The sequence below is a fragment of the Snuella lapsa genome, assembly GCF_039539345.1.
Taxonomy (GTDB): Bacteria; Bacteroidota; Bacteroidia; order Flavobacteriales; family Flavobacteriaceae; genus Snuella; species Snuella lapsa.
On the sequence record NZ_BAABCY010000058.1, the window covers coordinates 1 to 44,068 of the forward strand.

Here is a 44,068-nt window from a genome sequence, read left to right on the forward strand (position 1 = left end):
AAACGCCTTAATGCTCTTCTTGATAGAGAATACAGAGAAAAAGTTCTTGGTTTTAAATGAAATTGCCCTGACTTTGTAGCCTGCCCTAAAACAGCCTCCATACGACCTTCCAAAGAGTGTTTGTATAATATCATAGCTATTTATTGGATGCTAAAAGATATAATAATTTAGAAAGGCCCATAATCGCCACAAATTACAATAAACTAAAAAGGGTTAACATCAACCAACAATGTTAACCCTAATTAATCACCTTAATAGCAACAATCGTAATGATTATAGCTTCTCTCAATAAGGTTCATGTAAACAGCTATTTACATTATAAATATATAAGTATTTTCTTAAAAAATAAAAAGATTTTATTCACAATTTCACAGTTGATTACATTTTACTGGAATATATTTTGCTTCTTCAAATGGGCATTCTGTTCGAGATAAATTCTATTTATAGCGGATCTATAGGTTTTAAAAATTGTCTGATTCCAACACGGATATTATTCCTGGTAAGGAAACCCACGTGGTTGATAATGAGGGGAACATCAAAGCTATTAATTATAGAGACAAACGATAGTTATTTATTGTTTAATCGTCATTTAGATTAAACACCAATTATCCATAATTGGAATCATATCAATTCAAATCTTACTTATGGTCCAAAAACAACGAAACCTTGCAAATCAATGATTTTGCAAGGTTTTTGTATGAATTGGGTTTTACCCTTGGTGACCTCGGCAGGATTCAAACCTGCAACCTTCTGAGCCGTAATCAGATGCGCTATTCAGTTGCGCCACGAGGCCTTTTTTAGTGGCTGCAAATATAATGCTTTTATTAAAAGACTACCAAATTTTATTTAAAATTTATATTTCTTTATTTTTGAATATGAAAATAGAACTCTTAAAAGAAAGGTTTGACTATATCTTAGATAAAAACCTTATTGCTGAAATTTTTGAAACAGGTACTTTTAAAAAGTATTTAAAAAACGATATCATAATAGATATAGATCAACCTTTAACGCACATCCCCCTTTTACTTGATGGCAATATAAAAATACTTAGAGAAGACAAAAAAGGCAACGAGCTCCTAATTTATTTTCTGGAAGCTGGGGAAACATGTACCATGTCACTTACCTGTTGCATGGGAACTACAAAAAGTAAAATAAGGGCCGTAGCAGAAAAAGACTCTACTTTAATAATGATCCCCGTTCAAAAAATGCAAGACTGGCTCGACAATAATAGTAGTTGGAGAAATTTTATATTGGAAAGCTACCAAACACGGTTTACCGAAATGTTGGAAACTATCGACAACCTTGCCTTTATGAAAATGGATGAGCGGCTATATAAGCACTTAAAAGAAAAATCCAAGCTTCATGGCTCTAATACTATTATAGTTAAACACCTGGATATTGCTGAAGATTTGCATACCTCTCGGGTTGTTATTTCCAGACTTCTTAAACAGTTAGAAAATGACAAAAAGATCAAATTGAGCAGGAATAAAATTGAAATTTTATAATCTTAAGTAACAATTATTACAAAGCAAAGTTATTAAGCAATCTAACTTTGCACTAAACACTAAAACATGGAATCTATTTTAAACCCTTGGCCGTGGTATGTATCAGGCCCATTAATTTCTGTTGTTATGGCTTTACTGCTTTACTTCGGAAAAACTTTTGGTATGTCGTCCAATTTAAAAACATTATGCACCATTATGGGTGCAGATAAATATAGCCGTTTTTTTAAAACCAGCTGGAAAGAACAATCGTGGAATCTAACAGTTGTTGTGGGAGCTATAATTGGAGGCTTTATAGCCGTACAACTTTTATCTAACGACACTATAACCAATTTAAATCCGCAAACCATTACCGAACTTAAAGAAATGGGGTTCAAGAATTCTGGAGCAACATTAGTTCCGAGTGAAATGTATGGCTTAGAAGCCTTAAGTTCAGCAAAGGGGCTACTGCTTTTAATCGTTGGAGGCCTACTTGTAGGCTTTGGGACACGCTACGCTGCAGGTTGCACTTCTGGACATGCCATTACTGGTCTTAGTAGTTTACAAAAGCCTTCGCTTATAGCTGTAATTGGCTTTTTTATTGGAGGTCTTATCATGGCAAACTTTATTTTGCCATACATTTTTAAAACATCATAACAAGATGCTTTTTTATCAATTTAATAATACAGCAGGCATTAATCCATAAAAAACGACGAATGAAATATTTTAAATTTTTACTTGTAGGCATCTTTTTTGGTATCGTATTAGTTAAATCTGAAGCTGTATCATGGTATCGCATATATGAAATGTTTAGGTTTCAATCCTTTCATATGTACGGTATAATAGGTACAGCCATAGCTACTGGCATCTTGTTTCTTCAAATTTCCAAAAAAGGCTTTATTAAGAACCTTAAAGGAACTGACATTTTTGTCCCCAAAAAAGAAAAAGGGCTTTCTAGATATATTATTGGAGGTAGTATTTTTGGTCTGGGATGGGCATTAATAGGGGCTTGCCCTGGACCAATGTATATTTTGTTGGGCACAGGAGTTTACAGCATGGTTATCGTTATTCTAGCAGCTATTTTAGGTACGTTTATTTACGGTGTTTTAAAAGACAAACTACCACATTAAATGGACACAATTCATCTATTAGGTTATGCTGGAGCTCTTGTAGTTGGTCTTGTTTTGGGACTTATTGGTGGTGGAGGTTCGATTCTTACGGTTCCTTTATTGGTTTACCTATTAAACTACAACCCCATAACTGCAACAGCTTACTCCCTATTTGTAGTTGGATTCACCTCGTTGGTAGGAACTTTTCAAAAGCACAAAAAAGGTTTGGTAGACTTTAAAACTGGATTGGCCTTTTCGTTTCCATCCTTTATGGCTGTTTATTTATCGCGCAGGTATTTAGTTCCTAACATTCCAGATGTTTTATTACAATTAGAAGGTTTCGAACTAACCAAAGAGATGGTCATTATGGTATTTTTTGCCATTATTATGCTTTTAGCATCTTATTCGATGATTAAAAACAAAAAGAATACCGAAAAAACCGAAAAGAAACAACATTATTCAAAAACATTCGTCCAAGGCCTAACCATTGGTACAATTACTGGAATTATTGGTGCCGGTGGTGGTTTTCTTTATGTACCTGCCTTAGTACTATGGGCCAACATCCCAATGAAAAAAGCTGTTGGCACCTCTTTAATTATAGTTTCTATTAATTCCTTAATTGGCTTTACAGGAGACATTCAAACGCTACAAATAGAATGGGGGTTTTTACTTTTATTTACTTTAATGTCTATTGTCGGCATTATAATAGGTGTTTCTCTTTCTAAATTTATTAGTAGCAAAAAACTAAAAAAAGGCTTTGGTTTTTTTACCCTAATCATGGCCATATATATCATTTATAAAGAACTTTATATTTCGTAATGTTACAAAAGTAACACAAGGAACTTTTGAGGTTTCGTACCTTTAACTCTAATTTTAATTGTCTAACCGCCCTTAAAGGGATTATACGCCTTATAATTATCTAGTTTTCGCAAAAGCATAAAGACAGGTAACAGACATATTAAAACTTTAAAACAACGCATATAACACAATGAAAATAGAACAAATATATACAGGCTGCTTAGCACAAGGCGCTTATTATATAGAATCCAATGGTGAAGTAGCCATTATAGACCCATTACGGGAAACACAACAATACATAGACAAAGCTGCTAGTGAAAAAGCTAGAATTAAATACATTTTTGAAACCCATTTTCATGCCGATTTTGTATCGGGACATGTAGATTTAGCAAAAAAAACTGGGGCTACTATTATTTTTGGCCCTGGAGCTGAAACTAACTACGAAGCATATATCGCTAAAGATAACGAAGAATTTAAATTGGGAAACGTTACGATAAAAGTATTACACACTCCTGGTCACACATTAGAATCTGCTACGTATTTATTAATCGATGAAAATGGAAAAGATCATGCTATTTTTTCTGGAGACACACTGTTTTTAGGTGATGTTGGTCGTCCAGATCTCGCCATAAAATCGGATCTCACTAAAGAAGATTTGGCAGGTATGCTTTACGATTCCTTACGCAATAAAATTATACCATTACCTGATAATGTTATTGTATACCCAGCACATGGTGCTGGATCGGCCTGTGGAAAAAACTTAAGTAAAGAAACCGTGGGAATTCTAGGGGAACAAAAGCAAACTAATTATGCACTACGTGCCAATATGACCAAAGAAGAATTTGTTGAAGAAGTTCTTAGTGGTATCGCTCCCCCACCTCAATATTTTGCTAAAAATGCGATGATGAATAAGGTTGGTTACGATTCCTTTGATACTGTTTTGCAAAGAGGTGATGTAGCCTTAGCTCCTGAAGAATTCGAAGCTATTGCCAATCAGGAAAGTGCATTGGTCTTAGATGTTAGAACAGAAAAGGACTTTGTAAAAGGGCACATACCCAATGCTATCTTTATAGGTATTAACGGTGCCTTTGCTCCATGGGTAGGTGCTTTAATTACCGATTTAAAACAGCCCATTTTATTGGTTACTCCTGAAGGAAAAGAAAAAGAAACGGTTACACGTTTATCCCGTGTTGGTTACGACAATACTCTGGGGTATTTAAAAGGAGGCATTGATGCATGGAAAGCATCGGGAAGAGACATTGAGACCATACAGTCCATTCCTGCTGAAACTTTTGCTGAGCATTTTAAAGGTGATGCCGTAAATACTCTTGACGTTAGAAAAGATGGTGAATACAAATCAGAGCATTTAAAAGGCAACAATGTACAGCACCTAGCACTAGATTATATAAACGATAACATGAACACTATAGATAAGCACAAGACCTATTATTTACATTGCGCTGGTGGTTATCGTTCTGTAATAGCAGCATCTATACTAAAAGCCAGGGGCTTTAATAATTTAATAGATATTGCAGGTGGGTTTGCCGCTATTAAAAAAACAGATTTGCCTACAACCAACTATGTATGCCCAAGTACATTATAACCCTTATGATTAATAGCAATTCAAAACTAAACGCCTCCTCATAAATCAATGAGGAGGCGTTTTTAAATTTTATATGCTTTAACTACTTTTCCTTATACAATCTCAGCACTTAATCCAGCATCCAATAACATAGAACATCGTGGTTTTAAATCGTCGTAAACACCTGTCTTAACTATACATTTGCCTTTATAATGCACAATAATCGAACATTGTTCGGCTTGTTCTGCCGTGTGATCACAAACAGACATAAGCGTTTCAATAACATGATCGAAAGTATTGACATCATCATTATACAAAACAATCTCATTTTGGGTCACTACTTCTTCTTCCAACAATAACTCCTCTAATAACTCTTCTCTCGTACTCATAGCAATCTAATTGATTATCAAACAGTTTCTTATTTTATGCTAATTTAAAAATTTTAATGCAACCCAATTATTCCTTTGCAATTTTTCTTCAAATTTTAACAAATGAGCTTCGCAAGCTTCTTTAATCACTGGAATATCATCATCATAAAACCCACTTAAAAATAACAGCCCATTTTTATTTAAACATGCAACATAAGCGCTCATATCACTTAATAGGATATTACGGTTTATATTAGCAATAATGATATCGTACTTTTTACCTTTTAACACTGATGCATCACCTTCAATAACGGTAATATGTTTGCAGCTATTACGCTCTACATTTTCCACGCTATTTAAATAACACCAGTTATCATAATCTACTGCATCTACTGAAGTAGCTCCTCTTTTTTCGGTCAAAATAGCTAAAACCCCTGTGCCACATCCCATATCTAAAACCGATTTATTCGTAAAATCGTTTTTTAAAATATGCTGTATCATCATATGCGTGGTTTCGTGATGTCCTGTACCAAAACTCATTTTCGGTTCTATTACTATATCGTATTGTACAGCTACGCTTTCATGAAAAGGCGCCCGTACAGAACATATACCGTCTACCATAATGGGGGTAAAATTCTTTTCCCATTCGGAATTCCAGTTTACCTGTTCAATTTCATTAAAATTATACTCTATAGTAAATTCTGAAGAGTTTAATATTTGAATATCATTTAATATTGCATCGTTCCATTCTTCTTTTTGAATGTAGGCTGTAAGCCCTTCTTCTGTTTCCACAAAACTTTCAAAACCTGCATAACCTAACTCGGCAATCAATATTTCTGTTCCTGGTTGTAAAGGCGTAACCTTAAATTCATAACCAATGTAAACACTCATAATACTCTAAATATTAATTTATGATTATACCTTTTCAACTTAAAATTACCCAAATCAAAAAAGGTGCTATAGTTTTTTTATCTAACTATTTTAAACTCTTTTGGAGGTATTGCCCCCATTAAATGCTTCACAAAATAATCCCAACGGCGACGGGTCATATAATACGTATCTGCCCCATAACCATGCCTTTGATTAGGAAAAATAAGCAAGTCGAAATCCTTATTAGCCTTTATTAAGGCTTCTACCACTAAATATGTATTATATGGGGGTACATTATCATCCATATTGCCATGAGCTATTAGTAGTTTCCCTTTTAAGTTATCGACATAATATTGATTAGCCTGTTCTTTATAATTATCACCTTTCATTAGGCCAATATAACGTTCTCCCCAATCATCTTCATAATTACGATTATCGTGGTTACCCGATTGTGATACGCCTACTTTATAAAAATCGGGATATAATAAAAGAGCTGTTGTTGTTGCGTTTCCCCCTCCAGAGTGCCCCCATATACCAACTCGTTCTAAATCCATATAAGGATATTTTTGAGCTAATTGTTTTATCCCAACAATTTGATCCAACAATGTATTATCGGAAAGGCTACCATAATTCGCATCATGAAATGCCTTAGAGCGTCCCGGATTGTTTGTGCCATCTATTACAACAACAATAAAACCTAGTTCTGCCAATGCCTGATGATCTCCACGAGAAGGATAGAAGTTTCGCTTACCTACTCCTCCGCCTTGTGGTCCAGGGTAAATATAATTTACAACAGGATATTGCTTTTGCGTATCTAAGTACGTAGGGGTAAACATTAATCCGTAACAGTCCCAACGGCCATCCCTAGATTTCACTTTTATTGGCTTAGGAGGTTTCCATCCCATTGCTTCTAATCTTGAAATATCCTGAGTCTCGAGTGTTTTGATTAATTTACCCTTATTGCTGCGCAATACTGCAACATTTGGCACATTGGGTTGCGAAAAATTATCGACAAAATAACTGCCATTTGGTGCTAATGAAATATTATGGTTTCCATTTTCTGGTGTTAGTAATTCCAGATTCTTACCACTAAAATCAACACTATAAAAATAGGCAAAATAAGGATCTTGTCCCGCTTCCTTTCCTTGAGCCAAAAAATACAGTTTACGTTGCTCTTCATCTACTCTAAGCAATTGTGTAACCACAAAATCACCTTTGGTTATTTGATGCTTTAAAGCTCCCGTTGTAGCATCATACAAATATAAGTGCCCCCAGTTGTCTCGTTCTGAATACCATATAATTTCATTGCTGCTAGGCAAATAATGCCAATTGATCGTGCCTTGTCCTGATTCGTACTGGGTATCTACAATTTCGGAAAACACCTCACGAACCTCACCAGTCTGCGCATTGGCTATCCTGAACTTTTCAACTTTATGATCTCTTGAAGTCGACACAAAGGCCAATGTACTACTATCTGAGCTCCAGTCGTTATCATCAAAACTTCCTGAACACGAAATATCATCACATAAAGTACCTCTACGGGGATCAGAAGGTATGTTTAATCTAATTATTTTAGGCTCATCTACATTGATAATAACACGATGGATTTGTATTATTTTCTCATCGGATGGCAAGGGATATTTCCATGACTCTAATTCTGGTTCGCCAACAGTTGTCTTAACCAAATACATATCACTTACATGACGCTGATCCTGTTGAAACGTGGCGATCTTTTTAGAGTCTGGAGACCATAATACAATAGGCTTATCGCTTTTTCTCCAGCCAGCATTATCGGTAGCATAACCAAAGTTCTCAATACCATCGGTTGTTAATTGTATTTCCTCATCTGTGTTGATATGGCGCATCCACAAATTCCAATCTTTTATGAAAACAGATTTTGTACCATCTGGAGAAACAACTTCGTTACGAGCCGTTTTCCTATTAACTTCATTAATAGTATTGGACGCCAATAATTCCCGTAATGTTTCCGCTGATTTTTTCGACTTCTTCTTAGGATCTACCATAACGTAATTGGTTTCATTATTTTCCGTAACGCGATACCAAAAACGTCCATCTTCCAACCAGTTTGGAGAAACATAAGCATTGTCTACTAGCTTATAGGTATTATGTCCTAAAAACCTTGTGGCTTCCTTATAAGCATCACTACTTAATTCTTTCTGTCCAAAACAGGGTACAACAATTAAGGCAATTAATAGGCCTATTGCATTATACTTCATTACAACTTGTAATTTTATATTTTAGTGCTAAATAGCTTAGATAGCGTTCACTATAGCAAAGAAATCATCTGCATTTAATGAAGCACCTCCTATTAACCCACCATCAACATCTGCTTTAGAGAATATCTCCTGGGCATTATTAGGTTTCACACTTCCTCCATAGAGAATAGTCACCTCATCTGCAACCTCGTTACCGTATGTGTCTGCCAACGTTTTTCTTATAAATGCATGCATATCTTGTGCTTGTTCAGGACTTGCCGTTTCTCCTGTACCAATAGCCCATACTGGCTCGTATGCTAATACAATACTTTTAAATGCCTCTGCTTTTAAATGGAATAAGGCATTTTTAATCTGACTTTCCACAACGGCTTCATGGTTCCCTGATTTTCTATCAGCTAGCTCTTCCCCAAAACAGAATATAACACGCATGTTATTTGCTAAAGCTGCATCTACTTTTTTAGCAAGTAGTTCGTCTGTTTCATTAAAATACGCACGACGCTCACTATGTCCCAATATTACTGTTTCCACACCAATACTTTTAAGCATGGATGCACTAATTTCTCCAGTATAGGCTCCATTTTCTGCAAAGTGCATATTTTGTGCAATTACCTCTATATTAGATTCTTTTAAAGCCTTATTTGCTTGGTGTAAATTAGTAAAAGTAGGTGCTACCATTACTTCTGCATTTGAAGTTTTCTCCTTAGCCTTTAATGCTTCAATCAATGATTCTGTTTGTGATAAATCATTGTTCATCTTCCAGTTTCCTGCTACAATTTGTTTTCTCATTTTAATAATACTTTAATTCTTTTATCGTTTGGTTTTATGGCATTAAATAATTTAATACGTCCTTTTTTATCTACAACCATGTATCTAGGAATCCATGACAAGTTGGCAAATTCTCCAAAAGTCCCTTCTCTACCCGATAACATATAGTAGTGCTCTCCTTTTACATTATATTTCTCGATTCCTTTTTTCCAAGCTTCTTGCCCCCTATCCAATGACAGGAATACATAGGCTATGTCTTTATATCTTTCCTGGATTGTTCTTAAATCGGGCATGCTCTTAATACAATCGCTGCACCATGAGGCCCACACATCGATTAATATAGTATTATCCTTATTCTTTTCTAAAATCCCTCTTAAAGTAATTTGATCGCCGTCAAGTGTCTCAAAAACATCATTTAAAGCTGCTTCCGAAAACTGTGTTGGCTCACTATTTGTGCAATTAAAAAAACTAATCAATAAAACAAAAGTGTAACATATCTTTTTCATAAAGGTCACTGCAATTTTACTTTAGGGTCTAACCAGACATAAATTAAGTCCACAAAAATATTAATAATAATAAACAATAAGGCAATAATAAGCACGGAACCCATAATTACGGGTAAATCTAAAGTATTTAATGCATTGACAATTTCTTTCCCTAGTCCGTTCCACCCAAAAACATACTCTACAAATACAGCCCCAGCCAACATGGATGCAAACCACCCGGAAATGGCTGTTACCACTGGGTTCAGAGCATTTTTTACCGCATGGTGTTTAATTATTTGAAATTCACTTAAGCCTTTAGCTCTCGCTGTACGTATGTAATCTTGATTGAATACTTCTAATAGAGAATTACGCATTAACTGTATTACTACAGCCAATGGACGGATTCCCAGTACTATGGACGGAAGTATTAAATTCTTCCATCGTATGTGCATGGCTTCTCCAAAATCATCAAGTTCATACAAACTTCCCGTCATTTCCAAATTTGTATACTCATGTAATATGTAACCAAAAAACCACGCAAACAAAATAGCACTAAAAAATGAAGGCACACTCATACCAAACGTACTAAATATTTGTATGGTTTTATCAAGCCAATGATCTTTGTAAAGTGCAGATATTACCCCCAAAATTATTCCTAAAAACAACGCAATAACAATAGCTGTAAATGCTAAAACAAAAGTATTTGGTAATGTTTCTGCCAGTACCTGACTCACTTTTTTCCCTTGTTTGGTAAACGATTCCCTTAAATAGGGATACTTCACAACAACTGTTACCGTTCCTACAGAAAACAATTGGAAAGCAATGTATTTACCCTTACTTAAAAAAGTATAATCTTCACTGTTTTGCGAATGGAATGAAACAGGAGATAAATCATTTAAATAATATAAGTACTGTGTTTTTAGTGGCTTATCAAAACCGTATTTTTTTTTAATGGTAGCTAGCTGCTCACTATCTTCATTTTGTCCGAGCATCATTTGCGCTGGATCACCAGGAAGCACATTAAACAAAAAGAATATAACAGTAATTACCCCAATTAATGTGAGTAAAGCATAAGTTATTTTATTAAGTATATAGCTCAATAGTAGTCTGTTAATTTATGGCTAAAACTTTAAATCGTCTACATCGTTCCAATGCACTTTTTGCTTAATAGTTCCTTTATCCAATTCTAAAATACCAGGATTGGAACGCACTACCGTTTTAAGCGCTTTTTCATCGCATAAATAAAAATCGAAATCTATATTATAAGCTTCTTTAATACGTCGCTTGGCATCTTCTCCAGAGGCAGTCAAGCCAATAATTTTATAGCCATGTTTAATGGCTTTATCCTGAAGTGCTTTTAAACGCCTTGCACCGTCACTTTCAATTTTTTCCAAACTATAAGATACAACAACTATTAAGTTATCTTCATTTAAATACTGTTCGGTTAAATCTTCGTCTTCACTTTCTATGGAAAAATCATAAATGGATGGCTGGTAACCTTCCTCAACCACTTTGCTGTCAACACTAACAAACTCACCTTCAATATCTGGATAGTCTCCATTTGTGGTAATTATCTTCTCTTCTCCATTAACATTAAACTTCCAATAAAATTCCTGAACAGGTTTAGGAGCATCCTCTGGTATACGCATTCCTTCCTGAATGTTGGCTCCTACCTTATAAGCCCTAAAATCTACCGCAGGCAAATGCATAAGCACGTGGTAACCAAACCATAAACTAAAAACAAAGCTTAACAATGCCAATACTGTATTTGCCAATCTACCAAACAAAGGTTGGACATACTTAACCCCATAAAACAGGATGAGTATTAAAAACAATAACACCACATCTTTAGTAAAGCTCTCCCATGGTGTGAGTTTTAAGGCATCTCCAAAACAACCACAATCCTTTACTTTATCAAAATAAGCAGAATAGAACGTTAAAAATGTAAAAAATACGATCATACCCAATAAGCTCCAAACCGTAAACTTTGGTTTATACCCTATAAGCAAGAACACACCAAGAACAACCTCAAAAACCACGACCAATACAGAAATCATTAAGGCATAAGGCTCTAAAAAGGGTATATTAAGGACATCAACACTAAAATACTCTTGTAATTTATATGAAAATCCCAAGGGGTCATTTAGTTTTATTAAACCTGAAATGATGAATAATACGCCTACTAATATTCTACTTATTGTTACTAATGCTTTCATAATTTTGTCATTCCAGACTTCTCAGGAATCTTTTTAATTGAAATTTAAATTATTTAATATGAATCCTGTGCTTACAGGAATAAAACTAATTCTCATCACTTAAATGGATCATTGCAAAAACAGCATAATTAATCATATCCTGATAGTTAGCATCAATACCCTCGCTTACCAATGTTTTACCTGCATTGTTTTCAATCTGTTTAACACGTAACAACTTTTGCAAAATTAAATCGGTTAAGCTGCTTACGCGCATATCCCTCCAGGCTTCTCCATAATCATGATTTTTATTTTCCATAAGCTGCTTTGTAATCGTGATCTTTTCCTCATACAGCTTAGTTGCTTCCTCGGTTGTCAAATCGGGTTGTTCCACAACTCCTTTTTCTAACTGAATGAGGGCCATTATACAGTAATTAATAATACCTATAAACTCACTAACCTCACCTTCGTCAACTTTCCTTACATCATTTTGCTGAAGGCTTCTTATACGTTGGGCTTTGATAAAAATCTGATCGGTAAGGGACGGCAAGCGTAAAATTCGCCAGGCGCTTCCGTAATCTGTCATCTTTTTCACAAATAGGCTCTTGCAGGTGTCTATAACTGCATCGTATTGTTTTGAAGTATCTTGCATAGATAAAATTGAATTTTGCGTAAATTTCGCTTAAATAGTTTAAAGATCAAAAGTTTCATCCAACTTAAAGTTGAAACCTGTAAATCCAAGGTTCTTTTAGATAATAATACCAGTAATTACGTTAACTTTGGATGCTTATAAATAATAGTTCAAAACTTTGTTATGACCATAAATTGCAAAGGACAACTCGTCGATCTATCTAGTCCAAAGGTAATGGGCATTTTAAATATTACACCAGATTCCTTTTATGACGGTGGTATGCATAAAGATGAGCCTGGTATTTTAAAGCATGTAGAACGTATGCTTAATGAAGGAGCTACCTTTATTGACGTAGGCGCTTACAGCTCGCGCCCCAATGCAGATCATGTTAGTGAAACAGAAGAATTACAGCGCATTGTCCCCATCGTTAATTTAATTTTAAAGGAATTTCCTAATGCCCTGCTTTCTATCGACACATTTAGAAGTGAAGTAGCTAAACAATGTATTGCTTCTGGTGCTGCTTTGATTAACGATATTTCGGCCGGACAATTAGATGCCAATATGCTTTCTACTATTGCATCGTTACAGGTTCCCTACATTATGATGCATATGAGAGGGACTCCGCAAACAATGCAATCCCATACGGATTATAAAGATCTTGTAAAAGATATTCTATTCTATTTTTCTGAACGTATTGCCCAAACTAAAGCAATGGGCATTATAGATATTATTGTTGATCCTGGTTTTGGGTTTTCTAAAACTTTGGAGCAAAACTACCAGATCTTAAACCATTTGGAACTATTTAATATGGTCGAAAAGCCATTACTAATTGGCCTTTCTAGAAAATCCATGATCTACAAAGCCCTCGAAACAGATGCTAAAGAGGCTCTTAATGGTACTTCGGTCTTAAATACAATTGCTCTCCAAAAGGGCGCGTCAATTTTACGTGTCCATGACGTAAAAGAAGCTGTGGAATGTATTAAGTTAGTTGAGAAGTTAGAAGTTAGAAGTTAGAAGTTAGAAGTTATGAAATATATTCTTTTAGTAACCACTTTATTACTTATATGGTCCTGTGGAGAAGAAAAAGTAGTTCAATTACCAGAGATAAACCATTCTAAAATCAATGAAATAACTGATGTTTCGGCAGCCTATATATTTTATGACACAACAAGGCCAGACAGTGTTGAGCTAAACAGGAAAAACTTGATTAGCACAACCAATTGGCTTGTTAATGTAGACAAACGCCTTACTTTAAAACAAGCAATTCCCAAAATTATATTGCTCCAAGAGAAAAAGCGCGATGCTAAATTCCATAAAAACGAAAAGTCCAAAAACTACTATACCTGTAACAATGCTAGTTTAAAAAACCTTGGATTTATTGAGTTTACCAATATTTTCTATTTTCCTGAGTTTCCCGAACATTCAGATTTAACGGAAAACAAAGCTGCTATAGCTGTTAATTTCAATAATGACGGAAGTATTATTATCATAAACCCTTCTGATAAGCCTGCGGTAAAAAAAACAACAGCAGAAGATTTATTAAATAACCTCAAGTTGTTAGATATATCTGAAAATAACATCTACTTACACTTCCATGAAGACTTGACTTTTCAGGACTATATAAGCTACAAATCCCTACTTTTAAAAAACAATTTAAAGTTACTTAAAATATCAAATCAAGAGTTTCTATATAATTAGCTATATTTTCATAAATTTACCAAAACCCATATTTATTGGAAATCTTTAACGACCTTTTAAAATTCACCATTATAGACATCATTGATGTTATTCTAGTAGCCTTACTCCTGTATTATATTTACAAATTAGTAAAGGGCACTGTTGCCATTAATATCTTTTTAGGCATCATTATTATCTATTTAGTATGGCGACTTACCGATTTCCTTAATATGGAATTACTTACTGGTATTTTTGGTGGATTTATGAAAGTGGGAATTATTGCCTTGATCGTTGTTTTTCAGCCCGAAATACGCAAGTTCCTACTCATGGTTGGCTCAACAAACTTTAATCGTCGTGGTAAATTTTTCAAACAACTAAAATTTTTAAAAACTGAAACCAGCGATAAAACCGATGTAGACGCCATTGTTTCTGCCTGTAACAAAATGGCCATGTCTAAAACAGGGGCTTTAATCGTTATTGAACGCAATAACAATTTGGACTTTTTAACATCTACTGGTGATGAGATGAACATTAAAGTAACACAACCTATCATTGAAAGTATTTTTTTTAAAAATAGCCCTTTACACGATGGGGCTATTATAGTAAGTAACAACATCGTTAAAGCTACGCGTGTTATATTACCGGTAAACAATGAAAAAAGTATTCCGCAACGTTTCGGATTACGTCACAGGGCAGCTATTGGTGTTACTGAAAAGACAGATGCCCTGGCATTGGTTGTTAGTGAAGAAACAGGCCATACCTCTTATTTTAAAGATGGTGAATTTATTGTCTTTAATGACACTCAAGAATTAATAAAAATGATAAAAAGCGATCTCGTTTAGGCCACTCCTTCTTTTAAAAACTGTACTTCGTATAAATTTTTATAATAGCCATTATCCTTTTTAAGCAACTCCTCATGTGTTCCCTGCTCAACAATTTCCCCATGGTCCATCACAATAATTTTATCTGCTTTCTTAATAGTTGCCAATCGGTGCGCAATAACAATAGATGTTCTCCCTTTGGTAATTCTATCGGTTGCATTCTGGATGAGTTGCTCTGAATACGAATCGACCGATGATGTTGCTTCATCTAAAATCAAAATACTTGGATTGGTTACATAAGCCCTAAGGAATGAAATTAGCTGACGTTGTCCTGAGGACAACATAACACCGCGTTCTTTTACATTATAATGGTAACCATTGGGTAAACTCATTATAAACTCATGGATTCCTATATCTTTGGCTGCTTGTTGCACTTCTGCTTCGGTAATCTCTGGATGGTTTAAGGTAATATTATTCAAAATAGTATCAGCAAATAAAAACACATCTTGTAACACCACTGCAATTTGGGTTCTTAACGATGCCAACGTCACATCTTTAATATTAATCCCATCTATAGCTATGACTCCTTCGTTAATGTCGTAAAAACGGTTCAACAAATTAATAACAGTAGATTTTCCAGCTCCAGTAGCACCAACGATGGCGACTGTATCCCCCGCTTTTACATTAAAAGAAACACCTTTAAGCACGGGCTCTTCTTTAACATAACTAAAGTGTACATTTTTAAATGCAATAGCTCCTTTAAAGTGCTCAGCTACATAAGTACCCGTATCATCAATCTGCGAAGTCGTATCCAACACTTTAAACACTCTATTAGCAGCTACCATACCCATTTGCAGTGTATTGAATTTATCGGCTATTTGGCGTAATGGCCTAAATAGCATTGGAATAAACATAATGAATGCGATTAAAACCCCTTTAGACACCGTGCCTTCCAAAACCACATTTAAACCACCGTACCAAGCCACCATACCTATTGTTATTGAAGCAGACAGATCGGCCAACGGGAAAAATATCGAGTTATACCAAACTGTTTTTAACCATCCTTTTTTATGACGCTCGTTTATGGATTTAAATTTTTGATATTCTATATCCTCGCGTGTAAACAGCTGTAATATCTTCATTCCAGTTAAACGCTCTTGAACAAAAGAATTTAAATTTGACACTTCATTTCGAACTTCCTCAAAGGCTTTTTTCATATATTTTTGAAAAACCCTTGTAGCATAAAGCAATAAAGGCAACATTGCCAAAACAATCAAGCTCAATCGCCAGTTAATAAACACCATACTACCAAATACTACAACCATGGTTAAAAGATCCCTAAAAATCATGAACAAGCCTTCTCCAAAAATATCTGCTATACGCTGCATATCGGTTACTGCCCTTGTTATCAATACACCTACTGATGAATTATCATAATATTTCATTTTAAAACGTAACAGGTGCCTAAAGAGTTTTACACGTACATCCATGACCAAATTTTGTCCCAACCAAGCTGCATAAAAAATAAATGTTAGCTGAAACAGCGTTTGTAAAATCAATACACCAAGCATAATTAAAACGTACTGCAAAAAGTCCTTGGCTTCATGTTTAGCGATACTATCATCTATAGCATGTTTTGTTATATAAGGCGTTGCTGCACTAAAAGCCGCCAATAAAATCACTAAAATAAGTAAGCCAAAAAACACCCCTTTATACGGCTTGATGTATACAAAAAGCCGTTTAAACAGTTTAAAGTCGAAAATATTCTCCTTTTTTGAATTACTTTTCATCTGCTTAATTTTTAGTTACTATTTCTTTAGGATATTCTACCTGTGTTAAATACAATGCATGTCCAGGAACCGAAAAACCTGCATTACCCCTATCCTTGGACTTTATTATTTCATGTAAATCTTCAACATCAATTTTTCCTATCCCAATATTTATTAATGTTCCAACAATAGCCCTAACCATATTACGCAAGAATCTATCTGCCTTTATTTCAAAATGAAGTTCGTCATCTTTAAACGACCATAAAGCTTTCATTATTTCACAATGATACGTCTTTACATCGGTATTACTCTTCGAAAAGCATTGAAAATCTCTATATTGGAATAGAATTTTTGCTGCGTCGTTCATTCTATCAACATCGAGGTTCTGTTTTACATAAAACGTATTATTAAATGTAAAAGCATTCTTTCTTAAGGTTATTCGATATAAATAAGATCGGCTCACTGCATCAAAACGGGCATGGGCTTCTGTATTGACTCCAAAAACATCGTATATAACAATATCCTTGGGCAAAAAGGAGTTTAACTTATAGATTAACTGATCTGCATTGAAACTAACTTCGGTATCAAAATGCGCATACATTTGAAGTGCATGCACGCCCGCATCTGTTCGCCCTGCACCTACAATAGCAATTTCTTCTCTTAACAAAGTAGTCAAGGCTTTTTCAATGACTTCCTGAACCGATATAGATTTGGGCTGATTTTGCCAACCGTGATAGGCTTTGCCATTATACGAAAGTTCAATAAAATACCTCAATCTATTTTAATACTTTTGTGAAGGGACAAAGATAGCTAGTTTTGTCTTTCCTGCTAACCTATAATTCTTAATTATATATTAAAAGATTGCCCTAACAACGCTTTATGACAACGATATTACTTCTCTCCGATACACATGGTTACATAGATGACGCTATTTTAAAATATGTAAAAGATGTAGATGAAGTATGGCATGCTGGCGATATTGGTGATTTAAAGGTAACCGACGCCATAAAGAACCTTAAACCAATAAGAGCTGTTTATGGGAACATTGATGATTCTAAAATACGATTGGAATTTCCCGAACACAACCGTTTTTTATGCGAAGATGTTGATGTATGGATTACCCATATTGGAGGCTATCCAAAGGCCTACAACACAAGGATTAGAGAAACCATAAAAGCCAATCCGCCCAGGCTATTTATATGTGGGCACTCGCACATATTAAAAGTTATGCCAGATGCTTCTCTTAATTTATTGCATATGAATCCCGGTGCTGTGGGAAAACATGGTTTTCATAAAACACGTACCATGCTACGCTTTACTATCGACGGCAGTAAAATAGAAAATTTGGAAGTCATAGAATTCAACAAACGTTAATCCTCCATGGTATTGCCGCATAAAACTAAAAAACCCAAAGCTTAGCCTTGGGTTTTAACGCACTAATACTACTAAGATGTTAGGTTTATCGCAATCGATCTACTGATTTTACAAGATCTTCATCCTTCTTAATGGCCTTGTTGGCTAGTACCAACAACACGATAGAAATAATAGGAAGAAGCATCCCAATACCCTTCTCGGAAACATACGTCTCTCCAGATAAATTTAGAGATTGATACACAAAAAATCCTAGTAAAATAAAGTTTAATATGATGTTAAGGCGTCCCAACATAAATTGAGACTTCCTATTCTTATACATAAAAACAGCAATTAAAGACAAAATAGCCGAACCCAAGAACAAACTTAAGTAAGCAATCTTGTCTACAGCGAAAATAGACACCCCTTCTTTTGTAACCCATAATTGGAATACAAAAATCAAGCCTGCCGACACACCAGCTGCCAACAAAAGATATATGGTTTGTTTACGCTGTAACATATATATTTTTAACTGAAACGCAAAAATAACAGTTTCTTTTCTAAAATTAGCTGTTAAAATTAAAATAAAGTTGTATAATTGCAGTAATAATTCTCAACAACCGCAATAACAGGTTGTTAATTCTTCAGATTAAAATCATTTTTTTTAGAAAACTCAAAAATTTATATTTTAAAATAAATATTCAACTGAACATCAATGTTTGAAATTTCACAATTAAAAGAAAAAAAACTCACTGAACTACAGGAGATTGCAAAAAAATTGAACGTTTCCAAATACCGTTCTTTAAAAAAATTGGATTTAGTATACCAAATATTAGATCAACAAGCGGCTAATCCGAAAGCCGTTACCGAGGCTGTTAATCCAACACAACCAAAAGAAAAAACATCGGAAAAAGTAGAAAAGGCCGTAAAGAAAGAGCCAAGAAAGCCGAGGCAACGCGTACAAAAGCCTGTAAAAAATACGCCAGCCAAGCGTAAAGAAAAACCTGAAGCTGTTGAAAAGAAAACAGAAGAGGTCAAAGTCGCTCCCAAAGCACCCCAACCTCCTCAACAGAAAAAAGAGCAGCAGGCAGATAATGTTAAAAACGCTAAACCTCAGCAAAGTGAAAAGCCTAAAGAAGGGCAACCAAAGCAACATCAAAAACGCGAACATAACCAACCCAAGCATCAAAATAAAAATCAAAAAAACAGTAATACCGATAATGGCAACAAAGATAACAGGAACCGTTATCGAGAACCAGATTACGAATTTGATGCTATTATTGAAAGTGAAGGTGTGTTAGACATAATGCAAGATGGTTATGGCTTTTTAAGATCATCCGACTACAACTATTTGTCATCACCAGACGATATTTATGTGTCTCAGTCACAAATAAGGTTATTCGGACTAAAAACTGGTGATACGGTTTTAGGACATGTTAGACCCCCTAAGGAAGGTGAAAAATATTTTCCGTTAATTAAGGTTAGTAAGATCAATGGCCAGAGCCCAAATGTTGTACGGGATCGTGTGTCTTTTGAGCATTTAACCCCTTTGTTCCCTCAGGAAAAATTTAAGCTTGCAGAGAGACAAAGTACTATTTCTACAAGAATCATGGATTTGTTCTCTCCTATTGGAAAAGGACAACGTGGCATGATTGTATCACAACCAAAAACAGGTAAAACAATGCTACTAAAGGATGTTGCAAATGCAATTGCTGCAAACCATCCAGAAGTTTACCAAATGATCCTATTAATTGATGAACGTCCAGAAGAAGTTACCGATATGCAGCGTAATGTACGTGGCGAAGTAATTGCTTCAACTTTTGACAAAGAAGCTCATGAGCATGTAAAAATCGCTAATATTGTCCTTGAAAAAGCGAAACGCTTGGTAGAATGCGGACATGACGTTGTTATTTTATTAGACTCTATTACACGTTTAGCAAGAGCTTATAATACCGTACAGCCCGCTTCTGGAAAAATATTAAGTGGTGGTGTAGATGCTAATGCACTTCACAAACCTAAACGTTTCTTCGGTGCTGCCCGAAATATTGAAAATGGAGGTTCCTTAACTATCATTGCTACTGCACTTACCGAAACAGGTTCTAAAATGGACGAGGTAATCTTTGAAGAGTTTAAGGGAACAGGAAATATGGAATTACAATTAGATCGAAAAATATCCAATCGTCGAATTTTCCCTGCTATCGATCTCACCTCTTCCAGTACCCGTCGTGACGATTTATTACTTGACGACAACACTATACAGCGTATGTGGGTAATGCGCAAGTATCTAGCCGACATGAACCCTGTGGAGGCTATGGAGTTTATCAACGAACGTTTTAAGCAAACCAGAAACAACGAAGAGTTTTTAATATCTATGAACGGTTAAACAAAACTTTTTTTAATACTTAAAAAAGGCTTACATATCTAAAATGACATGTAAGCCTTTTTATTTTGGGCATATTTAACATCTTGTTTGATTAAAATTGTTAAGGGGCAAGGCTAATTAAATTTAAATATCGATTTGTGTTAACCTAAAAAGAAAAAATTATTCATTCTTGACACCTTTACAACAATCTTTTGTTTTAAAAATTAAACTTTAAAAACAAAAGTCAAATCAAAGTCTCGGTTACCTTTTTAGGTCATTTTAAAACAAGATAACCGAATTATACAAAAGGAGCATTATCAGATTTATATTTCAACATTTAAAGCATTTATGATAGTGCTTCCTCCCAGGCTTTGCTAAAAACCACCTTCATATCCAGCATAATTAAAATTTAAGGCTTTATAGCGCGCAATTAAATTAGGTAAGCGCCTTTTAAAGTCATCCCAGTCACGCAATTCTTGGGGTGTCCAAATAACTTCAGACAAAGCGGTCATTCTCGGCAAGACCATATATTCTAAATAATCTTCGGTCCCGATATACTCCGTCCATACATTGCCTTGTGCCCCTAAAATATAGTTTTGCTCCACTTCTGTTAATTCACTTGGACTTGGGTTATAGGCATAAACATCCTTTACCGTGGTCAACCCTCCTATTGCTAAGGGTTCATTATCTTTATCTTCGTGCTGATAGTGGTCAAAATAACAGGAATGCGAAGGTGTCATAATAACATTATGACGTTGCTTTGCCGCTTCAATACCTCCCTTTTCCCCTCTCCAAGACATCACTGTGGCATTTGGAGCCAACCCGCCTTCCAGGATTTCATCCCATCCAATAATTTTCTTCCCTTTGGAATTTATAAAACGTTCCATTCTTTGGATAAAATAACTTTGTAGCTCGTGTTCGTCTTTTAAACTTAGATTCTTTATTCTATGTTGGCATTTTGGACAACACTTCCAGTTTTCTTTAGGGCATTCGTCCCCTCCTATATGAATATATGTCGATGGAAATAGCGCCATAACCTCAGATAAAACATCTTCTAAGAACGTAAACGTTTCCTCTTTTCCTGCACAATACACATCTTTTATTATGCCCCAGGTTTCATATACCACCTTAGGAGTTCCAGCTTTTTGAAGTGCCTTGCTTTTTTCGGATAGCATGCTGTAGTTTTTATCGGTAGGTTCTTCAGGAAAACAACTTAAATAGGGATAAGCCGCAATAGCTGCTCCACTATGTCCTGGCATTTCAATTTCTGGAATCACCGTAATATGTTTACTTGCCGCATATTCAACAACCTCTTTCACTTCCTCTTGAGTATAATAACCTCCGTATTTTTTTTGATCGTTACCTGTTCCCGGGCTATGGCCTATGATGGTACCGTTCCTCCAGCCCCCAACTTCGGTTAGTTTAGGATATTTTTTTATTTCTATTCGCCACCCCTGATCTTCCGTTAAATGCCAATGGAAAGTGTTCATTTTATGCATGGCGATTAAATCGATATACTTTTTAATATAGGTCACTGGAAAAAAATGACGTGCCACATCCAAATGCATTCCTCTATAATTGTATCTAGGGCTATCTTCAATATGAATTGCAGGTATAGTAAGCTCTCCTTCTAAAACACCTTTCTTTTCTATTACTGTAGGCATTAACTGTTTTAAGGTTTGGATACCATAAAAAATTCCAGTAGGCGATTTTCCGGATATCACAACCTTATCATACTCCACAAACAATTCATAACCTTCATTATTAGAAACTTTATCATCTAATTTTAAAATTATATTGCCTTTATTTCTTTTTGAATATATTGGTACTTCCTTTCCAATAGCCAAACCTAAAATTTCAGATAAATACCCTGCCTCATTTTTTAAGGTCTCATCACAATTAATTTCTGTTTTTTCATCAACTAAAAATTTTCCTTTTAAAATTTCTAGAGATTTTGGTTTAGGTATTATCTGGTAATCACTTTCTAAATTAATAACTTCAGCATATTTATTAGTGCATGAAAATATTAAAAGACATAATAATAGGAGTGCCAATAATTGATTCTTCATTTTTATTTTTTTTTAATAGCAAATAGTTTAAAAGCATCCAAGAACATTGCTACTTGGATGCTTTCCATAATTAACAATAACACTTATTAGTACCCTGGATTTTGGTTTAAACTAGGGTTTTTATCTATTTCACTTTGTGGAATAGGTAATTTAAAATTACTCTCTGGAAAAGTTTGCGTTCTACCCTTAACTTCAAAAACACTATAAGTTAAATATTGAGGATCAAATAACTGCGGTTCATCTGCTTTAGAAGGTGCTCCTGCAGTTCGTTCAATTTTAATTCCATGAGGCACAAAACCATCTAAAACATCTTTTGCTATTCCCCAACGAAGTAAGTCCCAGTATCTATGATTCTCAAAAACAAGTTCAATTTTTCGTTCATGACGAATACGATCCCTCATTTGCTCTTTTGTTAAACCCGATGGAATATTTGGCATTCCGGCTCTTTGACGAATTTGATTTAAAGCATTATATACTTTAGCTATAGGCCCTTCGGCTTCGTTGGCTGCCTCTGCATAAATTAACAATACTTCTGCATAGCGAATTTCCTGCCAACTGCTCACACTTCTACCGCTTTGAGGACTAAAACCATCTTTCGGGTTGGCAAATTTTTTCACTAAATAACCTGTTATCGAGGCTGCACCATGAAACTTACCAGGATCTCCAGGTCCCTCATTACCATTATTCCATTCCATATCTATAAAAGGCTCACCTTTTGAAGGAGCTATTTCCGAAAACTCACTCCCATGATAAAATATTGAAGCATAGAATCTAGGATCTCTATTCGCATAAGGATTGGAAGCATCATAACCTGAACCTAAATCTGTGATATAAAGACCATTATCCATCTCGTAATCGTCTACCAGTTCCTGTGTCGGGTCTGTTTGGCCTCCCCAATCACTTCTCCATCTTACAGGGAAGTTGTACAATCCAAAAGATTGTCCTACTAATGGTGGCAACGTTTGTTTTTCAAAAATGGTTTCAACATTATTACCTTCTGAAAGGAACAAGTCTCTATAATTATCATAAAGCACCAAACCATTATTGTCTGATCCCGTAATTAACTGGTCTGCAAGAGAAGCCGCTTCGGACCATTTTTCGGCATATAATGCAGTTCTAGCAGCTAATGCTATAGCTGCTTGTTTACTTATTTTTGAAGACCCAACGTCGGATAAATTTGGTAAAGATGAAGTAATCTCTTTTAATTCACTTATAACAAAATCATAAATTTCGCTACGGGATGTTTGGGAAACAGACAAATCATCTTCAATGGTCTGCACCTTTGCTATTAGAGGAATATCTCCATAACGTCTGGTTAGATCAAAATAAGAGAATGCCCTTATATAACGGGCCTGTGCAACAGCATTGGCCTTAAATGCATCACCTAAAGGAGAGGCCTCCATGCCTTCTATAATTTCATTGGTTTGCCGGATTGTTCTATAAGCGGAATCCCAAAGGCCAAGCCCCCCTGAGTTTGTAGGCGTTATTCCTCCCTTAATGACTACCGTATTGTTTTGAACCCAGCCACTTTTGGCCCGTGCTTCATCTGTAATGGATGCTAACATACAAGGAAATTGTCCATAACCAGCAGATCCATGAATTCCAAAAGGAAGTCTCCCCATGGTGTTATTAATATATGCTTGGGCTAAAGCCTCATCATTATAAACATCCGATGAACTAATTTGATCCAAGGGTGTTCTATCCAAGAAATCTTTGTCACATGCTGTTAATCCTAGAATGATAAACAGTGAATAAATTATTTTTTTCATATCTACTTTTTTTGATTGTTAAAATCCAATATTAACCCCTAGTGTCAAGGTTTTGGTCTGCGGATAAAAAGGGTTTGATCCAGAAGGTCCTTCAGGATCTCTCCAGCCAAGATTAGAAATTGTTAAAATATTGGTAGCCGATCCATAAATTCTTAAGCTACTAATACCTAATTGTTCTAGTGTTTTTTTAGCCTGATCGAAATTATAACCAATTTCCAAGTTTCTAAGCCTGCAGTAAGTGACTTCTTTTACCCAGAAATCTGAAGTTTGACTGTTATTCGTAGAGGCATCTCCCGAACTCAATCTAGGGTATTTGGCATCTTCGTTTCCTGGACGCCAAGAGTCTATGTACTCCCTTATGGAATTACCATCCCTTTCGAAAGGAATTGAGAAAAGATATCTTGAAAAATTGCTTGCTCCTTGAAAGTTAGCCGTTAGATCAAAGCCTTTGTAATCTAAAGCAATGTTTAATCCAAACAATAAATTAGGATTCCCACTGGAACCTATAATAGCACGATCATCTGAATTTATCTGGCCATCGGGTTGTCCAGTTAAATTACCGTTGGCATCGCGTCCATTTATATCCTTGTATTTAATATCTCCAGGGGCTAAGCTATTGTGGATTGCCTGCGAGAACTGTGTAGGGGCATTGTTTATTTCTTCCTGGGTTTGAAACAACCCATCTGAAAGATAACCAGTCCTTAAGCCAAGTTCCCTTCCAGTTTGTGCAATTGACGGCAACACACCATCGGCCTCAGCAAGCTGTATAGCTTCATTTTTAAACCAACTGGTATTGGCATCAACAGATACATGGAAATCTCCAAAGTTTTGGTTGTATTTTACCATCGCTTCCCCCCCCCAACTATCAACTATACCATAATTTACGTCTGGTAAACTAGCGCCAAATGTTCCTGGTACAATTTCATTGTTAGGTCTTAAAATATCTTCCGTTCTTTTATTAAAATAATCGAACTCAAAACCTAGTCTGCCATCCAAGACATCAAATTCAAGGCCTAAATCCAGGGTTGTTGCCGTTTCCCAAGTTATATTTGGGTTTGCAATTCCAGAACTACCAATCCCTTGTTGAAATGCATTGTCTGCAACATAACCTCCATTAAATCCAAATAGCGAGAGGAATTGGTAAGCAGGAACCCTATCGTTACCAACTTGTCCCCATGACCCCCTAAGCTTAATATTGTCAATAACGTGAACATTTTCCATGAATTTCTCTTCAGATAATCGCCATCCTACAGAAAATGCAGGAAACACCCCGGTTCGACTTTCAGTTGGAAAATTAAAGGATTGATCTACACGTAAGTTGGCCTGAAACAGGTAGCGACTATCATAGTTATATTCCACACGTCCAATATAACCTCTTCTAGCGGTTTCTATTGTTACACCATCATTAGACCATAGATCCGTTCCTCCAGCGAATAGTTCTGGAATTGATGCAGAAATAAAGTTATCCCTAAAAGCATCCAAAGAATTCTCTGTTGATTCTATTTGTTCAAAAAGTGCTAGAGCCCCTATTTTATGTTTCCCAAATGTATGATCGTACCTTAAGCTAAGCTGTAGTGTTTGCTGATCATTTAATTCTCTGGATTCTGACAAACTTATTGAAGAAAACCCTCCAGATATTTCATCATAACCTCCCGTAGCGCCATTATATTCATACTGCGTAAAAGGTTTTTTGAATATTTTATTTTTATTGAATGTCAAGTCGTATGAAAATAATGCTGAAGCTACTAGCCCCTCTATACCTGGAACTTTATATTTTAAGCTTATATTACTTTGAATAATATTAGAGCGGGTTGTATTGGTACCGCTTCTTTCGGCATGTCCCAATGGACTACCTCCCAGACCATTGGTTGCTATAGCCCCTGGACCTACTTCGTTATCCAATAATGGGTTAAGGTAAGGTTTTCCTATGAGAGCTCCTTGATAAATGGAATTAAGCCCTGCTGGAGAGTCTGAACGGTTCTGTATTCTTCCTGATAGATCCAATCTCAAATCCAAACGATCGGATAACTTAACATCTATGTTGGATCTTAAATTATGTTGCTTGTAAGAGGCTGTTGAATAAAACCCTTCTTGATTTAAAAGCCCATAGGATAAAAAATAACGAGTATTATCACTTCCGCCACTGGCTGAAATACTATGTCTGGAAAGCGGTGCCGAATTCCCCAAAGCCGATTTTAACCAGTCATAGCTTGCCAGCTCCCCACTTTCATATTGTGCCACTTCAGCATCGGTAAAGATTGGGTTTTGTCCATAATTGAGCTTTGCTTCGTTAATATAACGCGCATACTCACCAGCATTCATTAGTTCTATTTGACGGGTTTGTGATTGAAATCCAAAAGAACTTTCTAAATTGAACGAAGGCTTATTAGAGTTTCCTCGCTTTGTAGTAACTAAAAGTACTCCGTTTGCTGCCCTTGCTCCATATACTGCTGTTGAGGCGGCATCTTTTAATACGGTAATACTTTCAATTTCTTTGGGATCCAATCTGGAAAATGATCGAACAATTCCATCTACTATAACCAATGGTGCATTATTTCCTGTTGTACTGGTTCCTCGAATGGCAAAGTTAATATCTTCATTACCGGGATTTCCCGTAGCAGTATTAACAAAAACACCTGTAACTTTTCCCGATAAGTTAGAGGCTAAATTTGTTGTAGGAGCTTTAACCAGTTTTGCTCCTTTTACAGCTGAAGTCGCACCCGTTAAGTCTTTTTTAACTTGTGTTCCATACCCCACTACTACAACTTCATCCAATTTTGCAGCATCTTCCTCTAATACCACTGAAAATTGGGTTTGCCCATTTATCAATATTTCCTGTGCTTTAAAACCTACATAGGAAACTACTAAAACAGCATTGTTACTTGAAACATTTAGAGTAAAATTACCATCAAAATCGGTCTGCGCCCCATTGGTAGTCCCCTTTTCTAAAACATTGGCTCCTGGTAAGGGTTGGTTGTTTTGATCTGTCACAACACCTTTAATCTCAATTTGTTGAGCAGACTTTAAGCTATTGATTTTATCTCCTGTATTATTATTTATAGATGTTTTTGCCTGAATATTAAAGAGTATGGCAAAAATAAAAAACATTGTAAACTTAGCTTTTAAACTAGGCTTAAAACGTTCAAGAGTATCCCTCTTTATTCTTTGTTGTTCTTTCATGTTCATTAAATGTTTTGTTAGTTATTTTTTTAATCTCCTGCTAAAACATAAGTGTTTTTCCTTTTTTGAATTTCTTGACAAGAGCTAGTTGATTTAATTTTTGGTCTTTCTATTTCATAAAGTGAGCTTAATTGGTTATTAATTATTTTATTTATTGATTTAAAAATTCATCTTCCTATAGATAAGAGCCCTTATATTTATCGTCCTCCCAATGACATATCAAAGACCTTTAAGGTTAATATTTGTTATATCTATTTTTATATCTTACCAAAGCCTCCAGATAGTAATAATCGGCATAACTAAGAGGTACATCTATTTCTTGGGCATGGGGAATACTGCCTACCGAATGCATTAAAATAAAATTTTGATTGTCTCCTATTTTAGCAGTGTAATGATCTGAAGCTAGTGATTTAAAAAGCTTATTAATCACAGGCAAATAGGATTGCGATGTATACCCATCAAGTTCAATTAATGCTGATAAGGTGATGGCTGCTGCCGAAGCATCTCTTGGTTCGTTGGGAACTTTATCTGCATCGTAATCCCAATAGGGAATTCCATCTTTCGGGATGCCTTTATTCTCAATGATATAACGGACAATTTTCTTAGCTTGCTCCAAATAGGTCTTGTCTTTTGTAAACCTATAACAGACCGTATAGCCATAAAGTCCCCAAGCCTGACCTCTTGCCCAAGAGCTTCCATCGGCAAAGCCTTGGGCGGTTTGTTTACTTCTTACACCACCGGTCTTTGGATCGTAATCAACAACATGATATGAACTATGGTCTTCTCTAAAATGATTGACCACTGTTGTATTAGCATGAGTGATTGCTATGTTTCTGTATTTATCATTTCCTGTTAATTCACTTGCCTTAAACAAAAGCTCTAGATTCATCATATTATCAATAATAACCGGGAACTTCCAATTTCTTTTGGATTGCCACCCATTGTTGACATCCCAGCTCTTTAAGCAGCCTACAGAGGAATTAAAACGTGTTGATAACGAATTTGCCGCTTCTATTAGGACCTGCTTATACACCGTATCTTTGGTAAGCCTATATGCATTTCCAAATGAACAGTTAAACACAAAACCTAAGTCATGGTTAGTTGTTATGTATTTATGAAGCTCAAATAAATTCTGAAATTTTTTAGCAGCATTTTTCCATTCCTCATTATTTGTAGCCTCATACATATACCAACAACTTCCAGGAAAAAAACCTTCGGTCCAATCAAAATCTGAATTAGCCCAATGCATACTTCCCGATTGGGTAACCGTTCTTGGAATTTTGTTTTCCCTTTTGGCTTGTGATTTTTGTAAAGCCAATTGTTTTTCTGCTTTTTGCAATATTGAAGCAACATCTATAATTTCACCTTGAGCACTTTTTTCTTTAGGTGCATTTTTTGATGTTAAACCATTGGCTAAAACAATTAATACAGGTATTAGGATAATATACTTTACATACTTCATCAGCGTCAATAATAAAAGATTTCAAAAATTTATTTATGACGCAATATCGCTACGATCTATACTTTTTAAGGTTAATTTAAGGTTTTAATAAGGGGGGATATTCTTCTATATCATCCTATAATAGATTGGATTTCAAGGCCTCGATCAATTAATCGAAATATGAGGCTCTTTTATGGACTCTATAATATGGATTATTTGTTTAAAGGATTTGCTTTTCTGTATTGCGTAGGGGTTTGGTTAAATACCTGTTTAAAACATTTTCTAAAATATTTTAAATCATTAAACCCTATTTGATAGGCTACATCGGCCACACTCATATCGGTCTTGGAAAGTAGTTGACCGGCTTTTTTAAATTTAACGGCTCTTATAAATTCTGAAATGGTTTGTCCTGTAAGTGCTTTTAGTTTTTTATAAAGCACTGATTGGCTCATATGCATTTTTTTTGCAAAGGTAACTGCCATAAATTCTGGATCGGAAAAATTTTCTTCAACAATATCCATTGCTTTTTTCAAAAACACCTCGTCTGTTGAGACTAAATTAAGTTCTTTAGGTTCGAGGATAAAATCTTTCTTGAACTTTTCGATAAGTTTTAACCTAGATTTCAATAGGTTCTCAACCTGTAATTTTAACAAATCTGGATCAAACGGTTTTGAAATATACGCATCGGCTCCTGTTTCAAAGCCTGTTTTTTGAACTTTGGTAGAGGTTCTGGCAGTTAGGAGAATTACAGGAATATGACTTGTTAATATATCGGTCTTAATGGCATTACAAAAGGCAATCCCATCCATTTTTGGCATCATTACATCACTAATAATAATATCTACAGGGTGTAACTGAGCCTCCTTTATTCCCTTTTTACCATTTTTTGCTTCAAACACATTAAAATCATTGGTAAAAATGCTCCGTACAAGGTTCCTAACCTCTTCATTATCCTCGACTATTAAAATAGAAGGTAAATTATTTTTATATACATCATCTTTTACATCTACTTCTATTCTATCCTCTTTAGAAGCCATGATAGATGGTTCGTAATAATCCAATGTTTCTTCGCTTAAAGAGGTGTCATTGTCCATTACCATTTCTTCTGGTTTGATATGGTCATGTCCCAATGGCAAAAGAACGGTAAAACAAGTCCCTTTTCCTATTTCACTGTCCACATTAATGGTTCCATGGTGCAAATCTATAATATCCTTGGCAACAGTTAGGCCCACCCCTGTTCCCGATCGTAATTCATTATGTTGCCCCAATTGAAAATACCTATCAAAAACAAAAGGGATGTCTTCTTTTAGAATCCCCTTACCACTGTCTTTAATTTCCAGCTTAGCTATACCCTTCTCGCTATCCTGTTTCAAATGAATGGATATACTACCACTAACTGGGGTAAACTTAAAGGCATTAGACAAGATATTAAGTACTGCTTTTTTAATTTCTATCTTATCAAACCAAACTTCTACTATTGATGTGAAGCATGTAAACTTATAATGGATGTCCTTTTCAATAGCCAACTCGTTAAACGACAGTTTAATGTCTTCGATAAAAGGCACCATGTTGTTTTTTGAAAAGTGCATTTTTAATTTACCACTTTCGGCTTTCCTAAAATCCAATAATTGGTTAATTAATTGCAATAAAATGGTCGCATTTCTGTAAATACCCTCTAATTGAGACTGGAAGTATTGGTTTTCTTTGGTATTGCCAATTAATCGTTTTAAAGGACCAATAATTAAAGTGAGTGGTGTTCTAAAATCATGGGATATATTAGTAAATAGCTGTAGTTTAAGTTTGTTTAATTCTTCCATTTTGGCCTTTTCCAACCTCGCTTCCTTAAGGGCATTACGCTCTGCTAGTCTAACAAGCATAATTTTTCTAATAACCCAAATGAGTAACACAGTCAATATTGCATACAGCAAATAGGCCTGCCAGGTCTTCCATAGCGGAGGCCTAATCGTTAATTTTAGTGTTGCTGGTCTGTCATTCCAAAGCCCATAGCTATTGGCTGCCTTTACTTTAAATTCATAATGGCCATGTTCTAAATTGGTATAGGTAGCCGTTGATGTATTCCCCACCTCATTCCATTGCTCATCAAAGCCTTCCAACTTGTAAGCGTATTGGATTTTATCGGGTTTTGAAAAGCTCAAGGCCACAAAGTCGAAACTAATGTCATTCTGTTTGTATGTTAATGTTATTGATCGTATAGAATCTGCTACATTAAGGTATGGTTCATTGCTTATATTAATGGAACGAATTACTAAGGGAGGGACAAACGAATCTTCGATGGTTTCATTTGGGTTAAAAATGGTAAATCCATTAGTTCCCCCAAAAACGAGTTCCCCTTTTTTGGTCTTGTAAGATGCTCCATAGTTAAATTCCTTTCCCTGTAGACCATCCGATTCATTGAAGTTCTTTATTTGATAGGACTTTAGGTTGATTCTACTAAGGCCATTATTGGTACTCACCCATATAGAGTTGTTATCATCGGACTGAATGGCATAAATCACTTCATCTGGGAGCCCTAGGCCCAACCCAAACCGCAAACTTTCATGGGTGTTTAGGTCATATCGATATAATCCGTCTCCTTCTGTGCCAATCCATAGGATACTAGGCGATTCCTGATAAACACTAATAACGGTTTTAGCAATGTACGCTTGACCTGAAGTTTTCTGGAATACCACAGGTTCTATTCGCTTGGAGTTGATATCAAATTTAAAAAGACCATTATCGCTGCCTACCCAGAGCTTATCATTTAAATGGGTCTTTGATATGGTATGTACGAACTCCCCTATTAGGGTATCGGGATCCTTAATTCGATTAAAAACGAGACTCTTTTTTTGATATACATTTAAGCCTTTACTGTTTGTTCCCACCCAAATATTGTGTTCAAAATCTTCTGCCAAACAGGTTATTTTATTATCGCTTAAACTTGTTGTGTCCCAGGGCATGGATTTAAATCTTTTAAATTGTAATTGAGAACCATTAAAAGTTATCCGATTTAGCCCATCACCATGGGTACCTACCCAAAAATAACCATCGCTGTCCTTAAGTATGGTTTTAATATTATTACCGCTTAAGCTGTTAGTGTTTTTTGGATTGTACTGGTAATAAGAAAAGGTGCCAGTTCCCTGATTATAAACATTCACCCCTCCCCCTTCCGTACCAATCCAAAGATCATTTTTTGGCCCTTCAATAATAGAACTTACAACATTATTATTTAGTGATAATTGGTAAGTGCCCTCAGAATATGACAAAAATGCATTGGTATGTTTGTCTAAATAATTTACCCCACCAGCCCATGTGCCCACCCATAAATCTCCTTTGGTATCTTCGAAAATCTTATAAATGGAATTTTGGCTTAAACTATTCTGCTTTTTTTTATCATGGATGTAGTGGCTAACCGTTTTCGTTTGTCTGTTCATACAATATAGGCCATTGTAGGTCCCTATCCATAGATTTTTATCCCGATCTTCGTAAATGTCACGCACTGCACTGGAAATGGCCCTGTCTGATTTAGGCCCTAATGTAAAATCTTTAAAAGCCTGTTCTTTTCTATCAAAAAGAGCTAAGCCATATTCATAACCAAGCCAAATATCATCATTAGAATCAACATACAAGGTCGTTGTATTACTTTTTGTAATGTGTGGCGAAGCATTTTTTGGGTACGAAAAATGTATAAACGAATTGATCTCCGGTTCGTATCTGTCAATACTTTCTGAGGTGCAAATCCATAATTCCGAATCTTTGGTGAGCACTAGGGAATTGGTTTGATTTGAACTAATACTAGACGGGGTATTTGCATTGTGTTTGAATTTTAATATGCGATTTGTTTTCGTATCAAAACGGTGCAAACCATTACTGGTTGCAATCCATAGAAAAGCCCCTTCCCCCTCTTTTATATCTATAATTTCTATATCGTATGGTATGGTTTCATCCTTATCCAAAAAAACCCTTTCAAAACTATCGCTAGCCGGAAGGTATTTATTGAGTCCACTTTTTGTCCCTACCCAAATACATTGTTCACGATCTTCAATTATTGAAAAAATCCTATTATTGCTCAGGCTATTGGGATTTGTAGAACTATGGTAGTAATTTTTAAATGCTTTCCCGTCAAATTTATTCAAGCCATATCTAGTTCCAAACCATAAATACCCTTGGTGGTCCTGCAATATGGAAACAACCGATCGTTGGGAAAGTCCGTCTTGTGTTGAAAAGTGCTTAAAATTTAATTTATCTTGCTCCTGACCATAACAATGGCAAATGCAAAAAAATGTTAATACTATTATAAAGACAGATCTCATAAATCAATTATATAGGATAAAATAGTCATTTTTTTTAAACAATTAACTCAGCGAAGCAAAAAAAGTCTTGTTATCGGCCATTTTCAAAAGGTCAACACTCTTAACGTGCTAAGTAAAGATCTTCTTTCTCGAATTAAAAAATCCTCTTCCCATCATTTATAATAAAAGTGTTTAATTCCAGATTTCTTCTAATGCTAAAATAAAAGAGCAGGCTTATAAAAATACGCCTACTCTTTTATTTTAGCATCATCAACTTTCCAATTGAGATTATCGGTTTTCCATTAATGAGAGATAATAAAGAAAACGGATGGTTTGACTAAACTAATTTCATCCTTATGCTTTAACTTTCAATAAAATTTTCCGAATTCTGGTAGCGAATAAAACATTAACTATTTTTTTATAACTGTGTATTGAGATATTTGATTTCCATTTTGAATCACTATAAAATACGTTCCCATAATCAGATCTCCTACGTACATCTTTTGAGGCACAGTGGTAAAAGCAACTTCATTTATTCTATTCCCATAAAAATTATACAAACTTATCTTTGCATTTGCCACTAATTCAGATGCACTAACATATAAATAATCCTGAAGCGGATTAGGATAAACAACAGCTGAAGCTACTTCAGAATCATTTGTCTCGTCACTTAAACAGCTTCCCAAACGATCACCATGATCCAAATGTGACTGAACCGCAGATGAAGCCACACATATAATTTTCCCATTATGACAAAGCTGTACCTTGTCCGTACTATTCCCACAAGAAACATCCAAAACGCTAATGTTTATAGAAGCTGAGGCCTGACATCCCCCTCCATAAGTTACCGTCACTGTATAAGTTCCCGCTTCTGAAACCTCAATAGATGTTGTTTGGTCTCCTGTATTCCAGCTATACGAAAAATTCTGATTATCTAAAACTAAAGCTGTAAGTGTTAACGATGAGGGTCCATAACCGATATAAAGTGTATTTTTTAAATCTACACTTGGATCCATTGCATAAACATTAGGAATAATCAATTGTACCTCAGGACATTCAACAATTATATGAACCACTTCTGAAATTGTAGACGCACCATCATTATCTGTAGCTTTTGCTGTTATAGTATAATTCCCTGCTTGAACATTCTCCCATTCCAAACTATACGGAGCTGTTAAATCCTCTCCTATTTTGGTGTTTCCATTAAAAAATTCAACCTTGGTAACAGTACCGTCAGCATCTGAAGCCTCTGCGATAATAGTAATCTTTGCTGGGGCGTAAAAACTTTCATTATCAGAAGGCAAACTGATCAATACGCTAGGTGCTACAGGCTGAGGATTAATGACTGCATTTGACCCCAAAGAAACCTGCCCATCAGCATTTTTTGCATATACGGTATAATTTCCAGATTCCAAATTTTCAAAAAATCCAGTAGTATTATCAAATGTAACCCCATTTAAACTAAAACTCAAATTCTCAATTGCACTAATAACCTGAATACTTCCTGTAGCTTCAGTATGAGTTGGCTGCACAACTTCTAAGGTCGGTGCATCAACATTTGCACTGGCAAACTTCAAAATTAATTTTGGCTTATTTCCTCCAGATTCTCTAGAACCATAATTTATGTAGGTATTTGAATTTGAACTAAGCTGTATGGAAAGATATCCATCTCCTAAACGCTCACTCTCTGCTTGCACTGTAACATCCCAACTTATGGCTGTTCCCGTTTTTTGAACTGTTTGACTATCAAGAAGTGTACTTGCCGAAGGTTTGTTGTTCCAAGTAATACTGGTTTCGGACCAATTGTCATTTGAAACAAATTTAACGTCGTGTATTACACCATTATCAGGATCCGTTCCTAATTTTGGCACTAATTGTAATTTAGCACTAATTATTTTCCTATCAATGGAAGAAAGATCAAATTTTAAATAGGTTTGTCTGGCATAGCCTTCCACATCATTTTTAACTTCCAAATTAGTATTGTTATATGTATTGTTTGCATGGCTACCTGAACGAACATAAGCATCTTCCATTGCTCCTATCTCATCATCGGCTAGATCTACTATTAAAGTGGGTCTAGAAGCCTTATCTCCATATTCTTTTGAATAAAAATTTCCATATACCCCTAAACTAACTCCCGTTAATTCTAGAGACAGGATACCATCCCCATTAATTTCACTTTGTACTTGATTGGTAATATCCCATTCAATTGGGCCTGAACCTCCAGGCTGCGTATCCAATAATGTTGTGGCATTAGGCTTATTATTCCAATTAATAGTAGATTCGTCCCACGTATCATCACTAACGTACTTTACATTGTAGTCCGTATTGCCATAGGTATTTGGTGTTAATCTCAACTTAGCACTGGATACGTTTTGTAATCCCGATAAATCAAAAGATAAAAAAACCCTTCTTTCATAGCTCCCCCCATCATGTTTTACTTCAAGATTGTTAGACCCTCCATAATTTGTATCCCCATATGTACCACTTCTAACATGTGCATCTCCTCGAGGTTGATATTCTAATGTATTGGTTGCATACCAATCATCTATTAGGATATTCCATTCATCCAATACTGTATCTACCCAAGCTGGCTTAGCTCCTAACCTATACTCCAACTGCGCTTCATATAGAGATTCTATATTTACTTTAGTTCCATTACTTTCTTCATACTTTACATGAGCCTGATTAAAGGTTGTCGAGGCATTACCATGGTATCCTACAATTATGGGATTAACAATAGCTAGTCCACAATAATTGCTTCCACAGTCATTCCATAAGTTAACGGTTGTTGACGAAGTCCCCGTTCTTTTCACATTCCACATAGTTAATCCAGTAAGATGATTGGGAAGATTTACATAACTACCTCCCGCACCACTAACCCAGGCCATAGTATATAAATCTATAAGATTTGTTCTTGGCATACTACCGTGTAAATCCATCCCATATTTTTTAGGAGCTTCAATTCTCCAAACTACCGACCCACAGGTTTTACCAGACATATCTGCACCATGCCACTGGCCAGGGGAGGTATTGTCCCAAATTAATCCTTGCAGTATTCTAGTTGACCCTCCATCTACTATAGACAGTGCATGGCCTCCATTTCCATCAACTAAATTATTTAAAAGAGAAGAAGCATACGATGACGCCGTAATCTTAACTGAATTACTAACATTGGTAAATCGACTTCGTCTTACCCAAGAATGGGCAACGCTACTCATTTTTACAGCTTTCCAGCCATAATCATGGATATAATCTTTATGATGCACAAAGGCATCCGTAAAATTTGCTTTAAAATGAATATCCTCAAAACCACAATGTTCAAGTAAAGTAAATGTTTGTGCTTTCCAATTGTTGGATGCGTTGATATTATCTATTACAGGGTCTTTGAAATATACCTTTTTATTGGTAATATCAATAGATTCTATTTCATGTATTTCCTGTAAGGCGACACCATTATTGATAATACTTGTCCAAACACTTCTGGGGGTTTTACCATCTAAATATGTGGTATTGGCATCTGTGTTCGCATTCATTACCAATCTGCAATATTTTTGATTTAGGAACAGGTCGGGATTGTCTACATAAACAAAATTATCTCCGCGCTGCGAATTATTTGTAATTTCTGTACTTTCTATTGTTGGTGTATTTATAGGCTTGAACACAAACATAGGCGAGTTATTCCAAGTCGACACACCAGAAGGTAAGCGCATGTAATTTTTCATATTGATGATGGTTCCTCCCGGAATAGAACCACTACCTTTCAGGATAACATTTGACGAATTAATTGTAATCGGAGAAGTATCGTTGGGGTCTGTATTGACCAAATATTCCCCTGAAGGGAAATACACAATACCACTTCCATTTGCTTCGGCCGCATCAATAGCTGCCTGAATGGCAACTTGATCTGAATTTTCATCATCAGGAATGGCTCCATAAACAGGATCTGTCACATCAAATACTTGATAATTAAATCCCGCTGGAATAGCTTGTTCTCCTCTCAGATAACCAGCGTAAGAGTAATCTGGAAGTACGGGGATATTAGGGTCTGCTATTTCACCTGTATATCTTTTCCATATTTCAGGCGCTTGCGCGTAAATTTTATAAATACTAATGTTTACGACTATAATCAAGATAATTATAAAAATACTCTTTTGGGTAAAATGGGTAAAAGTTGCTTTCACAAATTGAGAGTTTAGCTATTAATATTCAAGAGGAACCAAAGTAACGAACGAATCTAAAAAAAAAGGGGTAAAATTAATTTTCAGATAGGGGTGATATCATTTTTTTTGAAGTGTACACACTGAATGTCAAGGTTTTCATAAGGTAACTTAAAATCTTAATGATCACATCACATAAACAAAAGCAGTTTACTCTTAGTCCCTTTATTAATAGAGACATGAATATGAGGTTAGGCGTGTAGATAATAAAAACAATCGTAAGCAAATTTGCTTACGATTGTTTTTATTAATGAAACCTAAATAGTTATTATTGCTTTACAAATTTTACAGCTTTTCTGTTTTTGGTGTTTTGACTATACAATTCAATAATATAAATCCCTGTGTTTAATTGCTCAACATCAATTGAAATTTCTTTTAGGTTGATGTTTTCCGATTTTTTTATTATTCTTCCGGCCAAATCAGTTATGGAGTACGAATTGATAAGCTCACCCCATTTCAAATTCAAATAATTACTAGTTGGATTTGGAAAATATTCAATTATATCCTGTTTTGAATTATCATTTATAACTTCAGCATTGACCAAATTTTTTGATGTAGATTGCTTATTCGAAGCTCCTCCATCCGCTAGTTCTAAAATCAATTTAGGCACGCCACTTCCAGATTCACTGGAATTATAATTGATATAAGTATTCGTATTAGAATGAACTTGCACAGAGAGCAATCCATCTCCCAAACGCTCAGTTTCTGCTTGTGTTGTTACATCCCAAAAAGTTGCCACCCCACTTTCCCTGACAATTTGAGTATCCATAAGGGAGCTAGATGCAGGCTTGTTGTTCCAATTAATACTGGTTTCCGACCAATTATCGTCGGATACAAATTTCACGTCATGGGTTACATTATTTGTTGGACTGGTTCCTGATTTAGGCACCAGTTTTATTTTTGCGCTTAGGATTTCTTTATTTATGGAGGACAAATCAAATTTAAGATAGGTTTCTCTAGTATACTCGGATCCATCATTCTTCACTTCAAGATTGGTATTGTTATAGGTATTGTTGGCATAGCTTCCAGAACGTACATAAGCATCTTCTATGGCTGTTAATTCCGAATCGGCAAGTTCAACTAGCAATGTAGGCCTAAAATCTTTGTTTTCCTTTTCTTTAGAGAAAAAACTGCCATAAACACCCCAAGAAACTGCACTTAATTCTAAAGACAAAATACCATCGTTATCGATTTCACTTTGCACCTGACTGGTAATATCCCATTCAATTGGGTTAGAACCTCCCGACTTAGTTCCCAGTAAAAAGGATGTACTTGGTTTATTGTTCCACGTAATATTAGATTCACTCCAACTGTCATTACTCACATATTTTAAATTGTAATCGGTATATCCCACTGTATTTGGAGTTAACCTTAATTTAGCACTTGAAATATTTGTTAAACCAGAAACATCAAATGCTAAAAATATTCTTCTTTCATAACTCCCCCCATCTTTTTTTACCTCCATACTTTTCGAACTTCCATAGTTAGTATCTCCATAGGTTCCACTTCTTACTTGGGAATCCCCTATAGGCTCTAGAATCTTGTACCAATCTACTCTCAATATATTCCATTGATCAATAGCTGTATTAACCCATGCTGGTTTAGATCCCAAACGGTATTCCAGTTGTGCTTCATATAGAGATTCAATATTTACTTTTGTACCGTTACTTTCTTCGTACTTAACATTAGATTGAACAAAAGTTGTAGAGGCAGTGCCATGGTACCCCACAATAATTGGATTAACCACTGCCAGTCCACAATAATTTCCCCCACAATCTTTCCATAAATCTACTGTTGTCGCATTGGTGCTCGTTCTTTCGACGTTCCACATGGTAAGTCCAGTGAGATGATTAGGAAGGTTGACGTAACTCCCACCTGCTCCACTTACATTTGTCATAGTATAAAGATCGACAAGATTGGTTCTGGGCATACTGGCATGCAAGTCCATACCCTTACCTTTTTGGGCATCTACCCTCCACACTGCAGATCCGCAAGCTTTTCCAGACATGTCGGCTCCATGCCACTGCCCAGAAGAAGTATTGTCCCAAATTAAGCCTTGCAGTATCCTAGATGATCCCCCATCTACTACAGAAAGGGCATGACCACTATTACCGTCTACCAAAATATTAACAATGGAGGAGGCGTAAGAAGAACCTGTAATTTTAGCAGAATTACTAACATTGGTAAATCGACTTCTTCTTACCCATGAATGTGCAACTCTTTTCATTTTTAACGCTTTCCAACCATAGTCATGTATATAATCTTTATGATGAACAAAAGACTCTGTAAAGTTTGCCTTAAAATGGATATCTTCAAATCCACAATGTTCAAGTACTGGTAAAACTTGCGCCTCCCAATTATAGGTTGAGTTAATATTGTCTACTATAGGATCTTTGAAGTAAATCTTTTTGTTCGGCATATCAACAGATTCAATTTCATGAGTCTCATATAAGGCTACGCCATTATTGATTATACTTGTCCAAACACTTCTGGGTGTTTTACCATCCAAATAGTCGTTATTTGCAGCTGTGTTGGCGTCCATAACAAGTCGACAGTATTTTTCATTTTGAAATATTTGAGGCTTACTTACATAAATGAAATTATCACCCCGATTTGAATTTTGAGTAATCGTTGTGCTATCCGTTATTGAAGCATTTACAGGTTCGAATATAAACATGGGATTGTTATGCCAGGACGATACTCCTGAAGGTAACCTCATATAATTTTTCATATTGATGATCGTTCCTCCTGGAGTAGAACCACTTCCCTTCAGTATAATATTGGATGAGTTGATAGTAATGGGAGATGTATTATTGGGGTCTGTATTGACCAAATATTCGCCTGGTGGGAAAAACACAACCCCACTCCCATTTGCCTCTGCTGCATCAATAGCGGCCTGAATAGCCACTTGATCTGAATTTTCGTCATTAGGAACAGCTCCGTATGCCGCATCGGTAACATCAAAAACAGGATAGGCAAAAGTTTCTGGAATAGCCACTTCGCCTCTCATGTACCCTGCGTAAGAATAATCTGGAAGCACTGGAATATTAGGATCTGTTATTTCTCCTGTATACCGCTTCCATATTTGAGGTGTTTGCGCTTGAACGTTAAACAAACTAATGGTTGTAAACCATAGTAATAATGCTAAAAGGGTTTTCCTTTGGGTAAAATTTGTTTTCATAAAATACTGGTTTAGTTAGTTTTACACTTATGTGTATGACCAAAGAAAAAAATGATGTTGAAAAAAACAGGGTAAAATTAATTTTAAATTAGGGGGAATATCAGTTTTTAGTCACTAACCTTTAATAATGATAAAGTATTGTAAACTTATTCATAGACAAACTATTCCTTTTTATTGAAAAATGCTCTAATGGTTTATGGCACTTCTATCTTTAATGTTTTAAAGAAAGATTCAGCTACAGCATTATCCCAACAATTTGCTTTCCTGATCATGGATTGAGTAACCAAAGTATTTAACTTCAATAGTTTTCTAAATTCCTTTGAGGCGTACTGTATACCTCTGTCAGAATGGAAAAGCAAAGGTTGGGCTATCTTTCTTTTTGATAATGCCATTCTCCAAGCTGGAATAACAGTTTGGTTGGTATGCAAACCCGTGCTTAATGACCAACCTATTACCTGTCTATCATATAAATCAATAATTGTGGTTAGGTACAGCCAACCTTTTTGAGTTTTGATATAAGTGATATCAGATACCCAAACTTGATTTAATCTACTAGGGTTAAAGTCTCTATCCAATAAATTCCTGCAAATAGGATATTTATGGTTCGAGTCTGTAGTAACCTTAAATTTCTTCTTGTGCTTACTGATCCAATTGTTCTCTTTCATGATTTTAGAGACCCTTCGCCTGGATATACAATAATCATTGCGTCTCAATTGCTCTGCTTACTTCTGTTAAATTCTTGTTTCATCAAATCTGTAAACAAACTATGCTCCAATGCTCTTTTGCCAGGACCACCTGTGAACCACCTATAAAAACTACTTCTGCTTACTTTTAATACTTTGCACATCTTCTCAACGGGATATAAATGTCTATAATTGGCTATAAACCCGTAGATTTCCCATCGCTCTTAGAGAATATGTGCTCGGCCTTTTTTAATATCTCAAGCTCCAGTTCCTTTTCTTTAAGGGCTTTACGTAATCTTTTGACTTCTATTGTATCCTCTGGTATTGGTTTTTCTGGCTTAGGTGATTCAGTTGTTTTAGATGCTCTGCGCCATTTGTAAATCCTCTGGACAGCAATGCCCAATTCATCTGCCAGTTCTTTTATGTTATCCCGCTGGTAACTCAATCTTACCGCTTGTTCCTTTAATTCTTTACTATAAACTCGTTTTTTCATGTTTCTAAGATATTTGTTTTGTAACAAACAGTCTTAAAGTTTATGTCCGAATAAAGGTAACAATTCCAGTTACCAGGCCTGCACATTAGGGTACAGGGTGATGTATTTTAACACCAACAAGCTCTTCACAAAAATGAAAACGGCCAAGGCCGATGGTTCCTACCTAAAGGAGATCAACCGACTGGAAAAGCAGGATCTGCTTATCTTAGACGACTTTGGACTTAAAACCTTAGATAGTGCTAACAGACATATATTTATGGAAATAATCGAGGACAGGCACGGTAAACGTTCCACCATTATAGCCTCGCAACCGTCAACAGAAGCCTGGCACCAAATTATTGGGGAACAGACAATAGCCGATGCCATTTTGGATAGGTTGGTTCACTCAGCACATAGAATTAATCTAAAAGGAGAATCCATGAGAAAAAAATTAAAAAAGAATCACTAATTTTAACACTCAAATAAAACGATTTTTGGCACTTCATCTACACTGCTCACTTTCATCCGGCACGGGTGGTTCACTTTAACCGAATTTTCCAATACGGGTATAAAGCGGTGCTTTCCCGTTTTTTGCACTGGCCAGTTTCAACCAGAACAGAATACTGAAGGCGTTTGGAGTTTCCATAATCTTTTGTTTTAAAATTGAACATCAAAAACAAAAGCCAAATCAAAGTCTCGGTTACCTTTTTTTTAACTAAACCAATTCAAATTAAATGATAGCCTTTAAACGACAAAAACTTGATAATCATACGATTACCAAGTTTTTGATTTGAATTGATTTCTTAATAAGTCGGGGTGGCAGACTTAACCACCTTTTTATATGACACTGTTAAACAGTTATTTACACTGTTTTCTATAATTATGTACACCTATTTGCACACTAAAGTCAAAAAGAACTATTTAAAAACATAATTTGTTTGTCTTTGTTAGCATAAAGATACAAATAATATTAAATATGTATCATTCCATGGATTTAACGATTGACTATTTTGAGCTATCCTTTTTGATTTTAATACTCCATGGATGAAAGCCCAAATTATCCATATATTTTCGTTTATGAGCTATTAACATTTTTTCAATACCATTTTCATTTATGGGAAGATATCTAAACCCGTAGCAAAAAAATAAGTCCCTCTTTTAAATGGAAAAATATGTGTAAACAACTCAAACCTATAGCCTAGTTTTGTAGACTATCCCTGTAGCCTTCCCTAAAAAAAGAACTTTCCTAATTCAACTATATCTAGTTTTCATTTTTATAAAATTCAATTTCTCTTTCAAAATAAACTTCTTCTTTTTCTTCTGGATGATTACATACATCACAATAATAAACTTTTCTAGCAAAAATTCTAACTTTTAGAGATTTTGTAGGATTAATTTTTGCACACACTATATCACCTGGTTTAAATAAATTACTCATAATTATTGATTTTGTCCTATGGCTCTAAATCATCATAGCCACTTTTTAAAATAATTGAAAGCATCTTAAATCTTTCATTTGCTTCTATTGTATATAAAACATGACCAGGAATAATCATGGATTCATTCTTTTGTAAATATGTAGATATGTTGTCTACTACAATTTCTGCTTTTCCTTCAATGACATTTACAAAAGTTGAAAAAGGTGTTAGTTTGGGCTTATACACTTTACCATAGTCCAATGCTAAAGCCATTATATTCCCTGTTTTTTCATTTAAAATGTGTTTAACGATTATAGTATTCGAAACATATTTCAACTTATCGCTTATGTTGAATGCCTTAAGGTTTTCAAATTCATAATTCTTCATAACACAAATTGATTTACTCGCTCTTTTTAATTCGTCTCTTTTCTGCTTTAGCTTGTTTCTTTTCTTTCGCTGTCCTTGTTGGTGCTGTTTTACTGTTTTTAGCTTTGCCGCTTTTTTGTCTAGACATAATTATAATTTTTTAAATGTTAAGTATTGTATAACAAGTTAAACTTTATGATTTTGATTAGGTTGTATAACTTTTGAAAAGAATTACAGATATTACAGTTTAGAACTAAATAATTTATAAAATATTAAATCAGTTATATTATAACAACTAAATGTTGCCATGTAATATAAAGGAAGGAAATAGCCTCAACTTTGTTGTATAAAAAACTTATAGATTATGACACATTTACACATTAACAACATTATAGATATAGAATTTGAGGTATCTGGCTAATTCAGTTCGATTTGTGCCACCGATTTCGGAGTCATTGTGCCATTGATTTCGGTTTAAACCGT

At 35.3% G+C, this 44,068-nt stretch carries 32 protein-coding genes, 1 tRNA gene and 1 pseudogene; 11 read left to right on the forward strand and 23 right to left on the reverse strand.

The features are described 5' to 3' along the window. Nucleotides 1-716 precede the first annotated feature (716 nt). Nucleotides 717-793: transfer RNA gene (locus tag ABD792_RS10590), tRNA-Arg, on the reverse strand. Between the two features lie 82 nt (nucleotides 794-875). On the opposite strand from ABD792_RS10590, the gene ABD792_RS10595 reads away from it, so the two are divergent. The 5 genes from ABD792_RS10595 to ABD792_RS10615 all read left to right on the forward strand — a co-directional run bounded on the left by ABD792_RS10595 (nucleotide 876) and on the right by ABD792_RS10615 (nucleotide 4,991). Beyond that, nucleotides 876-1,505, forward strand: coding sequence for a Crp/Fnr family transcriptional regulator (locus ABD792_RS10595; RefSeq protein ID WP_345005971.1), 630 nt, complete (start codon nucleotides 876-878; stop codon nucleotides 1,503-1,505). A 66-nt stretch (nucleotides 1,506-1,571) separates the two neighbouring features. Then, nucleotides 1,572-2,138 (forward strand): YeeE/YedE family protein, encoded by a 567-nt coding sequence (locus ABD792_RS10600; protein ID WP_345005972.1) that lies wholly within the window; start codon nucleotides 1,572-1,574, stop codon nucleotides 2,136-2,138. A 59-nt stretch (nucleotides 2,139-2,197) separates the two neighbouring features. Further along, the gene (locus ABD792_RS10605) at nucleotides 2,198-2,611 is read left to right on the forward strand and encodes a DUF6691 family protein (RefSeq protein ID WP_345005973.1); all 414 of its coding nucleotides are present in this window, start codon (nucleotides 2,198-2,200) and stop codon (nucleotides 2,609-2,611) included. Further along, nucleotides 2,612-3,409 carry a sulfite exporter TauE/SafE family protein gene (locus ABD792_RS10610; RefSeq protein ID WP_345005976.1) on the forward strand — a complete coding sequence of 266 codons (798 nt, stop codon included), beginning with the start codon at nucleotides 2,612-2,614 and terminating at the stop codon, nucleotides 3,407-3,409. A gap of 169 nt (nucleotides 3,410-3,578) precedes the next feature. Then, nucleotides 3,579-4,991 carry an MBL fold metallo-hydrolase gene (locus tag ABD792_RS10615; RefSeq protein ID WP_345005978.1) on the forward strand — a complete coding sequence of 471 codons (1,413 nt, stop codon included), beginning with the start codon at nucleotides 3,579-3,581 and terminating at the stop codon, nucleotides 4,989-4,991. 92 nt (nucleotides 4,992-5,083) lie between these two features. Here the strand turns inward: ABD792_RS10615 and ABD792_RS10620 are convergent, their stop codons facing one another. The 8 genes from ABD792_RS10620 to ABD792_RS10655 form a co-directional block, all read right to left on the reverse strand. After that, nucleotides 5,084-5,359, reverse strand: coding sequence for an ATP-dependent Clp protease adaptor ClpS (locus ABD792_RS10620; protein ID WP_345005979.1), 276 nt, complete (start codon nucleotides 5,357-5,359; stop codon nucleotides 5,084-5,086). A gap of 39 nt (nucleotides 5,360-5,398) precedes the next feature. After that, nucleotides 5,399-6,229, reverse strand: a complete 831-nt coding sequence (prmA, locus tag ABD792_RS10625; protein ID WP_345005980.1) for a 50S ribosomal protein L11 methyltransferase — start codon at nucleotides 6,227-6,229, stop codon at nucleotides 5,399-5,401. A gap of 77 nt (nucleotides 6,230-6,306) precedes the next feature. Next, on the reverse strand, nucleotides 6,307-8,445 hold the full coding sequence (locus ABD792_RS10630; protein ID WP_345005981.1) for a S9 family peptidase: 2,139 nt from the start codon (nucleotides 8,443-8,445) through the stop codon (nucleotides 6,307-6,309). Between the two features lie 36 nt (nucleotides 8,446-8,481). Next, the gene (gene tpiA / locus ABD792_RS10635; RefSeq protein ID WP_345005982.1) at nucleotides 8,482-9,231 is read right to left on the reverse strand and encodes a triose-phosphate isomerase; all 750 of its coding nucleotides are present in this window, start codon (nucleotides 9,229-9,231) and stop codon (nucleotides 8,482-8,484) included. Beyond that, entirely contained in the window at nucleotides 9,228-9,716 is a 489-nt protein-coding gene (locus ABD792_RS10640) for a TlpA family protein disulfide reductase (RefSeq protein ID WP_345005983.1), read from the reverse strand. Before ABD792_RS10640 ends, tpiA begins: the two co-directional genes overlap by 4 nt. Before the next feature lie 5 nt (nucleotides 9,717-9,721). After that, complete coding sequence (locus ABD792_RS10645) at nucleotides 9,722-10,795, reverse strand: ABC transporter permease (RefSeq protein ID WP_345005984.1); 1,074 nt, start codon at nucleotides 10,793-10,795, stop codon at nucleotides 9,722-9,724. Nucleotides 10,796-10,816: 21 nt separating this feature from the next. Beyond that, on the reverse strand, nucleotides 10,817-11,911 hold the full coding sequence (locus ABD792_RS10650; RefSeq protein WP_345005985.1) for a BT_3928 family protein: 1,095 nt from the start codon (nucleotides 11,909-11,911) through the stop codon (nucleotides 10,817-10,819). Nucleotides 11,912-11,996: 85 nt separating this feature from the next. Beyond that, nucleotides 11,997-12,539: a DUF1599 domain-containing protein gene (locus tag ABD792_RS10655; RefSeq protein ID WP_345005986.1), complete on the reverse strand. Its 543-nt coding sequence runs from the start codon at nucleotides 12,537-12,539 to the stop codon at nucleotides 11,997-11,999. A gap of 162 nt (nucleotides 12,540-12,701) precedes the next feature. Here ABD792_RS10655 and folP point away from each other — a divergent pair, with 162 nt between their 5' ends. Genes folP through cdaA form a run of 3 tightly spaced genes read left to right on the forward strand, consistent with a single transcriptional unit; the run spans nucleotide 12,702 to nucleotide 15,037 of the window. Further along, nucleotides 12,702-13,532, forward strand: coding sequence for a dihydropteroate synthase (gene folP / locus ABD792_RS10660; protein WP_345005987.1), 831 nt, complete (start codon nucleotides 12,702-12,704; stop codon nucleotides 13,530-13,532). A 12-nt stretch (nucleotides 13,533-13,544) separates the two neighbouring features. Continuing rightward, the gene (locus tag ABD792_RS10665) at nucleotides 13,545-14,216 is read left to right on the forward strand and encodes a hypothetical protein (RefSeq protein WP_345005988.1); all 672 of its coding nucleotides are present in this window, start codon (nucleotides 13,545-13,547) and stop codon (nucleotides 14,214-14,216) included. A gap of 35 nt (nucleotides 14,217-14,251) precedes the next feature. Continuing rightward, a complete protein-coding gene (cdaA, locus tag ABD792_RS10670) occupies nucleotides 14,252-15,037 on the forward strand; it encodes a diadenylate cyclase CdaA (protein ID WP_345005989.1) in 786 nt (261 codons plus the stop codon). On the opposite strand, the gene ABD792_RS10675 is transcribed toward cdaA, so the two are convergent. Both ABD792_RS10675 and truA read right to left on the reverse strand, forming a co-directional pair. Continuing rightward, on the reverse strand, nucleotides 15,034-16,806 hold the full coding sequence (locus ABD792_RS10675) for an ABC transporter ATP-binding protein (RefSeq protein WP_345005990.1): 1,773 nt from the start codon (nucleotides 16,804-16,806) through the stop codon (nucleotides 15,034-15,036). The two genes, cdaA and ABD792_RS10675, sit on opposite strands and share 4 nt — an antisense overlap. Before the next feature lie 4 nt (nucleotides 16,807-16,810). Further along, the gene (truA, locus tag ABD792_RS10680) at nucleotides 16,811-17,560 is read right to left on the reverse strand and encodes a tRNA pseudouridine(38-40) synthase TruA (RefSeq protein WP_345005992.1); all 750 of its coding nucleotides are present in this window, start codon (nucleotides 17,558-17,560) and stop codon (nucleotides 16,811-16,813) included. Between the two features lie 104 nt (nucleotides 17,561-17,664). Here truA and ABD792_RS10685 point away from each other — a divergent pair, with 104 nt between their 5' ends. Continuing rightward, a complete protein-coding gene (locus ABD792_RS10685; protein WP_345005993.1) occupies nucleotides 17,665-18,159 on the forward strand; it encodes a metallophosphoesterase family protein in 495 nt (164 codons plus the stop codon). Nucleotides 18,160-18,244: 85 nt separating this feature from the next. Here the strand turns inward: ABD792_RS10685 and ABD792_RS10690 are convergent, their stop codons facing one another. Further along, nucleotides 18,245-18,655 (reverse strand): DUF4293 domain-containing protein, encoded by a 411-nt coding sequence (locus ABD792_RS10690; protein WP_345005994.1) that lies wholly within the window; start codon nucleotides 18,653-18,655, stop codon nucleotides 18,245-18,247. A 195-nt stretch (nucleotides 18,656-18,850) separates the two neighbouring features. Here ABD792_RS10690 and rho point away from each other — a divergent pair, with 195 nt between their 5' ends. Beyond that, nucleotides 18,851-20,518 carry a transcription termination factor Rho gene (gene rho, locus ABD792_RS10695; protein ID WP_345005995.1) on the forward strand — a complete coding sequence of 556 codons (1,668 nt, stop codon included), beginning with the start codon at nucleotides 18,851-18,853 and terminating at the stop codon, nucleotides 20,516-20,518. A gap of 353 nt (nucleotides 20,519-20,871) precedes the next feature. Here the strand turns inward: rho and ABD792_RS10700 are convergent, their stop codons facing one another. From ABD792_RS10700 to ABD792_RS10740, 9 genes are all read right to left on the reverse strand, one after another. After that, nucleotides 20,872-22,566: a beta-N-acetylhexosaminidase gene (locus ABD792_RS10700; protein WP_345005996.1), complete on the reverse strand. Its 1,695-nt coding sequence runs from the start codon at nucleotides 22,564-22,566 to the stop codon at nucleotides 20,872-20,874. Between the two features lie 86 nt (nucleotides 22,567-22,652). After that, nucleotides 22,653-24,335, reverse strand: coding sequence for a RagB/SusD family nutrient uptake outer membrane protein (locus ABD792_RS10705; protein WP_345005997.1), 1,683 nt, complete (start codon nucleotides 24,333-24,335; stop codon nucleotides 22,653-22,655). 18 nt (nucleotides 24,336-24,353) lie between these two features. Further along, nucleotides 24,354-27,515, reverse strand: a complete 3,162-nt coding sequence (locus ABD792_RS10710) for a SusC/RagA family TonB-linked outer membrane protein (protein ID WP_345005998.1) — start codon at nucleotides 27,513-27,515, stop codon at nucleotides 24,354-24,356. A gap of 235 nt (nucleotides 27,516-27,750) precedes the next feature. After that, on the reverse strand, nucleotides 27,751-28,977 hold the full coding sequence (locus tag ABD792_RS10715) for a glycoside hydrolase family 88 protein (protein WP_345005999.1): 1,227 nt from the start codon (nucleotides 28,975-28,977) through the stop codon (nucleotides 27,751-27,753). A gap of 191 nt (nucleotides 28,978-29,168) precedes the next feature. Next, nucleotides 29,169-33,266 carry a two-component regulator propeller domain-containing protein gene (locus ABD792_RS10720; protein WP_345006000.1) on the reverse strand — a complete coding sequence of 1,366 codons (4,098 nt, stop codon included), beginning with the start codon at nucleotides 33,264-33,266 and terminating at the stop codon, nucleotides 29,169-29,171. A 389-nt stretch (nucleotides 33,267-33,655) separates the two neighbouring features. Continuing rightward, nucleotides 33,656-37,429 carry a CBM96 family carbohydrate-binding protein gene (locus ABD792_RS10725; RefSeq protein WP_345006002.1) on the reverse strand — a complete coding sequence of 1,258 codons (3,774 nt, stop codon included), beginning with the start codon at nucleotides 37,427-37,429 and terminating at the stop codon, nucleotides 33,656-33,658. Nucleotides 37,430-37,733: 304 nt separating this feature from the next. Beyond that, nucleotides 37,734-40,646: a CBM96 family carbohydrate-binding protein gene (locus ABD792_RS10730; protein ID WP_345006003.1), complete on the reverse strand. Its 2,913-nt coding sequence runs from the start codon at nucleotides 40,644-40,646 to the stop codon at nucleotides 37,734-37,736. A gap of 194 nt (nucleotides 40,647-40,840) precedes the next feature. Continuing rightward, on the reverse strand, nucleotides 40,841-41,359 hold the full coding sequence (locus tag ABD792_RS10735) for an IS3 family transposase (RefSeq protein WP_345006005.1): 519 nt from the start codon (nucleotides 41,357-41,359) through the stop codon (nucleotides 40,841-40,843). Between the two features lie 166 nt (nucleotides 41,360-41,525). After that, nucleotides 41,526-41,822, reverse strand: a complete 297-nt coding sequence (locus ABD792_RS10740) for a transposase (RefSeq protein WP_345006007.1) — start codon at nucleotides 41,820-41,822, stop codon at nucleotides 41,526-41,528. 70 nt (nucleotides 41,823-41,892) lie between these two features. On the opposite strand from ABD792_RS10740, the pseudogene ABD792_RS10745 reads away from it, so the two are divergent. Next, nucleotides 41,893-42,270: pseudogene (locus tag ABD792_RS10745) on the forward strand (ATP-binding protein); the annotation flags it as partial. Nucleotides 42,271-43,062: 792 nt separating this feature from the next. Here ABD792_RS10745 and ABD792_RS10750 read toward each other — a convergent pair. Together ABD792_RS10750 and ABD792_RS10755 are read right to left on the reverse strand one after the other, a co-directional pair. Continuing rightward, complete coding sequence (locus ABD792_RS10750; protein WP_345006009.1) at nucleotides 43,063-43,239, reverse strand: hypothetical protein; 177 nt, start codon at nucleotides 43,237-43,239, stop codon at nucleotides 43,063-43,065. Nucleotides 43,240-43,255: 16 nt separating this feature from the next. Further along, nucleotides 43,256-43,606: a cupin domain-containing protein gene (locus tag ABD792_RS10755; RefSeq protein ID WP_345006011.1), complete on the reverse strand. Its 351-nt coding sequence runs from the start codon at nucleotides 43,604-43,606 to the stop codon at nucleotides 43,256-43,258. Nucleotides 43,607-44,068: the final 462 nt, after the last annotated feature.

Bases quoted from the DNA above. Each gene is read 5' to 3' on its own strand.
- ABD792_RS10705 (WP_345005997.1), bottom strand. From the start codon at position 24,335: ATGAAAAAAATAATTTATTCACTGTTTATCATTCTAGGATTAACAGCA.
- ABD792_RS10655 (WP_345005986.1), bottom strand. From the start codon at position 12,539: ATGCAAGATACTTCAAAACAATACGATGCAGTTATAGACACCTGCAAG.
- ABD792_RS10700 (WP_345005996.1), bottom strand. From the start codon at position 22,566: ATGAAGAATCAATTATTGGCACTCCTATTATTATGTCTTTTAATATTT.
- ABD792_RS10730 (WP_345006003.1), bottom strand. From the start codon at position 40,646: ATGAAAACAAATTTTACCCAAAGGAAAACCCTTTTAGCATTATTACTA.
- folP (WP_345005987.1), top strand. From the start codon at position 12,702: ATGACCATAAATTGCAAAGGACAACTCGTCGATCTATCTAGTCCAAAG.
- ABD792_RS10710 (WP_345005998.1), bottom strand. From the start codon at position 27,515: ATGAAAGAACAACAAAGAATAAAGAGGGATACTCTTGAACGTTTTAAG.
- ABD792_RS10685 (WP_345005993.1), top strand. From the start codon at position 17,665: ATGACAACGATATTACTTCTCTCCGATACACATGGTTACATAGATGAC.
- ABD792_RS10675 (WP_345005990.1), bottom strand. From the start codon at position 16,806: ATGAAAAGTAATTCAAAAAAGGAGAATATTTTCGACTTTAAACTGTTT.
- ABD792_RS10740 (WP_345006007.1), bottom strand. From the start codon at position 41,822: ATGAAAAAACGAGTTTATAGTAAAGAATTAAAGGAACAAGCGGTAAGA.
- rho (WP_345005995.1), top strand. From the start codon at position 18,851: ATGTTTGAAATTTCACAATTAAAAGAAAAAAAACTCACTGAACTACAG.
- ABD792_RS10720 (WP_345006000.1), bottom strand. From the start codon at position 33,266: ATGAGATCTGTCTTTATAATAGTATTAACATTTTTTTGCATTTGCCAT.
- ABD792_RS10650 (WP_345005985.1), bottom strand. From the start codon at position 11,911: ATGAAAGCATTAGTAACAATAAGTAGAATATTAGTAGGCGTATTATTC.
- ABD792_RS10615 (WP_345005978.1), top strand. From the start codon at position 3,579: ATGAAAATAGAACAAATATATACAGGCTGCTTAGCACAAGGCGCTTAT.
- ABD792_RS10640 (WP_345005983.1), bottom strand. From the start codon at position 9,716: ATGAAAAAGATATGTTACACTTTTGTTTTATTGATTAGTTTTTTTAAT.
- ABD792_RS10715 (WP_345005999.1), bottom strand. From the start codon at position 28,977: ATGAAGTATGTAAAGTATATTATCCTAATACCTGTATTAATTGTTTTA.
- ABD792_RS10620 (WP_345005979.1), bottom strand. From the start codon at position 5,359: ATGAGTACGAGAGAAGAGTTATTAGAGGAGTTATTGTTGGAAGAAGAA.
- ABD792_RS10750 (WP_345006009.1), bottom strand. From the start codon at position 43,239: ATGAGTAATTTATTTAAACCAGGTGATATAGTGTGTGCAAAAATTAAT.
- ABD792_RS10605 (WP_345005973.1), top strand. From the start codon at position 2,198: ATGAAATATTTTAAATTTTTACTTGTAGGCATCTTTTTTGGTATCGTA.
- ABD792_RS10630 (WP_345005981.1), bottom strand. From the start codon at position 8,445: ATGAAGTATAATGCAATAGGCCTATTAATTGCCTTAATTGTTGTACCC.
- ABD792_RS10595 (WP_345005971.1), top strand. From the start codon at position 876: ATGAAAATAGAACTCTTAAAAGAAAGGTTTGACTATATCTTAGATAAA.
- ABD792_RS10690 (WP_345005994.1), bottom strand. From the start codon at position 18,655: ATGTTACAGCGTAAACAAACCATATATCTTTTGTTGGCAGCTGGTGTG.
- ABD792_RS10665 (WP_345005988.1), top strand. From the start codon at position 13,545: ATGAAATATATTCTTTTAGTAACCACTTTATTACTTATATGGTCCTGT.
- ABD792_RS10755 (WP_345006011.1), bottom strand. From the start codon at position 43,606: ATGAAGAATTATGAATTTGAAAACCTTAAGGCATTCAACATAAGCGAT.
- tpiA (WP_345005982.1), bottom strand. From the start codon at position 9,231: ATGAGAAAACAAATTGTAGCAGGAAACTGGAAGATGAACAATGATTTA.
- prmA (WP_345005980.1), bottom strand. From the start codon at position 6,229: ATGAGTGTTTACATTGGTTATGAATTTAAGGTTACGCCTTTACAACCA.
- ABD792_RS10610 (WP_345005976.1), top strand. From the start codon at position 2,612: ATGGACACAATTCATCTATTAGGTTATGCTGGAGCTCTTGTAGTTGGT.
- ABD792_RS10600 (WP_345005972.1), top strand. From the start codon at position 1,572: ATGGAATCTATTTTAAACCCTTGGCCGTGGTATGTATCAGGCCCATTA.